General features: G+C 73.3%; 53 protein-coding genes (2 of these 53 cut by a window edge). 21 read left to right on the top strand and 32 right to left on the bottom strand.

The features are described from left to right. From zwf to pgl, 3 genes are all read left to right on the top strand, one after another. Positions 1-436 carry the end of a glucose-6-phosphate dehydrogenase gene (gene zwf / locus Q3W68_RS25325; RefSeq protein WP_302907824.1) on the top strand. 1,079 nt of this gene lie to the left of the window's left edge, so 436 of the gene's 1,515 nt are visible here — the last part of the coding sequence; its start codon lies off the left edge, out of view; its stop codon occupies positions 434-436. Beyond that, positions 433-1,449: a glucose-6-phosphate dehydrogenase assembly protein OpcA gene (locus Q3W68_RS25320; protein ID WP_091331179.1), complete on the top strand. Its 1,017-nt coding sequence runs from the start codon at positions 433-435 to the stop codon at positions 1,447-1,449. The genes zwf and Q3W68_RS25320 overlap by 4 nt, the downstream gene beginning before the upstream one ends. 69 nt (positions 1,450-1,518) lie before the next feature. Then, on the top strand, positions 1,519-2,289 hold the full coding sequence (gene pgl, locus Q3W68_RS25315; RefSeq protein ID WP_302907823.1) for a 6-phosphogluconolactonase: 771 nt from the start codon (positions 1,519-1,521) through the stop codon (positions 2,287-2,289). 67 nt (positions 2,290-2,356) lie between these two features. Here the strand turns inward: pgl and Q3W68_RS25310 are convergent, their stop codons facing one another. The 8 genes from Q3W68_RS25310 to rapZ all read right to left on the bottom strand — a co-directional run bounded on the left by Q3W68_RS25310 (position 2,357) and on the right by rapZ (position 9,418). Then, positions 2,357-2,701 carry an RNA polymerase-binding protein RbpA gene (locus Q3W68_RS25310; RefSeq protein WP_073831415.1) on the bottom strand — a complete coding sequence of 115 codons (345 nt, stop codon included), beginning with the start codon at positions 2,699-2,701 and terminating at the stop codon, positions 2,357-2,359. Positions 2,702-2,831: 130 nt separating this feature from the next. Further along, a complete protein-coding gene (gene secG / locus Q3W68_RS25305; protein WP_013287463.1) occupies positions 2,832-3,092 on the bottom strand; it encodes a preprotein translocase subunit SecG in 261 nt (86 codons plus the stop codon). A gap of 95 nt (positions 3,093-3,187) precedes the next feature. Next, positions 3,188-3,979 carry a triose-phosphate isomerase gene (gene tpiA / locus Q3W68_RS25300; protein ID WP_120568920.1) on the bottom strand — a complete coding sequence of 264 codons (792 nt, stop codon included), beginning with the start codon at positions 3,977-3,979 and terminating at the stop codon, positions 3,188-3,190. Continuing rightward, entirely contained in the window at positions 3,980-5,179 is a 1,200-nt protein-coding gene (pgk, locus tag Q3W68_RS25295) for a phosphoglycerate kinase (protein ID WP_302907822.1), read from the bottom strand. Between the two features lie 52 nt (positions 5,180-5,231). Next, a complete protein-coding gene (gene gap / locus Q3W68_RS25290) occupies positions 5,232-6,236 on the bottom strand; it encodes a type I glyceraldehyde-3-phosphate dehydrogenase (protein ID WP_302907821.1) in 1,005 nt (334 codons plus the stop codon). Positions 6,237-6,500: 264 nt separating this feature from the next. Then, entirely contained in the window at positions 6,501-7,481 is a 981-nt protein-coding gene (gene whiA / locus Q3W68_RS25285; RefSeq protein WP_018788213.1) for a DNA-binding protein WhiA, read from the bottom strand. Positions 7,482-7,535: 54 nt separating this feature from the next. Continuing rightward, on the bottom strand, positions 7,536-8,540 hold the full coding sequence (yvcK, locus tag Q3W68_RS25280) for a uridine diphosphate-N-acetylglucosamine-binding protein YvcK (protein ID WP_302907820.1): 1,005 nt from the start codon (positions 8,538-8,540) through the stop codon (positions 7,536-7,538). Beyond that, positions 8,537-9,418 (bottom strand): RNase adapter RapZ, encoded by an 882-nt coding sequence (gene rapZ, locus Q3W68_RS25275; protein WP_120573677.1) that lies wholly within the window; start codon positions 9,416-9,418, stop codon positions 8,537-8,539. Before rapZ ends, yvcK begins: the two co-directional genes overlap by 4 nt. 229 nt (positions 9,419-9,647) lie before the next feature. Here rapZ and recQ point away from each other — a divergent pair, with 229 nt between their 5' ends. After that, positions 9,648-11,504 carry a DNA helicase RecQ gene (gene recQ, locus Q3W68_RS25270; protein ID WP_302907819.1) on the top strand — a complete coding sequence of 619 codons (1,857 nt, stop codon included), beginning with the start codon at positions 9,648-9,650 and terminating at the stop codon, positions 11,502-11,504. A 174-nt stretch (positions 11,505-11,678) separates the two neighbouring features. On the opposite strand, the gene Q3W68_RS25265 is transcribed toward recQ, so the two are convergent. The 5 genes from Q3W68_RS25265 to rsgA form a co-directional block, all read right to left on the bottom strand. Beyond that, the gene (locus Q3W68_RS25265) at positions 11,679-12,335 is read right to left on the bottom strand and encodes a C39 family peptidase (protein ID WP_302907007.1); all 657 of its coding nucleotides are present in this window, start codon (positions 12,333-12,335) and stop codon (positions 11,679-11,681) included. Between the two features lie 774 nt (positions 12,336-13,109). Further along, positions 13,110-15,053 carry an excinuclease ABC subunit UvrC gene (uvrC, locus tag Q3W68_RS25260; protein ID WP_302907818.1) on the bottom strand — a complete coding sequence of 648 codons (1,944 nt, stop codon included), beginning with the start codon at positions 15,051-15,053 and terminating at the stop codon, positions 13,110-13,112. 83 nt (positions 15,054-15,136) lie between these two features. Continuing rightward, the gene (locus tag Q3W68_RS25255; protein ID WP_302907817.1) at positions 15,137-15,625 is read right to left on the bottom strand and encodes a Rieske (2Fe-2S) protein; all 489 of its coding nucleotides are present in this window, start codon (positions 15,623-15,625) and stop codon (positions 15,137-15,139) included. 118 nt (positions 15,626-15,743) lie between these two features. After that, positions 15,744-18,686, bottom strand: a complete 2,943-nt coding sequence (uvrA, locus tag Q3W68_RS25250) for an excinuclease ABC subunit UvrA (protein ID WP_302907816.1) — start codon at positions 18,684-18,686, stop codon at positions 15,744-15,746. 208 nt (positions 18,687-18,894) lie between these two features. Continuing rightward, positions 18,895-19,974, bottom strand: coding sequence for a ribosome small subunit-dependent GTPase A (gene rsgA, locus Q3W68_RS25245; protein ID WP_302907815.1), 1,080 nt, complete (start codon positions 19,972-19,974; stop codon positions 18,895-18,897). A gap of 237 nt (positions 19,975-20,211) precedes the next feature. Between rsgA and Q3W68_RS25240 the strand changes: the two genes are divergently transcribed. Both Q3W68_RS25240 and Q3W68_RS25235 read left to right on the top strand, forming a co-directional pair. Further along, positions 20,212-20,928, top strand: coding sequence for a maleylpyruvate isomerase family mycothiol-dependent enzyme (locus Q3W68_RS25240; protein WP_302907814.1), 717 nt, complete (start codon positions 20,212-20,214; stop codon positions 20,926-20,928). An 8-nt stretch (positions 20,929-20,936) separates the two neighbouring features. Then, positions 20,937-21,590, top strand: coding sequence for an MBL fold metallo-hydrolase (locus Q3W68_RS25235; RefSeq protein WP_302907813.1), 654 nt, complete (start codon positions 20,937-20,939; stop codon positions 21,588-21,590). Positions 21,591-21,635: 45 nt separating this feature from the next. Here Q3W68_RS25235 and Q3W68_RS25230 read toward each other — a convergent pair whose 3' ends face one another. Both Q3W68_RS25230 and Q3W68_RS25225 read right to left on the bottom strand, forming a co-directional pair. Further along, positions 21,636-22,244 carry a DedA family protein gene (locus Q3W68_RS25230; RefSeq protein ID WP_302907812.1) on the bottom strand — a complete coding sequence of 203 codons (609 nt, stop codon included), beginning with the start codon at positions 22,242-22,244 and terminating at the stop codon, positions 21,636-21,638. Between the two features lie 98 nt (positions 22,245-22,342). Beyond that, a complete protein-coding gene (locus Q3W68_RS25225) occupies positions 22,343-23,017 on the bottom strand; it encodes a methyltransferase (protein ID WP_302907811.1) in 675 nt (224 codons plus the stop codon). A gap of 181 nt (positions 23,018-23,198) precedes the next feature. On the opposite strand from Q3W68_RS25225, the gene Q3W68_RS25220 reads away from it, so the two are divergent. Further along, positions 23,199-23,402 (top strand): cold-shock protein, encoded by a 204-nt coding sequence (locus tag Q3W68_RS25220; protein ID WP_013287480.1) that lies wholly within the window; start codon positions 23,199-23,201, stop codon positions 23,400-23,402. Between the two features lie 49 nt (positions 23,403-23,451). Here Q3W68_RS25220 and Q3W68_RS25215 read toward each other — a convergent pair whose 3' ends face one another. The 5 genes from Q3W68_RS25215 to Q3W68_RS25195 all read right to left on the bottom strand — a co-directional run bounded on the left by Q3W68_RS25215 (position 23,452) and on the right by Q3W68_RS25195 (position 28,751). After that, positions 23,452-24,729 carry an MFS transporter gene (locus Q3W68_RS25215; RefSeq protein ID WP_302907809.1) on the bottom strand — a complete coding sequence of 426 codons (1,278 nt, stop codon included), beginning with the start codon at positions 24,727-24,729 and terminating at the stop codon, positions 23,452-23,454. A gap of 100 nt (positions 24,730-24,829) precedes the next feature. After that, the gene (locus Q3W68_RS25210) at positions 24,830-25,405 is read right to left on the bottom strand and encodes a helix-turn-helix transcriptional regulator (protein ID WP_302907808.1); all 576 of its coding nucleotides are present in this window, start codon (positions 25,403-25,405) and stop codon (positions 24,830-24,832) included. Positions 25,406-25,502: 97 nt separating this feature from the next. After that, complete coding sequence (locus tag Q3W68_RS25205) at positions 25,503-26,411, bottom strand: hypothetical protein (protein WP_302907807.1); 909 nt, start codon at positions 26,409-26,411, stop codon at positions 25,503-25,505. A 169-nt stretch (positions 26,412-26,580) separates the two neighbouring features. Continuing rightward, entirely contained in the window at positions 26,581-28,236 is a 1,656-nt protein-coding gene (locus Q3W68_RS25200) for a CocE/NonD family hydrolase (RefSeq protein ID WP_302907941.1), read from the bottom strand. Further along, the gene (locus Q3W68_RS25195; RefSeq protein WP_302907940.1) at positions 28,233-28,751 is read right to left on the bottom strand and encodes a MarR family winged helix-turn-helix transcriptional regulator; all 519 of its coding nucleotides are present in this window, start codon (positions 28,749-28,751) and stop codon (positions 28,233-28,235) included. The genes Q3W68_RS25200 and Q3W68_RS25195 overlap by 4 nt, the downstream gene beginning before the upstream one ends. A 136-nt stretch (positions 28,752-28,887) precedes the next feature. On the opposite strand from Q3W68_RS25195, the gene Q3W68_RS25190 reads away from it, so the two are divergent. Next, positions 28,888-31,014, top strand: a complete 2,127-nt coding sequence (locus Q3W68_RS25190; protein ID WP_302907806.1) for an MMPL family transporter — start codon at positions 28,888-28,890, stop codon at positions 31,012-31,014. A 54-nt stretch (positions 31,015-31,068) separates the two neighbouring features. Here Q3W68_RS25190 and Q3W68_RS25185 read toward each other — a convergent pair whose 3' ends face one another. Together Q3W68_RS25185 and Q3W68_RS25180 are read right to left on the bottom strand one after the other, a co-directional pair. Then, on the bottom strand, positions 31,069-31,938 hold the full coding sequence (locus Q3W68_RS25185) for a lytic transglycosylase domain-containing protein (RefSeq protein ID WP_302907805.1): 870 nt from the start codon (positions 31,936-31,938) through the stop codon (positions 31,069-31,071). A gap of 32 nt (positions 31,939-31,970) precedes the next feature. Beyond that, positions 31,971-33,416: a DedA family protein gene (locus Q3W68_RS25180; RefSeq protein WP_302907804.1), complete on the bottom strand. Its 1,446-nt coding sequence runs from the start codon at positions 33,414-33,416 to the stop codon at positions 31,971-31,973. 131 nt (positions 33,417-33,547) lie between these two features. Here Q3W68_RS25180 and typA point away from each other — a divergent pair, with 131 nt between their 5' ends. After that, positions 33,548-35,416: a translational GTPase TypA gene (typA, locus tag Q3W68_RS25175; RefSeq protein WP_302907803.1), complete on the top strand. Its 1,869-nt coding sequence runs from the start codon at positions 33,548-33,550 to the stop codon at positions 35,414-35,416. A gap of 101 nt (positions 35,417-35,517) precedes the next feature. On the opposite strand, the gene Q3W68_RS25170 is transcribed toward typA, so the two are convergent. Further along, positions 35,518-36,183, bottom strand: a complete 666-nt coding sequence (locus Q3W68_RS25170; RefSeq protein ID WP_302907802.1) for a class I SAM-dependent methyltransferase — start codon at positions 36,181-36,183, stop codon at positions 35,518-35,520. Positions 36,184-36,256: 73 nt separating this feature from the next. Between Q3W68_RS25170 and Q3W68_RS25165 the strand changes: the two genes are divergently transcribed. Further along, positions 36,257-37,123: a serine hydrolase gene (locus tag Q3W68_RS25165; protein WP_302907801.1), complete on the top strand. Its 867-nt coding sequence runs from the start codon at positions 36,257-36,259 to the stop codon at positions 37,121-37,123. Positions 37,124-37,128: 5 nt separating this feature from the next. On the opposite strand, the gene Q3W68_RS25160 is transcribed toward Q3W68_RS25165, so the two are convergent. Continuing rightward, entirely contained in the window at positions 37,129-37,926 is a 798-nt protein-coding gene (locus Q3W68_RS25160) for a tyrosine-protein phosphatase (protein WP_302907800.1), read from the bottom strand. Between the two features lie 44 nt (positions 37,927-37,970). On the opposite strand from Q3W68_RS25160, the gene Q3W68_RS25155 reads away from it, so the two are divergent. Then, entirely contained in the window at positions 37,971-39,068 is a 1,098-nt protein-coding gene (locus Q3W68_RS25155) for a mandelate racemase/muconate lactonizing enzyme family protein (protein WP_302907799.1), read from the top strand. Positions 39,069-39,125: 57 nt separating this feature from the next. Then, positions 39,126-40,196, top strand: coding sequence for a C40 family peptidase (locus Q3W68_RS25150; protein WP_302907798.1), 1,071 nt, complete (start codon positions 39,126-39,128; stop codon positions 40,194-40,196). A 58-nt stretch (positions 40,197-40,254) separates the two neighbouring features. Here the strand turns inward: Q3W68_RS25150 and Q3W68_RS25145 are convergent, their stop codons facing one another. Then, on the bottom strand, positions 40,255-41,253 hold the full coding sequence (locus Q3W68_RS25145) for a TerC family protein (RefSeq protein ID WP_302907797.1): 999 nt from the start codon (positions 41,251-41,253) through the stop codon (positions 40,255-40,257). 389 nt (positions 41,254-41,642) lie between these two features. On the opposite strand from Q3W68_RS25145, the gene Q3W68_RS25140 reads away from it, so the two are divergent. Beyond that, positions 41,643-41,936 (top strand): antibiotic biosynthesis monooxygenase, encoded by a 294-nt coding sequence (locus Q3W68_RS25140; RefSeq protein WP_013287496.1) that lies wholly within the window; start codon positions 41,643-41,645, stop codon positions 41,934-41,936. 108 nt (positions 41,937-42,044) lie between these two features. Here Q3W68_RS25140 and Q3W68_RS25135 read toward each other — a convergent pair whose 3' ends face one another. The 4 genes from Q3W68_RS25135 to uvrB all read right to left on the bottom strand — a co-directional run bounded on the left by Q3W68_RS25135 (position 42,045) and on the right by uvrB (position 46,383). Further along, on the bottom strand, positions 42,045-42,944 hold the full coding sequence (locus Q3W68_RS25135) for a DUF5753 domain-containing protein (RefSeq protein ID WP_302907796.1): 900 nt from the start codon (positions 42,942-42,944) through the stop codon (positions 42,045-42,047). An 84-nt stretch (positions 42,945-43,028) separates the two neighbouring features. After that, positions 43,029-43,397 carry a VOC family protein gene (locus tag Q3W68_RS25130; RefSeq protein ID WP_302907795.1) on the bottom strand — a complete coding sequence of 123 codons (369 nt, stop codon included), beginning with the start codon at positions 43,395-43,397 and terminating at the stop codon, positions 43,029-43,031. A gap of 24 nt (positions 43,398-43,421) precedes the next feature. Then, positions 43,422-44,252: a helix-turn-helix domain-containing protein gene (locus tag Q3W68_RS25125; RefSeq protein WP_302907794.1), complete on the bottom strand. Its 831-nt coding sequence runs from the start codon at positions 44,250-44,252 to the stop codon at positions 43,422-43,424. 25 nt (positions 44,253-44,277) lie between these two features. Beyond that, the gene (gene uvrB / locus Q3W68_RS25120; RefSeq protein WP_302907793.1) at positions 44,278-46,383 is read right to left on the bottom strand and encodes an excinuclease ABC subunit UvrB; all 2,106 of its coding nucleotides are present in this window, start codon (positions 46,381-46,383) and stop codon (positions 44,278-44,280) included. Between the two features lie 296 nt (positions 46,384-46,679). Between uvrB and Q3W68_RS25115 the strand changes: the two genes are divergently transcribed. After that, on the top strand, positions 46,680-48,311 hold the full coding sequence (locus tag Q3W68_RS25115; protein WP_302907792.1) for a hypothetical protein: 1,632 nt from the start codon (positions 46,680-46,682) through the stop codon (positions 48,309-48,311). A gap of 18 nt (positions 48,312-48,329) precedes the next feature. Here the strand turns inward: Q3W68_RS25115 and coaE are convergent, their stop codons facing one another. Together coaE and rpsA are read right to left on the bottom strand one after the other, a co-directional pair. Further along, the gene (gene coaE, locus Q3W68_RS25110; protein ID WP_302907939.1) at positions 48,330-49,508 is read right to left on the bottom strand and encodes a dephospho-CoA kinase; all 1,179 of its coding nucleotides are present in this window, start codon (positions 49,506-49,508) and stop codon (positions 48,330-48,332) included. A 161-nt stretch (positions 49,509-49,669) separates the two neighbouring features. Beyond that, on the bottom strand, positions 49,670-51,199 hold the full coding sequence (gene rpsA / locus Q3W68_RS25105; protein WP_051611429.1) for a 30S ribosomal protein S1: 1,530 nt from the start codon (positions 51,197-51,199) through the stop codon (positions 49,670-49,672). A 312-nt stretch (positions 51,200-51,511) separates the two neighbouring features. Between rpsA and Q3W68_RS25100 the strand changes: the two genes are divergently transcribed. The 7 genes from Q3W68_RS25100 (at position 51,512) to Q3W68_RS25070 (ending at position 55,699) form a co-directional block, all read left to right on the top strand. Further along, entirely contained in the window at positions 51,512-52,315 is an 804-nt protein-coding gene (locus Q3W68_RS25100; RefSeq protein ID WP_302907791.1) for a class I SAM-dependent methyltransferase, read from the top strand. A 107-nt stretch (positions 52,316-52,422) separates the two neighbouring features. Continuing rightward, complete coding sequence (locus Q3W68_RS25095; protein ID WP_302907790.1) at positions 52,423-52,974, top strand: Uma2 family endonuclease; 552 nt, start codon at positions 52,423-52,425, stop codon at positions 52,972-52,974. A gap of 41 nt (positions 52,975-53,015) precedes the next feature. Next, positions 53,016-53,234, top strand: a complete 219-nt coding sequence (locus Q3W68_RS25090; RefSeq protein WP_302907789.1) for a DUF2945 domain-containing protein — start codon at positions 53,016-53,018, stop codon at positions 53,232-53,234. Further along, positions 53,221-53,568, top strand: coding sequence for a DUF3140 domain-containing protein (locus tag Q3W68_RS25085; protein WP_368045766.1), 348 nt, complete (start codon positions 53,221-53,223; stop codon positions 53,566-53,568). The genes Q3W68_RS25090 and Q3W68_RS25085 overlap by 14 nt, the downstream gene beginning before the upstream one ends. Positions 53,569-53,609: 41 nt before the next feature. Further along, positions 53,610-54,476 carry a CPBP family intramembrane glutamic endopeptidase gene (locus Q3W68_RS25080; protein WP_302907788.1) on the top strand — a complete coding sequence of 289 codons (867 nt, stop codon included), beginning with the start codon at positions 53,610-53,612 and terminating at the stop codon, positions 54,474-54,476. Between the two features lie 46 nt (positions 54,477-54,522). Further along, positions 54,523-55,272: an SDR family NAD(P)-dependent oxidoreductase gene (locus Q3W68_RS25075; protein WP_302907787.1), complete on the top strand. Its 750-nt coding sequence runs from the start codon at positions 54,523-54,525 to the stop codon at positions 55,270-55,272. A 7-nt stretch (positions 55,273-55,279) separates the two neighbouring features. Next, positions 55,280-55,699, top strand: a complete 420-nt coding sequence (locus Q3W68_RS25070) for a MerR family transcriptional regulator (protein WP_302907786.1) — start codon at positions 55,280-55,282, stop codon at positions 55,697-55,699. A gap of 105 nt (positions 55,700-55,804) precedes the next feature. Here the strand turns inward: Q3W68_RS25070 and polA are convergent, their stop codons facing one another. Further along, positions 55,805-56,341: the 3' portion of a DNA polymerase I gene (polA, locus tag Q3W68_RS25065; protein WP_302907784.1), read on the bottom strand. The gene runs 2,163 nt beyond the window's last position; only the last 537 of its 2,700 coding nucleotides appear in the window; its start codon lies beyond the right edge, outside the window; the stop codon is at positions 55,805-55,807.

The following is a 56,341-nucleotide window of genomic DNA, read 5'->3' as shown; positions in this document are numbered from 1 at the left end:
CCGGCGGGTCACCGAGGTGGCCATCATGTTCAAGAAGGCGCCGCACCTGCCGTTCAACGCCGCCGACATGGAGTCCCTCGGCCCCAACCAGCTCGTCATCCGGGTGCAGCCGGACGAGGGCGTGGTGCTGAAGTTCGGCTCCAAGGTGCCGGGCACCACGATGGAGGTCCGCGACATCGCGATGGACTTCCAGTACGGCGAGGCGTTCACCGAGTCCAGCCCCGAGGCGTACGAGCGGCTGGTGCTGGACGTGCTGATCGGCGACCGGACGCTGTTCCCGGACGCCGCCGAGGTGGAGCAGAGCTGGCAGGTCGTCGACCCGCTGGAGCACGCCTGGGAGGGCACGACCCCGGAGCCGTACCGGGCCGGTGAGTGGGGGCCCCGGGCCGCCGACGAGATGCTGGCCCGCGAGGGCCGGGCTTGGAGAAGAGCATGATCGGGCTGTGGGACACCACCGGCAACGAGGTGGTCAAGGCGCTGGCCGCGGAACGGCGCAGCGCGGGCGGGGTGGCCAGCGGCATGGCGCTCACGCTGATCGTAGTGGTGGACGAGAAGCGGGTACGCGAGGCCGAGGCGGCGGCCACCATCGCCGCGGCGGCACATCCGTGCCGGCTGCTCGTGGTGGTCCGCTCCGACGTGGAACGCGACCGCAACCGGCTGGACGCGGAGATCGTCGTGGGTGGCCGGCTCGGCCCCTGCGAGGCGGTGGTGACCCGGATGTACGGGCGGCTCGCGCTGCACGCCGAGTCGGTGGTGATGCCGCTGCTGGTGCCGGACGTACCGGTGGTGACGTGGTGGCACGGCGAGCCGCCGGCGGAGATCTCCACCGACTTCCTCGGCGTGGTCGCGGACCGGCGGATCACCGACTCGGCGCAGGCCGCCGACCCGATCGCCGCGCTGCGGCAGCGGGCCCACGACTACGCCCCCGGCGACACCGACCTGGCGTGGACCCGGATCACCCCGTGGCGCACCCTCGTGGCGGGCGCGTTCGACACCACCCAGGCCCGGGTCACCGAGGCGAGCGTGGTGGCTCCCCCGTCGGACCCGACGGCGGCGCTGATGCGCGGCTGGCTCAAGGCCCGGCTCGGCATCGACCCGGTCCTGACCGCCACCGACGAGTTCCCCCGGATGCGCCAGGTGCAGTTGCGTTGCGCCAACGGCGACGAGCTGACGCTCACCCGCGACGACAGCATCGCGGTGTTCCGGCGTACCGGGCAGGAGGACCGCACGCTGCCACTGGTGCGCCGGCCGCTCGGTGACGAGCTGGCCGAGGAGTTGCGCCGCCTCGACGCCGACCAGGTGTACGCGGAGGCCCTCGGCGCCGCGGCCGGGATCACCGGGCTCGACCAGCGTCCGGCCCAGCGGGTGCACGTGTGGAAGGATCCGGCGACCGCCCAGCGGGCCGAGGCCGGCGTGACCGCGCACGCGGGCGCGACCGCGAACGAGTGACCGCCCGGACCGGGCGGTCGGAGGCACAGGTGACCGCCGGTGGGCGGTCGGAACACGAGGGCACGACGGATGACTGAGGCGAGTGTCGCCGTACACGCCGACCCCGACCTGCTGGCGCAGGCGGTGGCGGCCCGGCTGGTGGTGAAGCTGCTCGACGCGCAGGCCGAGCGCGGCCAGGCGTCGGTGGTGCTGACCGGCGGGCGGATCGCCGCGGCGGTGTACCGGGCGGTCGGGCAGCTGCCCGCCCGGGACGCGGTCGACTGGTCCCGGGTCGACGTGTGGTGGGGTGACGAGCGGTTCCTGCCCGCCGGCGACCCGGAGCGCAACGAGACGCAGGCCCGGGCGGCGCTGCTGGACACGGTGCCGCTCGACCCGGCCCGGGTGCACCCGATGCCGGCCTCGGACGGCCCCGCCGGTGACGACCCGGAGGCGGCTGCCGCCGGGTACGCGCGGGAGCTGGCCGCCGCCGCGCGGCCCGGGAACGCGGTGGTGCCGCACTTCGACGTGCTGATGCTCGGCGTCGGCGAGGACGGGCACGTGGCGTCGGTGTTCCCGGAGCACCCGGTGCACCACGACAACCGGCCGGTCAGCGCGGTGCGGGGCAGCCCCAAGCCGCCGCCGGTGCGGACCACGCTGACCCTGCCGACGATCAACACGGCCGAAGAGGTGTGGCTGATCGCCGCCGGCGCGGACAAGGCCCGGGCGGTGGGCATGGCGCTGGCCGGGGCCGGGCCGGTGCAGCTGCCGGCCGCCGGGGTGCGGGGCGTCTCCCGTACCCTCTGGCTGCTCGACCGGGCCGCCGCGGCGAACGTGCCGCCGCGCCTGCGCAGCCTCCGCTGAGGTGTAAGGAAGGGCCCCTTCTTAACGTCTCCGGTAGAGAAGGGGCCCCTTCTTAACACCTCTCGGCTCAGGCGCGGCCGCGACGTCGGCGCAGCGCGTCCAGGGCCTCGGCGAGCAGCGCCTCACCCTCCTCCGGCGTGCGCCGCTCCTGCACGTACGCCAGGTGGGTCTTGTACGGCTCGGCGCGCTGGCGGCCCGGCGGGTCGCCGGGGTCGGGGCCGGCCGGCTCGCCGCAGCGGGGGCACTCCCAGGCGGCGGGCGTCTCCGCCTCGGCCGCGATCAGGAACTCGACCCGGTGCCCGTGGCGGCACCAGTAGACGACCGGTCGGCGCGGCGCGGGCTCGACCCGCTGGTCGAACCGTTCGGGGGCGGACCCGACCCGGGTGCCGCGGATGACGTTGTTGCTGGGCACGGTTGCTCGCTCCCTGTCGTCGGAGGGGACCGCCGCCGGAGGGGGTGGGCGACGGGCGACGCGCGGAGAAACAAAACTGCGCGCGGTCCGTGACGGACCGCGCGCAGATTGTACGCTTCTCAGCGCCGACTCAGGTGCCGCTGGCCATCTGCAGCCGCAGCCAGAGCCCGAGCCCGACGATGCACGCGAACCAGACGATTCCCACCAGAACGGTGTAGCGGTCGAGGTTCTTCTCGGCCACCGACGAACCGGCCAGGCTGGAGCTGACGCCGCCGCCGAACATGCTCGACAACCCGCCGCCCTTACCGCGGTGCAGGAGGATCAGCAGGGTGAGCAGGACGCTCGTGATGACCAGCAACACGATCATCGTGTAGGCGAACCAGATCGGCATGGCGGGGGTCAGTCCTCTCGTTGCGATCACTGCCCGGACCTGTCGGGCACGGCGGCACCGACCGGTGGACGGGCAGCGTCAAGGATAGCGAGCGATCAGCGGGCGATGTGCTCCGGGAACCGGCAGATCTGCGCGAACTCCTCCGCGTCCAGGCTGGCGCCCCCGACCAGGGCCCCGTCCACGTCCGGCTGCGCCATGATCGCGGCGACGTTCGACGCCTTGACCGACCCGCCGTACAGGATCCGGACCTGCTCGGCGGTGCCCTCGTCGTAGGTCTCGGCGATGCGCTTGCGCACCGCGCCGCAGACCTCCTGGGCGTCGTCCGGAGTCGCCGTCTTGCCGGTGCCGATCGCCCAGACCGGCTCGTACGCCACGACGACCTTGGTGACCTGCTCGGCGGTGAGCCCCTTCAGCGCGCCGTCGAGCTGGTCGCAGCAGTGCCGCACCTGACCCGACTGCTCCCGGACCTCCAGGCCCTCGCCGATGCAGAGGATCGGGGTGAGCCCGTTCGCCAGCGCCGCCGACACCTTCGCGTTGACCAGCGCGTCGTCCTCGTGGTGGTACTGCCGCCGCTCGGAGTGGCCGACCACCACGTAACCGCAGCCCAGCTTGGCGAGCATCGGACCGGCGATGTCACCGGTGTACGCGCCCGACGGGTGCGGTGACAGGTCCTGCGCGCCGTAGCCGATCAGCAGCTTGTCGCCGTCCACAGCCGTCTGCACGGTACGCAGGTCGGTGAAGGGCGGCAGCACCACGCACTCGACGTCGGTGAGCTGCTTCTCGTTCAGGCTCGCGGCCAGCTTCTGCACCAGCAGGTTGGCCTCGAGGTGGTTCAGGTTCATCTTCCAGTTGCCGGCCATCAGCGGCCGGCGGGTCGTGCTCGCCATTCAGTTCTCCAGGGCCGCGATGCCGGGGAGGGTCTTGCCCTCCAGGTATTCCAGGGAGGCGCCACCGCCGGTGGAGATGTGCCCGAACGAGGACTCGTCCAGGCCCAGCGCGCGCACCGCCGCGGCAGAGTCGCCGCCGCCGACCACGCTGAACGCGTCGGCCTTGGTGATCGCCTCGGCCACGCCCCGGGTGCCGTTGGCGAACGCCGCCATCTCGAACACACCCATCGGGCCGTTCCAGAAGACGGTCTTCGCCTGCGACAGCGCGGCGGCGAAACCGGCCACCGTCTCCGGACCGATGTCCAGGCCCAGCCGGTGGCTCGGGATGCCGTCGGCGGGCACGGTGTCGTGCGCGGCGTCCGGCGCGAACGCGTCGGCGGCCACCACGTCGACCGGGAGCATGATCTTGCCCGGCGCGCGCTCCATCAGGTTGCGGCAGGTCTCGACCATGTCCTTCTCCAGCAGCGACGTGCCCACCTCGTGGCCCTGGGCATTGAGGAAGGTGAAGCACATACCGCCGCCGATGAGCAGCCGGTCGACGGTCGGCAGCAGCGCCTCGATCACGGCGAGCTTGTCGGAGACCTTCGAGCCGCCCAGCACCACCACGTACGGCCGCTCCGGCTCGCCGGTGAGACGGCTGAGCACCTCGACCTCGCGCAGCACCAGCCGGCCCGCGAAGTGCGGCAGCCGGGCCGGTACGTCGTGCACGCTGGCGTGCTTGCGGTGCACAGCGCCGAACGCGTCGTCCACGTAGGCGTCACCGAGCGCGGCGAGCTGGTCGGCGAACGCGCCCCGCTCCGCGTCGTCCTTGCTGGTCTCACCGGCGTTGAAGCGCAGGTTCTCCAGCAGCGCGACCTGGCCGTCGGCCAGGCCTGCCACCGTGGACCGCGCCGAGTCGCCGACGGTGTCCTCGGCGAAGTGCACCGGGGCGCCGAGCAGCTCGCCGAGCCGCCCGGCGACCGGGCGGAGGCTGAACTGCGGGTCGGGCGCGCCCTTCGGGCGGCCCAGGTGCGAGCAGACGACCACCTTCGCGCCGGCCTGCACCAGCGCGCTCAGCGTCGGCAGCACGGCCCGGATCCGGCCGTCGTCGGTGATGTCCCCGCTCTGCTTGTCGAGCGGGACGTTCAGGTCGGCGCGTACCAGCACGCGCCGACCCGACACCCCCTCGGCGAGCAGGTCGTCGAGGTTACGGATCGTCACAGAGCTAGCCCTCCGTTCGTGACTGCGGGGCTCGCAAGCTCACTCCTCGCACTCACAGGGACTTGCCGACCAGCTTGACCAGGTCCACGAGGCGGTTCGAGTAGCCCCACTCGTTGTCGTACCAGCCGACGACCTTGACCTGGTTGCCGATCACCTTGGTCAGCGGCGCGTCGAAGATGCACGACGCCGGGTCGGTCACGATGTCGGCGGAGACGATCGGGTCCTCGTTGTAGGTGAGGATGCCGCGCAGCGGGCCCTCGGCGGCGGCCTTGAGCGCGGCGTTGACCTCGTCCACAGTGGTCTCCCGGCCGACCTCCACGGTCAGGTCGGTGGCCGAGCCGGTCGGGATCGGCACGCGCAGCGCGTAGCCGTCCAGCTTGCCCTTGAGCTCCGGCAGCACCAGGCCGATGGCCTTCGCGGCGCCGGTCGAGGTCGGCACGATGTTGAGCGCGGCGGCCCGGGCCCGGCGCAGGTCCTTGTGCGGCGCGTCCTGCAGGTTCTGGTCCTGCGTGTACGCGTGGATGGTGGTCATCAGACCCTGCTTGATGCCGAACGTGTCCTGCAGGACCTTCGCCATCGGGGCGAGGCAGTTGGTGGTGCAGGAGGCGTTCGAGATGATGTTGTGCTTGGCCGGGTCGTACTGGTCCTGGTTGACGCCCATGACCACGGTGACGTCCTCGTTCTTCGCCGGAGCGGAGATGATGACCTTCTTGGCCCCGCCGTCGAGGTGCGCCTTCGCCTTGGTGGCGTCGGTGAAGAAGCCGGTGGACTCGATGACCACGTCGGCACCGACCTCGCCCCACGGCAGCTTCGCCGGGTCCTTCTCGGCGTACGCCTTGATGGTCTTGCCGCCCACGGTGATCTCGTCGGCGGTGGCCTTCACCTCGTGCGGGAGGCGGCCCAGGATGCTGTCGTACTTGACAAGGTGGGCGAGCGTCGCGTTGTCGGTCAGGTCGTTGACCGCCACGACCTCGACGTCAGCGCCGGACGCCAGCACTGCCCGGAAGAAGTTGCGGCCGATCCGGCCGAAGCCGTTGATGCCAACCCGGATGGTCACAGGTCCCATCTCCTCGCGTTCTGGTCCGCCGGCGTCAGACCGCGGCCGGCGGAGGTGTGTGCGCCGACCGTTGGAGCCGGCCGTCGACATGTCTTCTCGGCCACCCCGCCGCGGTCACGGAGACCTGACCGCCCGAGGCGGTGAGCACGGCGAGGAGCGCCTGTTCCGGCCCCCTTGCCGTACGCAGCGACCATATCCGAGCGCGCGGCGTCGCGCTGCGGCGGGTGGTGATCCCGCTCGCGGTGCACTGCCGCCCGAGTCCTATCAGACCACGAGCATGTCGGGCGTGACTGCCGCTTCCGTATCCGGGATGCCCAGGTCACGGGCACGCTTGTCGGCCAGCGCGAGCAGCCGGCGGATCCGGCCGGCGATGGCGTCCTTGGTCAGCGGCGGCTCGGCGAGCGCGCCCAGCTCCTCCAGCGAGGCCTGACGGTGCTCCAGGCGCAGCCGCCCGGCCGAGGTGAGGTGGTTCGGGGCGTCGTCGGCGAGGATCTCCAGCGCGCGGGTCACCCGGGCGGCGGCGGCCACCGCGGCGCGGGCGGAGCGGCGCAGGTTGGCGTCGTCGAAGTTCGCCAGCCGGTTCGCGGTCGCGCGCACCTCCCGGCGTACCCGGCGCTCCTCCCAGGCCAGCACGCTGGAGTGCGCGCCGATGCGGGTGAGCAGCGCGGCGATCGCGTCACCGTCCTTGACCACCACCCGGTCCACGCCGCGCACCTCGCGGTTCTTGGCGGTGATGCCGATGCGGCGGGCGGCGCCGACGAGCGCCAGCGCCGACTCCGGCCCGGGGCAGGTGATCTCCAGCGCGCTGGAGCGGCCCGGCTCGGTGAGCGAGCCGTGCGCCATGAACGCGCCCCGCCAGGCCGACACGGCACAGCAGACGTTCGCGGCCACCACGTGCGGCGGCAGGCCACGCACCGGGCGGCCCCGCACGTCGAGCAGGCCGGTCTGCCGGGCGAGCGCCTCGCCGTCCTTGACCACCCGCACGATGAAGTGGCTGCCCTTGCGCAGCCCGCCGGAGGCGAGCACGTGGATCTCGCTCGGGTAGCCGTACACCTCGGCGATCTCCCGCCGCAGCCGGCGGGCCACCGCACCGGTGTCCAGCTCCGCCTCGACCACGACGCGCCCCGACACGATGTGCAGGCCGCCGGCGAAACGCAGCAGGGCGGCCATCTCCGCCCGGCGACAGCAGGGCTTGGGCACGTCGACCCGGCTCAGCTCGTCCTTGACCGCAGCCGTCATCGCCATAGTGCGCCCCCTCACGGACCGGTTCCGGCGTGTCGCCGGTGATTACGTACGTGTCTAACGATCGGCGCGCAGGACAGGCACCAGCGCGGCGCCCAGGGCGGCTGGATCATGACGGGGCGTGCCGTCGAGGACGGCGACGGGAGCGAGAACCAGCCGGGCACCCAGCGATTCTGCCGCACGTTCGACCGCCGCGGGGTCAGCCACCGCCGTGGAGTCGGCGAGCACCCGGTCCACCTTCAGCTCGGGCAGATAGCGCCGCAGTGTGTCCAGATGGTCGGGCAGGGAGAGCCCCGAGGTCTCCTTCTCGGCCACCAGGTTGAGCGTCACCAGCCGCCGCGCCGGGCTGGACACGATCGCGTCGGCCAGGCCCGGCACCAGCAGGTGCGGCAGCACGCTCGTGTACCAGCTGCCCGGCCCGAAGATCAGCCAGTCCGCGGCGCGTACCGCTGTCACCGCCTCGGCGCACGCGGCCGGCGCGGACGGGTTGAGCCGCAGCGACTCGACGGTGCCCGGGGTGACCGCGACCTGGTGCTGGCCGCGCACCGTGGACACCTCGTCCGGGTGCTCCGGGTCGGCGCCGCGGACCCGGGCCTCGATGCCCACCGGCTGGCGTGACATCGGCAGCACCCGCCCCACCGCGCCGAGCATCGCCCCGGCGTGGTCGAGCGCGGCCACCGGGTCGCCGAGCAGCTCGGTGAGGCCGTGCAGCAGCAGATTGCCGACCGCGTGGCCGGCGAGCGAGTCGCCGACCGCGACCGGGACCGGCGCGGCGATCGTCGGCGCCGGCGGCACCGCTGCGGGGAAGCGGTGCTGGAACAACGCCGCGCTGCGCCGGGTGGCCGGATGGTCGCCGGCCAGCGCGACGAGCGCCTGCCGCAGGTCGCCGGGCGGCAGGCCGCCGCGCTCGGCGCGCAGCCGGCCGCTGGAGCCGCCGTCGTCGCCGACGGTGACCACCGCGGTGATGTCCAGGTCCAGTTCGGGTACGCAGTGGCGCAGCGCCCGCAGCGACGCCGAGAGCCCGTGCCCGCCGCCGAAGGCGACCACCCTGGTCGGGGTCACTCCCGCCCCAGGTCCCGGTGCTGGGCGTTGGCGGCGATGCCGGAGTGGCGCAGCCGGGAGGCCAGCTCCTCGGCGATGGCCACGCTGCGGTGCTTGCCGCCGGTGCAGCCGACCGCCACGGTCAGGTAGCGCTTGCCCTCCCGCTCGAACCCGGCGGTGGTGGCGTTGACCAGGTCGGCGTAGCCGGCCACGAACGCGTCGGCGCCCTCCTGGCCCAGCACGTACGCGCTCACCGCCTCCTCCCGGCCGGTGTGCTCGCGCAGCTCCGGCACCCAGTACGGGTTCGGCAGGAACCGGGCGTCCATCACGAAGTCGGCGTCCGGCGGCAGGCCGTACTTGAAGCCGAACGAGATCACGGTGATCCGCAGCCGGCGGGCGTCCTCGCCGCCGAACAGCTCCTCCACCCGGCGGCGCAGCTGGTTCACGTTCAGGTGGCTGGTGTCGATGATCACGTCGGCCTGCTCGCGGGCCTCCTCCAGCAGCGCCCGCTCGACCGCGATGCCGTCGGCCAGCCGCCCGTCGCCCTGCAACGGGTGCGAGCGGCGCACGCTCTCGAACCGGCGGATCAGCACCTCGTCGTCCGCGTCGACGAAGACCACCCGGGGCTGGAAGCCACGCTCACGCAGCTCCCGGATCGCCCCGGCCAGATCGGTGGAGAACGCGCGCGAGCGCACGTCCAGCACCATCGCCGTACGCCGGGCCGCGCCGCCGGCCTTGAACGCCAGCTCGGCCATGTCCAGCAGCAGCGCCTGCGGCAGATTGTCGACCACGTAGTAGCCGACGTTCTCCAGCGCCCGCGCCACGGTGCTGCGCCCGCCGCCGGACAGGCCGGTCACCACCACCAGGGAGGTCTCCGACTCGGCCGGCGCCGGTCGCACCGGCGTCGTCTCCGCCTCGGTCGGCCCCAGGTCACCCGCTGTACGCGCCTCGCTCACCCGCTACCCCCAGCCGTGGCGCCGCGGCCGGTCGGCCGCGCATGGTCAATCAGCGACTCTAACGGCTTCGACCCGGCCGGGGATTCCACGGGGTGACGACCGGAACATGTCGCCGCCCTCGTCACGGCTCGCCGAGGCGGGCGGTGTCGGGGGACGCTCGTAGACTGCGCGGATGGTCTCCCCCACCGACGAGCGGACCACCTCCCCACCGGCCGGCGACGCGCTCGACGTGCTGCGCCGGGTCTTCGGGTACGACGCCTTCCGCGGCTTCCAGCAGGAGGTCGTCGAGCACGTGGTGGCCGGCGGCGACGCGCTGGTGCTGATGCCCACCGGTGGCGGCAAGTCGCTGTGTTACCAGATCCCCGCGCTGGTCCGCGACGGCGTGGCGGTGGTCGTCTCGCCGCTCATCGCGCTCATGCAGGACCAGGTCGACGCGCTCACCGCGGTCGGTGTCCGGGCCGGGTTCCTCAACTCGACCCAGGATCCCGCGCAGCGGCGCCGGGTCGAGGCCGCCTACCTCGCCGGCGAGCTGGACCTGCTCTACCTCGCCCCGGAAGGGCTCGCCGTGCGCTCCACGCTGGGCCTGCTGGAACGCGGCCGGATCGCGCTGTTCGCGATTGACGAGGCGCACTGCGTCTCGCAGTGGGGGCACGACTTCCGCCCCGACTACCTCAACCTGTCGATGCTGCACGAGCGCTGGCCGGACGTGCCGCGGATCGCGCTGACCGCCACCGCGACCCGGGCGACCCGCACCGAGATCGCCACCCGGCTGCGGCTCACCGAGGCCCGGCACTTCGTGGCCAGCTTCGACCGGCCCAACATCCAGTACCGCATCGTGCCCAAGCGGGAGCCGCGCCGTCAGCTGCTGAGCCTGCTGCGCGACGAGCACCCGGGCGACGCCGGCATCGTCTACTGCCTGTCCCGGGCCTCGGTGGAGAAGACCGCCGAGTTCCTGGTCGCCAACGGCATCCCCGCGCTGCCGTACCACGCCGGGCTGGACGCCTCGACCCGCGCCGCCAACCAGCAGCGCTTCCTGCGCGAGGACGGCCTGGTCATGGTCGCCACCATCGCGTTCGGCATGGGCATCGACAAGCCCGACGTCCGCTTCGTCGCCCACCTCGACCTGCCGAAGTCGGTGGAGGGCTACTACCAGGAGACCGGTCGCGCCGGGCGGGACGGGCTGCCGTCCACGGCCTGGCTGGCGTACGGGCTCCAGGACGTGGTGCAGCAACGCAAGATGATCGAGACGTCGGAGGGCGACCTGGCGCACCGGCGCAACCTCGCCGCGCACCTGGACGCGATGCTGGCGCTCTGCGAGACGGTCCGCTGCCGCCGCGCGCAGCTGCTCGAATACTTCGGCGAAACCGACGTGGCCGACTGCGGCAACTGCGACACCTGCCTGGAACCGCCGGAGTCCTGGGACGGCACCGTCGCCGCGCAGAAGCTGCTGTCCACCGTCTACCGGCTCGACCGCGAACGCAACCAGCGGTTCGGCGCCGGGCACAGCATCGACATCCTGCTCGGCAAGCACACCGACAAGATCGACCAGTACGGCCACGACGCGCTGAGCACCTTCGGCATCGGCACCGAGCTGCGCGAGGCCGAGTGGCGGGGCGTGGTGCGGCAACTCCTCGCCGAAGGGCTGCTCGCCGTCGAGGGCGACTACGGCACGCTGGCGCTGACCGACGCGAGCGCGGACGTGCTCGGGCGCCGCCGTACGGTCACCCTGCGCAAGGAGCCCGAACGCCCGGCGGGCGGCCGCTCCGCCAAGCCGCGGGGCGCTGCCACGGTGGTCGCCGACCTCTCCCCCGCCGCCGCGCCCGTCTTCGAGCGGCTCCGCGCTTGGCGCGCGGCCACCGCCAAGGAACAGGGCGTCCCGGCGTACGTCATCTTCCACGACGCGACCCTGCGGCAGATCGCCGCCGAGCCGCCCGCCTCACTGGCTGAGCTGTCCCGGGTCAACGGGGTCGGCGAGAACAAGCTCGCCAAGTACGGCGAGGCGATCCTGGCCGTCCTCGCCGAGTCCTGACGCACGCGCGCGAAAGGGCCCGGCCCCGTGGTGGGGTCGGGCCCTTCCGGCGTGCTGTGGCCTCGCTCTGGTTCACGCGCGTTCGTGCTCTGCGTGGTCGTGCTCTGGTCCGCGTGGTCTCGCTGTTGGCTGGGTGTTCTTGCTTTGCAGCCATATGCGCGGCGGTCGGTGCTCTTAGCTGGTGCTGTAGCCGCGGGTGGCGATCCAGTCGGCGAGGTTGTCGATGCTCATGCGGTAGGTGGCGGTGTTGGGGTCGGCGCTGTCGGCGATGGTGACGGTGTGGCCGTCGTCGCGGTAGCCGATGACGCTGATGTAGTGGCCGCCTTCGAAGGAGTGGGTGGTGCCGTCGGTGTCGGTGGCGGTGCCGGCGATGTTGGCGACCACGGCCCGGCCGGCGTCGACGGTCTTCACCACGTCGGCGCGGAGCTTGTCGGTCTGCTTGTCGTCGGCCTTGGGGGTGCTGATCTCGACGGACTTGTAGGCGTCCTTGGTGCCGGTCTCCTTGTTCAGCACGGGGGTGATGTCGTTGATGCTGTTGGTGCCGGCCTCGGTGGTGCCCATCTCGGCGGCCATGGCATGCACGTCGATGTTCTTGCCCTGCACGGACAGGGCGTTGCGGGCGGCGGCGGGGCCGCAGAAGTAGAAGTTGGGCTGGGCCTCGTAGCGCACGTCCAGCTCCCGCTCACCGTGACCCTTACGATCCGCCACGGCGGTGGTGGTGCCGGTGGTGGGGGCGGCGTGGGCGGCGATCGCGGGGCCGGCGATACCTCCGGCGGTGGCGGCGATACCGGCAGCGGTCAGAACGGTCTTGCGCAGCAGAGTGGTAGCCATGATGGTTGCCTCCCTGAAGTGGGGGAAAAGCGCGGCGGGGGATGCCACGCGAGGGGGAAAGTCTTGGGGTGCCCGTCGAAAAGGGCTGGCGCGCGGGCGACCCGAGGGGGCCTGCTCCGCGGCTCGGGGATGTAACGACGTGCGGACCGGGGTCATTCCCGGGGACGGCCGCGGTGCCCGTCGCTCGGGGATGTAACGACGACCGGGCCGGACCGATTCCCTGACCTGCCACGAGGGGTGCCGGGCGCGGGCGCTCGACCCTGGTGCCTGGGCGGTCAGCCATGTACAACGCCCCGCGCCCGCCCCCGATTCCGCGCTCACGATGGCACCGACCACAGCCCGCCCCACACCGAACCGGACACAACTCACCAACCACCCAACCCCCGGGTGTATAGGCTCCCCGATCCCGGCTCCAGCAACAAGATCCCCCTGCCGCGCGCGATCTTGCAGTTTGGTGCCGGACAAGCGTCGCGAAACGGGCATCTCATGGGCCCAAAGTGCAAGATCGCGGGGGCCAGGGCCAGGGCGAGGGCGAGGGCTAGGGCTAGGGCGGGGACAGGTCGCCCGCCCTCGCGTGGCGGCACAACCCACGCCAACCCACCCGCGGAAACCCTTTCAGGAGGCGGGACGGCACTTCCGCCCAGCGGACCCGAACCGCCGGTGGAACGTCATGGGTGTCAAAAGCGGGCGGAGACACCCACGGTGCTCCACTCGTGCCTGTCGGCGGGCCGGACAACGGGCGTGGGCAGGAAGGGCGCAGAAGCGTGGAAGGGGTCAGGAACGGGGGGCGGCGTCGGTGGTGGAGCCGTCCAGCGCGGCCAGGATCGCCTCGGCCGTACGCCTGCCCACCCCGGGAACCTCGGTGATCTCCTCCACCGTGGCGGCCGACAGCCGCTTCAGCGAGCCGAAGTGCCGCAGCAGCGCCTTGCGGCGTACCTCGCCGAGGCCGGGGACGTTGTCCAGCGCGGATTGGGTCATCCGCTTCGAGCGCCGCTGGCGGTGGAACGTGATGGCGAAGCGGTGCGCCTCGTCGCGTACGCGTTGCAGCAGGTAGAGCGCCTCGGAGGTGCGCGGCAGGATCACCGGGAACTCGTCGTCGGGCAGCCAGACCTCCTCCAGCCGCTTGGCCAGCCCGCACAGCGCCACGTCGTCGATGCCCAGCTCGGCGAGCGCCTTCGCGGCGGCCGCGACCTGGGGCGGGCCGCCGTCGACCACGACGAGCTGCGGCGGGTACGCGAACTTGCGCGGCCGCCCGGTGGTCGGGTCGATGCCGGGCCGGTCGGGGTCGGAGGCGGTCTCCTCGCCCAGCTCACCGGTCTCGGCGCGGGCGTCGAGGTAGCGGGCGAAGCGCCGACGCAGCACCTCGGACATGGCCGACAGGTCGTCGGTGGCGCCGCGCACGATGAACCGGCGGTATTCGCTCTTGCGGGGCAGCCCGTCCTCGAACACGACCATGCTGGCGACCACGTCGGTGCCCTGGATCTGGGACACGTCGAAGCACTCGATGCGCAGCGGCGAGGTGCTCATGGCCAGCGCGTCGGCGATCTCGTCGAGCGCCTGGCTGCGGGTGGTCAGGTCACCGGCCCGCTTGAGCTTGTGCCGGGCCAGCGCGTCCTTGGCGTTGCGCTCGACGGTCTCCAGCAGCGACCGCTTGTCGCCGCGCTGCGGCACCCGCAGCGACACTCGGCTGCCCCGGCGGGCGGTGAGCCAGTCGGCGAGCGCCTCGGCGTCGCCGGGCAGCTCGGGCACGAGCAGTTCGCGGGGCACGTCGGCCTCGCCCTGCTCGCCGCCGTACACCTGGGTGCAGAAGTGGTGCACGAGGTCGCCGGTGGTCAGCTCCTCGGTCTTCTCCACCACCCAGCCGCGCTGGCCGCGCACCCGGCCGCCGCGGACGTGGAAGACCTGCACGGCGGCTTCGAGCGGGTCGTCGGCGAAGGCGACCACGTCGGCGTCGGTGCCGTCGCCGAGCACCACCGTCTGCTTCTCCATCGCCCGGCGCAGCGCCGCGACGTCGTCGCGCAGGCGGGCGGCCCGCTCGAACTCCAGCTGTTCGCTGGCGTCGAGCATCTCCTTCTCCAGCCGCCGGACCATGGTGTCGGTGCGGCCGGCCATGAAGTCGCAGAAGCCGTCGACGATCTCCCGGTGCTGTTCGGCGGTGACGCTGCCGACGCACGGCGCGGAACACTTGCCGATGTAGCCCAGCAGGCAGGGCCGGCCGACCTGCCCGGCCCGCTTGAACACCCCGGAGGAGCAGGTCCGTGCCGGGAAGACCCGCAGCAGCAGGTCGAGCGTCTCGCGGATCGCCCAGGCGTGCGAGTAGGGCCCGAAGTAGCGGACGCCCTTGCGCTTGACCCCGCGCATCACCTGCAACCGGGGGTATTCCTCGTCGAGCGTGACCGCGAGATAGGGGTACGACTTGTCGTCGCGGTAGCGGACGTTGAACCGGGGGTCGTACTGCTTGATCCAGGTGTATTCCTGCTGGAGCGCCTCGACCTCGGTGGCGACGGTGATCCAGTCGACCGACTCGGCGGTGAAGACCATCTGCCGGGTGCGCTGGTGCAGGCCGACCGGGTCGGCGAAGTAGGAGTTGAGCCGGCTGCGCAGGTTTCGCGCCTTGCCGACGTAGATCACCCGGCCGGTGCCGTCGCGGAAGCGATAGACCCCTGGCGACTCCGGGATGGTGCCGGGCGCGGGACGGTAGGTCGAGGGGTCAGCCACGGCGTCAAGCCTAGTCCGCACCCCTGACACCCGACCGTAGCCGCGCCCCCGCCGACCACCGGCCGGCGGGGGCGCGGAACGGATCAGGCCAGCCTGATCTGGTCGCCGTCGACCTTGATCTCCTTCGCGGCGAGCGGCTTGGTGGCCGGGCCGCCCTTCACCGAGCCGTCGACGATCGAGAACCGGCTGTTGTGGCAGGTGCAGTTGATCGTGCCACCGTCGACGTTCGACACCGGGCACCGCTGGTGCGTGCAGATCGGGTCGAACGCCTTGAACTGGCCGGCCTCGGGCTGCGTGATCACCACGCCCTGGCTGGCGAAGATGGCGCCGCCGCCCACCGGGATGTCCGAGGTGCGCGCCAGCGCGCTGCCGCCCTCCCGGTCGCCGCCGCCGGCGTCGCCGGTCGCGGTGGCGCCGGGCGGGCCACCGCTGGTCGGGGCGAGCCCCGGGGACGCGTCGTCGTCGCTGCCGCAGCCCGCGAGCACCACGGCCGCGCCGATCGCTCCGGCTCCGGCGAGCAGGGTACGGCGGCTCTGGGTGACCGGTCGGGTCAGCGCCTGATCATCACTCATGTCCGGCCTTTCTCTCGGCTTACTGCGGAAACACGCACCAGCGTGGGGCACGGTTCATACTGACGCGTCACAGGCCGGGCATTCGGTGCCCGGCCTGCGAAAACGCGTACCGGATGGGTCAGCGCGCCCCGGCGGGGACCTTGCGGGCCCGCGACTTGGCGCTGCCGTTGGCCTTGGCCGCCCGGGTGGTGGCCGCCTTGGCGCCCTTGGCCTCGCCGTCGAGCTTGAGGATCGGCCGCAGGAACTGCCCGGTGTGGCTGTCCGGCACCTCGGCGACCTCCTCCGGCGTGCCGGTGGCGATGACGGTGCCGCCCCGGTGGCCGCCCTCGGGGCCCATGTCGATGAGCCAGTCGGCCGTCTTGATCACGTCGAGGTTGTGCTCGATGGTGATGACCGTGTTGCCCTTGTCGACCAGGCCCTCCAGCACCATCAGCAGCTTGCGGATGTCCTCGAAGTGCAGGCCGGTGGTGGGCTCGTCGAGCACGTAGACGGTGCGGCCGGTGGAGCGCTTCTGCAGCTCGGAGGCGAGCTTGACGCGCTGCGCCTCGCCGCCGGACAACGTCGGCGCGGGCTGGCCGAGCCGGACGTAGCCGAGGCCGACGTCGACGAGCGTCTTGAGGTGCCGGTGGATGGCCGGGATGGCGGAGAAGAACTCGGCCGCCTCCTCGATCGGCATGTCCAGCACCTCGGCGACCGTCCTGCCCTTGTAGTGCACCTCAAGGGTCTCGCGGTTGTAGCGCGCGCCCTTGCACACCTCGCAGGGGACGTAGACGTCCGGCAGGAAGTTCATCTCGATCTTGATGGTGCCGTCGCCGGAGCACGCCTCGCAGCGCCCGCCCTTGACGTTGAACGAGAACCGGCCCGGGCCGTACCCGCGGACCTTGGCCTCGGTGGTCTCGGCGAACAGCTTGCGGACGTGGTCCCAGACGCCGGTGTACGTGGCGGGGTTGGAGCGCGGCGTCCGCCCGATCGGCGACTGGTCCACGCCGACGACCTTGTCCACGTGCTCCAGGCCGGTGACCCGGGTGTGCCGGCCGGGCACCAGCCGGGCGCCGTTGATCTGGTTCGCCAGCACGGCGTAGAGGATGTCGTTGACGAGCGTCGACTTGCCCGAGCCGCTGACGCCGGTGACCGCGATGAGCTGGCCCAGCGGGAAGCCCACTGTGAGGTTGCGCAGGTTGTGCTCGCGGGCGCCGTGCACCACCAGCTCGCGGCCCGGGGTCTGCGGCCGGCGGGCGGCCGGCGTCGGGATCGACTTCCGCCCGGCCAGGTACGCCCCGGTGACCGACTCGGGGTTGTCGAGCAGCGCCGGCACCGACCCGCTGTGCACGATCTCGCCGCCGTGCTCGCCCGCGCCCGGGCCGATGTCGACGATCCAGTCCGCCACCCGGATGGTGTCCTCGTCGTGCTCGACCACGATCAGCGTGTTGCCCAGCCCGCGCAGCCGCAGCAGCGTCTCGATGAGCCGGTGGTTGTCGCGCTGGTGCAGGCCGATCGACGGCTCGTCGAGCACGTAGAGCACGCCGACCAGGCCGGAGCCGATCTGGGTGGCCAGCCGGATGCGCTGGGCCTCGCCGCCGGAGAGCGTGCCGGCCGGGCGGTCCAGCGAGAGGTAGTCCAGACCGACGTCGAGCAGGAACTTCAGCCGGGCGTTGATCTCCTTGAGCACCCGCTCGGCGATCATCTTCTGCCGGTCGGTCAGCTCGATGCCGGCGAGCAGGTCGGCCGCCTCGCCGACGGAGAGGTTGCAGACCTCGGCGATGCTCTTGCCGGCCAGGGTGACCGCGAGCACCTCCGGCTTGAGCCGGGTGCCGCCGCAGGCCGCGCAGGGCACGTCCCGCATGTAGCCCTCGTACTTGTCCCGGGACCACTCCGACTCGGTGTCGGTGTGCCGCCGCTCGATCCACTGCACCACGCCCTCGAACCCGGTGTAGTAGGAGCGCTCGCGGCCGTACTTGTTGCGGTAACGCACGTGCACCTGGTCGTCGGAGCCGTGCAGGATCGTCTTCTGCGCCCGCGACGGCAGCGCCCGCCACGGCGTGTCGATGTCGAAGTGCTCGGCCTCGCCGAGCGCCTCCAGCAGCCGCAGGAAGTATTCGAGGTTGTGCCCGGTGGCCCAGGGCTGGATGGCACCCTCGCGCAGCGTGCGCTCCGGGTCGGGGATGACCAGCTCGGGGTCCACCTCCTTCTTGGTGCCGAGGCCGGTGCACTCCGGGCAGGCGCCGTAGGGGGCGTTGAAGGAGAAGACCCGGGGTTCCAGGTCCTCGATGGCGAGCGGGTGGTCGTTCGGGCAGGCCAGGTGCTCGGAGTAGCGGCGCTCCCGGGCCGGGTCGTCCTCCGGCAGGTCGACGAAGTCGAGCAGCACCAGGCCGCCGGAGAGGCCCAGCGCGGCCTCGACCGAGTCGGTCAGCCGCTGCTTGGCGCTCGGCTTGACGCTGAGCCGGTCGATCACCACCTCGATGGTGTGCTTCTCCTGCTTCTTGAGCTTCGGCGGCTCGGTCAGCGGGTGCACCACGCCGTCGACCCGGGCGCGGGCGTAGCCCTTGGCCTGGAGTTCGGCGAACAGGTCGACGTACTCGCCCTTGCGGCCGCGCACCACCGGTGCGAGCACCATGAACCGGGTGCCCTCGGCCATCGCCAGGACCCGGTCGACGATCTGCTGCGGGCTCTGCTTGGAGATCCGCTCACCGCAGATCGGGCAGTGCGGCTCGCCGATGCGGGCGAACAGCAGGCGGAGGTAGTCGTAGACCTCGGTGATCGTGCCGACGGTCGAGCGGGGGTTGCGCGAGGTCGACTTCTGGTCGATGGAGACGGCGGGACTGAGGCCCTCGATGAAGTCGACGTCGGGCTTGTCCATCTGGCCGAGGAACTGCCGGGCGTACGACGACAGCGACTCGACGTAGCGGCGCTGCCCCTCGGCGAAGATGGTGTCGAACGCCAGGCTCGACTTGCCCGAACCGGAGAGCCCGGTGAAGACGATCAGGGCGTCCCGGGGCAGGTCGAGACTGACGTCACGCAGGTTGTGCTCGCGCGCGCCACGGATGATCAGTCGGTCGGCCACGGTGCGTGTGCTCCCGGAAGAAGAATATGAGGCGGATCTGTGCACCAGACGCCGGGTCTGGGTGGTTTTCACAGGTTGTCGGGGCGCAGAAAAGACGCCTCGGCAACTCTAGCCCCGACGTATGACAACTTCCGTCGCGCGAACATTCCCCCAGCTCAGGCCGGTCGGGCGCGAACCACGCAGATCCACCCGACCGGCCCGGGCCGGCTCAGAATGCCCCGGGAGCGGGCGGGGTCGCCGGACGCCCGGTGCGTCGCCGCCCGCCCCGCCAGCCGCCCCGCCGTTCGGCCGCCAGCCGGGCCGCGCGGCGGCCGCTCTCGTGCTCGATCTCCCGCTGCAACCGGCGCCAGCTCTCCCAGCGGCGCACCGGCAGAGCGCCGTCGTCCAGCGCGGCCCGCACCGCACAGCCCGGCTCGGCGTCGTGGGCGCAGTCGCCGTACCGGCAGCCGGCGGCCAGCTCGGTGATGTCGGCGAACGCCCGGTCCAGGCCGGACGCGCCGTCGAGCAGGCCGACCGCCCGTACTCCCGGGGTGTCCAGCACCGCTCCCCCACCCGGCAGCGGCACCAGCGACCGCCAGGTGGTGGTGTGCCGGCCCTTGCCGTCGACGCGGCGGATCGCCTGGGTGCGCATCACGTCCGCCCCGGCCAGCGCGTTGACCAGGCTCGACTTGCCGGCGCCGGAGGGGCCGAGCAGGCCGAGCGTGCGCCCCGGGGCGACGTGCCGGCGCAGCGGCGCCAGGCCGGTGCCCCGCTCGGCGCTGACCGGGAGCACCGGCACCCCGGGCGCGAGGTCGGCCAGCTGGCGCGCCACCGCCGCCGGGTCGGCGGCCAGGTCGGCCTTGGTGAGCACGACGAGCGGCTCCGCCCCTGATTCGTGCACCAGGGAGAGCAGCCGTTCGATCCGCGCGGCGTCCGGTTCCGGGTGCACCGGCTCGACCACCGCGGCGGCGTCGAGGTTGGCGGCCAGCACCTGGCCGCTGGCGTCCTTGCCCGCGGTACGCCGCACCAGCGCGGTACGCCGCGGCAGCACCGCCTCCACCGTGACCGGACCGTCCGGCCAGGTGGACAGCAGTACCCAGTCACCCGCGCAGGGCAGCGCGGTCAGGTCGCGGGCGGCGGCGGACAGCACCCCGCCGCCGAGGCTGGCCCGCACCGGCCCCTGCGGGCACAGCACGGTGCAGACGCCCCGGTCCACCCGGGCGACCCGCCCGTGACGGTGACCGGCGCGCCGGTCGAGATGGGCCGCCCAGCCGGCGTCCCAGCCGAGGGCGGTCAGATCAAGAGTCATGGTGTCCTCATCGGTGTCGAGGGGAGGTACGGCGGAACACACGCGCTGCGACCGGCATGCGCACCACCTCCCCTCCGACTCCCGGTGCCGCGTTCGCGACGACGTGGACCCCGGCGCGTCCGGCGCCGGCGGCGATGTCGTCGGCCCCGACGGTAGGTGGCACGCCGACGCGCCGAAAGCGATTTCCCCCCGGGCACGGCCCGGTCCGGCCCGCTAGGGTCGACGCGTGAGAACGAGATGACGAGCGACCCCCTGCTGCTGACCGGCGCGCTGGCCGAGGCGAACGACCGGCTGCTGCGTACCGTGTCCGGCCTGACCGCCGCGGACGTCGCGGCGCCCTCGCTGCTGCCGGGCTGGACCCGCGCGCACGTGCTCACCCACCTCGCCCGCAACGCCGACGGGTTCGTCAACCTGCTCACCTCGGCGCGCACCGGCGAGGAGATCCCGATGTACGCGTCGGCGCAGGCCCGCGCCGACGACATCGACGCCGGCGCCGGCCGCGGGCCGGCCGACCTGCTGGACGACGTACGCCGCAGCGGCCGGCGCTTCGACGCGGCGGTCGCGGCGATGCCCGTGGCGGCCTGGGGCGCCACGGTGCAGACCCGGCGCGGACCGTGGCCGGCGGCGATGCTGGTCTGGGGACGGCTGCGCGAGGTCGAGGTGCACCACGTCGACCTGGCGGCCGGTTACCGGCCGGCGGACTGGCCGGAGGCGTTCGCCCAGCGGCTGCTGCACGAGGTGGTGACCGGGCTGGCCGGCAACCCGGCCGCGCCGGCCATGGTGCTGCGTTTCGACGGCGCGGCGTCCGAACTCGTCGTGGGTGAGCCCGAGGGGGCGCCCACGGTCACCGGCCCCGCGCCGGAACTCGCCGCCTGGCTGACCGGCCGGGGCGCGGGCGAGCTGCTCACCGTCGAACCCGACGGCCCCCTGCCGAACCCACCGGAATGGATCTGAACATCGTCATGACCTACACCGGAGACGTCACGCCCGGCGGTCCGCCGGCCGTGCGCGAGCTCGACCGGCTCACCGTCACCAAGCTGTCGGTGGGCCCGATGGACAACAACGCCTACCTGCTGCGCTGCAACGCCACCGGCGAGCAGGTGCTGATCGACGCCGCGAACGAGGCGCCGCGCCTGCTGGAACTGGTCGGCGACGGCGGGCTGGCCGCCGTGGTGACCACCCACCAGCACATGGACCACTGGGTCGCGCTGGAGGAGGTGGTGGCCAAGACCGGGGCGCGCGCGCTGGTGCACGCCGACGACGCCGAGGGCCTGCCCATCGAGGCCGAGCGGCTGGGCGACGGCGACACGGTGCCGGTCGGTGACTGCGCGCTGGAGGTCATCCACCTGCGCGGGCACACGCCGGGCTCGCTCGCGCTACTCTACCGCGACCCGGCCGGCACCCCGCACCTGTTCACCGGCGACTCACTCTTCCCGGGCGGCGTGGGCAACACGGACCAGGACCCGGAGCGCTTCGGCCGGCTCATCGACGACGTCGAGGCCAAGCTCTTCGACCGGCTGCCGGACGACACCTGGTTCTACCCGGGCCACGGCAAGGACAGCACCATCGGCGCCGAGCGGCCCGCGTTGCCGCAGTGGCGCGCCCGCGGCTGGTGAGCACGCCCGGTCCGGCCTCCCCCGTGACGGCCGGGCCGGGCGCGGTCAGCCGGTGACCGCCCGCAGCCGGCGCCGGGTGGCGAGCAGCACCGGACCGGCCAGCAGCAGCCCGACCGCCATGGTCAGCACCGTGGGGTTGAGCGCGGCGGGCAGCAGGCCGGTCAGCGTCCGCGCGGCGAGCCCCAGCGCCACGTAGAGCCCGGCCCACGCGGTGGCCCCGGCCGCCGCGCAGGCCAGGAACCGCCGGTACGACATCCGCAGCCCGCCGGCGGCCAGCGGCAGCAACGCGTTGAACACCGGCAGGAACGGCGCCACCAGCACGATCCGGCCGCCCCCGCGGTGCAGCAGCGTCTCGGCGGCGGCCCAGCGGGACTCGCCGATCCAGCCGCCCACCCGGCTGTCCCGCAGCCGCCCGCCCCAGCGCCGGCCGGCGAAGAAGCTCAACGACCAGCCGGCCAGGCAGCCCGCGACCACAGCCGCGACGGTGAGCGCCCCACCGGCCGGACGATCCGCGCCGACCGCCGCCAGGACCGCGGCGTCGCCGGGCACCAGCACCCCGATCAGGGGTACGGCGTCGGCGAGCATGACCACGCCGAGCAGCCCCATCAGCAGGGTGGTGGGCAGCTCACCGGCGGCGGCCACGATCTCGTTCATGAGCTGCACGCTATGCGGCGGCGGCACGCCCGCACATCGGGCGTGATCCCCCAGTGGTCCCCGACACCCGACCGGGCGGACCCCTAGGGTCGGTCGGGTCAGCGGGGCCGGAGCACCTGCACCCGGCGTACCGGGGAGTCGACAGAGGGTTCGGTGGTCGGCACCGGATAGCTGGCCACCAGTTCCAGCCCGTCCGGTGGCAGGTGGCCCCGGTCCGGGTCGCCGACCAGAACCTGCACCCCGTGCGCGGCGCACCGTCGCAGGTAGGGCAGGACCCGGGCGGCCAGGCCCGCGTCGTAGAGCGCGTCCCCGGCCACCAGCAGGTCGGCGCCCGCCACCCCGTCGAGCAGGTCGGCGCCGTCGGCGGTCACCCGGACCCGGTTGGCCCGCGCGTTGACGGTGACCGCCGCCACCGCGTACGGGTCGATGTCGTTGGCGACCACCTGGTCGGCCCCGGCGAGCGCGGCGGCGATGGCGACCAGCCGCGATCCGGCGCCCAGGTCGAGCACCCGCCGCCCGGCGGCCAGCTCGGGGTGGTCCAGCAGGTGCCGGGCCAGCGCCTGGCCACCGGCCCAGACCGACGCCCAGTACGGCGGCGGCAGCGATCGCCCGGCGGCGGCCTCCATCCGGGCCCACCACAGGATGGCGTCCTCGGCCAGGTACAGGCGGACCTCCGGAACGAACGGCGTACCGACCAGGCGCAGGCGGTCCGGGCCCCCGCCGGGCGCCGCGATCTCCTGCTCCAGGTCGGCCAGAGCCGTCTGCCTGCTCATCGGGGCAAGCATGCCGCGCCCGGCCCGACGGCGGGGTCTTTTTCCGGTCGCGCACGTATTCACGGGCGCGCCGCGCGCTTCCGGCAGCGGATTCCGGTCCGGACGGTTACTGTCGAGGTGGTACAGGGCGATCACCGGCCGTGGAGCCGATGCTCGCCCGCATTGGAACAGGGAGAGACGCATGGCAACCGGCACGGTCAAGTGGTTCAACTCGGAAAAGGGCTTCGGCTTCATCGAGCAGGACGGCGGAGGCCCGGACGTGTTCGTCCACTACTCGGCCATCCAGAGCAGTGGCTACCGCGAGCTGAACGAGGGCCAGAAGGTCGAGTTCGAGGTGACCCAGGGCCAGAAGGGCCCGCAGGCGGACAACGTCCGTCCGATGTAACGCGTGCCGGTGGCGGCGGTCGGGCTCCGACCGCCGCCGCAGTGCATCATCAGGACGGCGCGGCCGGCAGGTCGCGCCGTTTCCGCAGTGGCCCGGCCAGCAGGATCAGCGGGGTCAGCGCCAGCCAGGCGGTCATCGCCCGGATCGCGCCGTGCGGGCCCCAGGTCGCGCCCAGCGCTCCGGCGAGCAGAGCGGCCAGCGGAATCGTCCCGTAGTTGAGCAGCTGCATGCTCACCGTGACGCGGCCGAGCAGCCGGTGCGGTGTGTACGTCTGCCGGAAGCTGCCCTTCACCACGTTGCCGACGGCGACGCCGAGGCTCACCAGCACCCCGCCGAGCACCAGCCAGCCCGTTCGTGCGCCGGGACCGGCGAGCGGGATCAGCAGCGCGGGCGGGCCGGTCAGGGCGCCGGCCACCAGCACCGTACGGGCGCTGCCGAGCCGGCGGGGCAGGCGCGCGGCCAGCGCGGCGCCGATCACCCCACCGAGGCTGGCGAGTCCGATCAGGAGGCCGACCAGCCCGGCGGGCAGCTCGGCCGAGCGGACCAGGAACACCACGAGCACCGCCTGGTAGCCGGTGAGCCCGATGTTGCTCGCCGCCCCGAAGACCGTCAGCACCCGCAGGTACGGGTCACGGACGACGAACCGCAGCCCGGCGGCGACCTCCCGGCGCAGCGACGTCGTACCGGCGGGACGGTGCGGCCGGGGCTCGACGGCGCGGATGCGGCGCAGGCACAGCGCGGAGAGCAGGAAGCTCAGCGCGTCCAGCGCCACCGCTGCCACCGCGCCGACGACCTGGGCGACCAGACCGGCCAGGCCGGGCCCGACGAGGTAGCTCGCGGTCTGGGTGGCGTGCAGCCGGGCGTTTGCCTCGGGGACCTGCTCGGGACGCAGCAGCGTGGGCAGGTAGACCTGGTCGGCGGTCTCGAAGAACACCCGGGCCAGCCCGGCGCCGAGCGCCACGACCAGCAGGTGGCCGACGGTGAGCAGTCCGAGCAGGGCCGCCACCGGCACGCTCGCGAACAGCGCCGCGGCGGTTAGGTCGGCGGCGATCATCACGGGCCGGCGGCGGACGCGGTCGACCCATGCCCCGACCGGCAGGCCGGCGAGCAGCCAGGGCAGCCACGCCGCCGCGGTGAGCACCGCCACCTGGAACGTGGTCGCGTCGAGCACCGCGACCGCCACCAGCGGCAGCGCCACGACTGTCATGTTGCTGCCCACGGCGCTGACCGTGTGGCCGGTCCAGAGCAGCCGGAAGTCGCGGTGCCGGAACAGCCCACCGGGCGGCGGGGCGGCGACCGGCCCGGACGTGCGTGCGGGGGCGGTCACGACCGGCACCGTGTCACGGCGGTGACGCCCTTCGCCGGACCACGCCGGACGGCCGCGGCGACGATGCCCTTCGCCGCGCCACGCCGGGCGGCTGCGGCGGTCACGGCCGGCCCGGTACGCCGTGGGCGAACACGAAGACCGGCTCGCGGCGCTGCCCGTCGTCCGGGACGGGCCGTTCCGACCAGCGCATGAGCAGAGCGATCACCTCGCGGCCGAGCGCGTTCAACTCGTCCGGGGTCAGGTGCAGCCAGTGATCGGTGCTGAACGGCGCGTCGTTCCAGGCGGCGTGCGTCTCCTCGGACGCGGAGTGCCAGGCGCGCACCAGCTCGGTGTGCCGCTCCAGGTTGAGCGAGCCGGCGGCCTCGACGACCACCCGGGTGGACGGGTCGTCACCGAAGTCGGACTCGGACCAGCGCACGCCCCGGCTGCGGGGCTTCCACCAGCGTTCCCGGCGGTCGCGGGCCAGCTCGGGCGCCTCGACCAGCAGGTCGGCGGCGGCCAGCACCTTCAGGTGGTGGCTCACGTTGGCCGGCGCCTGGCCGGTGTGCTCGGCGAGCATGCCGACGGTGCACGGGCCGTACACCTTGAGCACGTCCATGAGCCGGCGGCGCAGTGGGTGGGCGAGCGCGGCGAGCACCCGCGAGTCGGTGACCTGCCGGACGGTGTGCTGTTCCATGCGGCGAGTCTGACATTCGCAAGAGGTGTTGCGCAATAACTCTTGCCGAATTGGCCGGACCGCGGCGCCGCGACGCGCGGGTCGCGGCGCCGGACGGTCAGGCGGTCAGCCGGCGGGACAGTTCGTCGGCCACGTCCCGGGCGATCTGTGGCGGGATGGCCTCGGCGATCTTCTCCGGCGGCAGCCCGGCCAGCACCCCGGAGACGATCTGTTCCTCGTCGGTGAAGTCCTTGCCGGACAGCTCGTTCACCTGCGCCACCAGGGCCGGCCAGGCGCGAAGCATCGCCAGCATCTGCTGCAACGGCGAGTTCGGCATCGGCGGGTTGACCAGGCCGGTGGTGTTCGTCGGTGAGATGAGCCAGTTGCGCAGGTTCTGCAGGTCGGCCAGGACGTCGCCGACCGTACGGCCCTTCGAGCCGGTGTTCCCGATGAGCTTGTCGGTCTGTTCCATGTCGTCCTCCGGTTTCACGACGGCGATCATCCCGATCGCGGTGAGGTAGCGGCGGAACAGCGGGGTCTGGTCCCGCCCCGCCTTTGTGGAGTCGCGGAAGAAGCTGAAGTGGGTGTGGAACAGGTGGCTGCTGTCACCACTGGTCCGCCGGCCCAGCCGGTCCCAGCGGCGCACCGTCCGCCCGTCCGGGGAGTAGATGATCTCCCGGATGTCCCGGGTGTCGGCCGCGTTGGCCGCGCACTGCGCCACCATCCAGGCGGAGAACGTCCGCAGGTTGTGCGTGCCGCCGCCGGAGCGGACCGAGAACGTGCCGACGTCCAGCGCCGATGCGTGGAGCGTCAGCCCGGACCGGTCCCGGCTGGACTCCACCACCGAGTAGTCGTTCTTGACGACCCGGTCGGAGCCGCAGTGGTAGCCGCCGCGATGGTTGACGTCGCCGACGATGCCGACCTCCGCCGGCTCCAGGTCGTCGGCGCGTACAGCCTTCTTGTCGACGTTGAGGTAGGTGAGTAACAGGTTCCGGACGGCCAGCAGGTTCGCCGGGGCCGACGTCATGGCAGCTCCCCTTCCGATCGATGACCGGCGAGGGCACGACAATCACACCGCGTGATGAATGCGATCAGCGGACGCGCCCCGCCGGATAACTGCACGGCACCGGGCACTTGCTCCGAGCTTAACCACGGTTAGGCAAAAGTGCCCAGCTCAGGGGCGGTTTTTTGAACCATCATCCCGCTGTGGACGGTGCCGACACGAGCGGCAGCACCAGTGCCGAGGGATGCTCACGATCGTGGAGGATCTCCCGCCACCCAGCACGGAGGGTCACAGCGGTGCCGAGCGGCTCGCCGGTGCCGGGGTTGCGCGCGTAGCGGGGGTGGGCGCCACCGGAGACCTGCGCCCGCAGCCGGTGCCCGGGCGCGAAGCGGTACGCGGTCGGCCAGAGCGTCACCGGCACGGCGACCACTCCGGACGGATCGCGCGGAAACCGCCCGGGCTCGACGCGGACCAGGCCGTCGCAGACGTTCCAGGAGCGTCCACGCCGGTCCACGTCGCACAGACGCACGAACACGTCCAGGTACGACAGTTCGCTGCGCAGGTGGATCTCGGCGCGTACCGGCCCGGCCAGCTCGACCGGGTCACGCAACGGCTCGCTGGTGTAGGTGAGCACGTCGGGGCGGGCCTCGACCGGCCGGTTGTCCACGGCGCCGGCCCGCTGGGCCACAAGCAGCGGGCCACCGAGCGACGGGGTGGGGTCGGCCGGGTCGTACCAGATGCGGTCCGGTGCGCCGCGCTCCTGCGGTTGCGGGGCCAGCCCACCGGCGGATCGCAGGTGCCACCAGGCGGGCGTGGCCGGTGGCGGCCAGTCCGGCAGGTCGCGCCAGCCGCCGCCCTCCCCACCGACGTGCACCCGCACCGGCGCGCGGGCCGGCCCCGGCCGGCCCGCCAGGTGGGTGTCGAGCCAGTCCAGGCCCTCCCGCAGCGACGCCAGCAGCAGCCCCGGGCTGCCGTGCGTCCACGGCCCGACGACCAGGCGGGTTCGCGCCCCGGCGGCCCGCAGGCGGGCGTAGTCGTCGAGCTGGGCCGGCAGGAAGATGTCCTGCCAGCCGCTGACCATGGCGACCGGCGCGCGGACCTCGCTGATCCGGTCGCCGAAGACCCGGGTACGCCAGTAGTCGGCGTCGGGGGTGTGGTGGCGCAGCCACTCCTGGAAGAACGGCACCGTCACGCCGGTGGCGACCCGGTCGGCCTCGGCCAGCGGCAGGTGCGCCAGGGCGCGGGCGAGCCGGGGCTGGCCGCGCTTGAGCTCCCACTGCCGGGCCAGCCACGGCACCGTCTGCGCCTGGAGCAGCTCCGCCCAGGTGAGCACCGTGTCCAGCGCGAACGACTCCCCCGCGTACGTGGAGTCGCGGGTGGCCGACGCGGTCACCACGGCGACCATCGCGCGCAGCTCGTCGCCCGCCTCGGCGGCCAGCGCCCACTGCACGAAGCCCTGGTAGCTGGCGCCGAACATGCCGAACGCGCCGGTCCACCAGGGCTGGCGGCGCAGCCAGTCCAGCGTGTCCAGGCCGTCGTCCCGCTCGTGCACGAGCGGGGCGAACTCGCCGCCGGAGCCGAACGTGCCGCGACACGACTGGATCACCACGTGGAAGCCCCGCTCGGCGATCAGGCGGCCCAGCAGCCGGACCGGCCCGCCCCGCCCGTACGGGGTACGGATCAGCACGCACGGCGCGGCGGGCAGGCCGGGCGCGTAGTGGTCGGTGCGCAGCGTCACTCCGTCGCGTACCCGCACCGGGATGTCCCGGGTGACGGCGACCCGACCGGTGCGGGCGGCGGGCAGTCGCAGCGCCGCGGTGGCGGCCCGGGTGACCAGCCGCATGATCAGTCGGCCGGGCCGGGGGCGGCGCCGCGACGGGGAGCCGCGCGGATCTCGTCCCGATGGGTACGCATGGAGTGCACCATCTCGGCCATGAACCGGCGCACCACGGCCAGCTCGTCGTCGCTGAAGCGGTCCATCACCTCGTCGGTGCGGCGGCCCAGCGGCCCGAAGAAGCTCTGCGCCAGCGTCGCGCCGCGGTCGGCGTAGTGCAGGAGGATCTTGCGACGGTCGGCGGTGTCCCGGTCGCGCCGGATGTGGCCGCCGCGTTCCAGCCGGTCGACGAGCGCGGTGACCGAGCCGGAGGAGAGGTTGAGCGCCTCGCCGAGCCGGCCGGGGGTGATCGGGTCGCCCACCAGCTCGGCCTCCATCACCGCGATCAGGGCGTGCAGGTCGGTGGCGTTCAGGCCGTGCAGCCCGGCGAACGCGTGCCCGATGTGCTGCGCGTCGACCGAGTAACGGCGCAGGTCGTTGGTGATTTCGGCGACCATGCGCCCCCGCGGGTCGTCGCGTCGCCGGTACATCCTGTGCGCCGCCACCGCTTACCGCCACCCCCTGTCGAACAGTTCCGGTTGCAGCATAGAACCACCGCGGATAATCTCGCTCATCAAGATACTCGTTCAAAGAGAATCCCCCGTGACCGACATGTGAGGGCGTCAAATGTCTCTGTTCACCCGCGTCGTCCGGGGCCGGCTGGCCGCCTGGCTCACGCTGGCCGCCGCGCTCGTCGTCGGCGTGGTCGCCTTCGGGCTTCCGAAGCCGGACAATCCGGCGCCCGTCTCCGACACCGGCCTGTCCGTGGAGTGGCAGTCCACGCAGGTCGAGCGGCTCCAGGAGCAGTTGCCCTCCAAGGACGCCCAGACCGCCCTGGTGGTGGTCAGCCGCGCCGACGGGGGCGCGCTCAGCGGCGCGGACCGCAGCACGCTCGACGGCATCTCCGGCGAACTCGGCTCGCTCGCCGCCGGCGGACGGGTCTCCCCCGCCCAGGTCTCCCCGGACGGCACCGTGGCGCTGGTCGCGGTGCCGCTGTCCACCGAGGGCGGGCCGTCGGCGGTCGTCGACGAGGTGGAGAAGCTCCGCGAGGCGGTCGGCGACCTGCCCGGTGAGCTGACCGTCGAGGTCACCGGCGGCCCCGCGTTCACCGCCGACCTGGGCAAGGTGTTCCAGGGCGCGGACACCACGCTGCTGCTGGTCACCGCCGCCGTGGTGGCGGTGCTGCTGCTCGTCACCTACCGCAGCCCGTTCCTGTGGCTGGTGCCGCTGCTGGTGGTGGGCGCGACCGAGCAGATCACGCTGCGCGTGGTCGAGTCCCTCGTCCCGGCGTTCGGCATCTACCTGCCCAGCGGGCAGGTGACGGGCATCGCCAGCGTGCTGGTGTTCGGCGCCGCCACCAACTACGCGCTGCTGCTCATCGCCCGCTACCGGGAGGAACTGCGCCGCGAGGAGGACCGGTTCGCCGCCATGCGCTCCGCGCTGCGCCGCACCGCCGAGCCGATCCTGGCCAGCGGCAGCACGGTCGTCCTCGGCGTGCTCACGCTGCTGCTGTCCGAGCAGGAGACCAACCGGGCGCTCGCCCTGGCCTGCGCCACCGGTGTGATCCTCGCCATGCTCTCCGCCCTGTTCGTGCTCCCCGCCGCGTTGCTGCTGTTCGGCCGGGGCCTGTTCTGGCCGTTCGTCCCCCGCGTGGGCAGCGCCGCCCGCGAGGGCCGGGTCTGGGGCCGCCTCGGCGAGCTGGTGGTCCGCCGGCCGCTGCCGGTCGCCGCCCTCGCCGTCCTGCTGCTCGCCGGCCTCGCCCTCGGCGGCCTGGGCATCCGCACCGGGCTGTCCGAGACCGAGCAGTTCAGCGAGAAGCCCGAGGCGGTCGCCGGAGCGGAGACGCTCGCCCGGGCGTTCCCGGCCGGCAGCACCCAGCCGGTCGCGGTGCTCACCACCCCGCAGGCCGCCCAGGCGGTCCTCGCCGCGGCGAGCGACGTCGACGGGGTCGCCTCGGCGCGGCCCGGCGCCGCCGGGGACCGGGTCGCCCAGATCGACGTGGTGCTCACCGCCGAGCCGGGAAGCGCCGCCTCCGACCGGGCCGTGGTGGCCCTGCGCGACGCCGTGTCCGCCGTACCGGACTCGGCACCGCCCGCCGTGGACGGCGCGGACGCCCCCGACGGCGCCCTCGTCGGTGGTTCGGTCGCCGCCACCTACGACTCCAACGAGGCCAACACCAAGGACCTCCAGCTGATCCTGCCGCTCATCCTGCTGCTGGTCGGCGCGGTGCTGGTGCTGCTGCTGCGCGGGCTCCTGGCGCCGCTGCTGCTGGTGCTCACAGTCATCGGCTCGTTCTTCGCCAGCCTCGGCGCGGCCTGGTTGCTCTTCGACCACGTGCTGGACTTCCCGGCGCTGGACAGCGGGGTGCTGCTGCTCGCGTTCGTGTTCCTGGTCGCGCTCGGCGTCGACTACAACATCTTCCTGGTCACCCGGGCCCGGGAGGACGCGCGCCGCTCCGGCACCCGCGACGGCATGCTGTCGGCGCTGCGGGTCACCGGCGGCGTCATCACCAGCGCCGGCATCCTGCTGGCGGCGGTGTTCGCGGTACTCGGTGTGCTGCCGCTGATCACGCTCACCCAGATCGGCATCATCGTCTGCATCGGCGTGCTGCTGGACACGCTGCTGGTCCGTACCGTCCTGGTGCCGGCGCTGGCGTTCCTGCTCGGCGACCGGTTCTGGTGGCCCGGGCGGATCACCCGGGACGCCGACGCGCCCGCCGCGACGCCGGCCGAGCCGGTCACCGCGCGGGACTGACCAGACGGGCGGGGGCCGGCGCACACGCCGGCCCCCGCCCGTTCGCCCGGTCGCTCAGAAGCTCAGGCACTCGCACTCGGTCATCAGCGCCCGCACGTTGCGCACGTACTGCGGGTTGGGGATGGCCAGCGGCTGATCCTCCCGCGCCACCGCGCCGTGCCCGTAGTTGTAGGCCGCGATCACGGCGTTGAGCAGGCAGGAGTTCAGCTCGCTGGTGCACAGTGAGGCGTCGAGTCGGTAGTCGGACTCGAAGTACATGTCGCCGATGTACTTGGTCAGCCAGGCCAGGTAGGTGCCGCCCAGGTAGGCGTTGTCCCGGTAGGCGTCGATGTCGTACGACTGGCCGAACCGCTGGTTCATCCACTCCGCCGTGGCCGGCATGACCTGCATCAGCCCCACCCCGCCGTCACAGGCGACGATGTTGGACTGCCACCCGCTCTCCTGCCAGGCGGTGGCCTTCAGCAGCGCCGACGGGATGCGGATGTCCGGCGCCGAGGTCGGCCAGTAGGTACGCGCCACGGCGTCGGCGAGCGCCGCCTTCACCTGGCTCTGGCTGGCCTTGGTGCCCCGGTAGCTCGGCTTGCAGCCCTCGTCCGCCGGCTTCGGCGGCGCCGGTGGCACCTGGGTCTCGGTCGGCGGCTTCGGCCGGGCCAGCGGCGCCGTCGACGTGCGGGACGGCTTCGCCCGCGGCTTCGGTTTCGCCGACGCGCTCGGGCTGGGCCGGCCGCCCATCGCCGCGACCGCCGCCGGCTCCTCACTCGGCGCGTCGGCCGGCGCCTCCTGCGGCTGCTCCACCGGCGCCGACGTGGGCAGTTCCACGGCGACCTCCCGGACCGGCTGTTCCTGCTCGCCGCAGGCCGCCAGCGTGGCCGCCGCGAGCAGCGCCACCACTGTCACGGCCCACCGGCCGAGTCCTCGCCGCATCGAACCTCCCCGTAGTCCCCCGTCGGCGCACCCTAGCAAGGATCGACGGGTCCGGGGGGTACCCGAGACGCGGACCGGCGGCGCCGGGGCCGGGGCGGCGACTCCGCCGGGACCGCGCCGTCCGGCCGGTCGTCCGGATCCGCCAGCCGGTCCCGGGTCGCCCACGCCACCACGAACACGGTCGTCCACGCCAGGCCCAGCAGGACCGCCGTGACGGTGCCGCTCGCCGTACTGAAGCCCAGGTAGAGCCGCGCGCCGGTGACGGTCACCACCCCCGCCGACGCGGCCGTCCACACCGCCGCGCCCACCGGCCACCGGGCGCCCCGCGACAGCAGCCAGGCGAGCGTGCCGAAGCTCGCGGTCACCACCGCATTCTGGGTCGGGAACAGGTCACCGGGCCGGTCCGGGCCACCCGGACCGGTCAGGTCCGCGACGACGACGAGCAACACCAGCGGTACGGCGGCGCCGACAGTGCCCAGCACCCCGAGCGGGTCGGCCCGCCACGTCCGCCCCCGCCGCGCCACCACCGCGGCCACCACAGCCACCGCGGCGATCAGCACCCAGCCGCGCAGCACCGACACCGCGAGCAGCGCCGTGTCGACCACCCCTGGGGTACGCCGGGCGGCGAACCAGTCGGCGACCAGCCCGTCGAGGACACCAAGTCCGCTGTGCGCGACGACCGCCTCCAGCAGGACCGCCACTGCCAGCCCGGCCACGAACAGCAGCGCCAGCCCCAGCGCCAGGTTGATCAGCAGCGTCCAGGCCGGGCCGACCCGCATGGCGACCAGGAAGAACAGCACCCCGTACCGGGCCCGCAGCCAGCGCAGCGGCGGCAACGCGGCGGCCCGCGCCGTCAGCGCGCGTACCGGGTCCGGGTTGCGCCCCAGCCAGCGACCGGCGAGCACCACGGCGAGCAGGCACAGCAGCAGAGCCAGCACCGCTCCGGTGGCCTGGCCGAGCAGCTTCGACACCCGCTCGTACGACTCACCGGCCAGGTAACCGGCCAGCACCGAGGCGCCGACCCAGCTCGCCACCCCGGCCAGGTTCCACGGCGCGAACCGCCGGTACGGCATCCCCGCCGACCCGGCCAGCCGGGGCGCGAGCGTGCGGGCGAACGCGATCCAGCGGGCGGCGAGCACGCCCCGGCCGCCGAGGCGCTCCAGCAGCGAGTCGGCCCGCCGCCACCGGTGCGCGCCGATCCGGGCGCCGACGCCGGAGGCGCGCAGACGGGGGCCGTACCGGCGGCCCGCCCGCCACGCGAGTGTGTCTCCGATCACGGCGGCGGCGGTCATCGCCACCAGCACGGGCGCGAGGCGCAGCGTCCCCGCGTACGCTAGGAAGCCGACCAGAAGCAGGGTCGCCTCGCCGGGCATCAGCAGCCCGACGATCACCGCGGTCTCCGCCGCGACGATCGCCGCGGCGGCCAGGTAGATCAGCAGGGGCGGCAGCTCCTGCAGCCAGCTCAGCAGGTCAGGCATCGGACACCCCGCACGGGTGTCAGCATGCCAGTCGCTGGAACGGTCGGCACAGCACTTTCGACGCAGATCCGGGCGATCTCGGGGTGACCCCGAGGCGTGCCCCGGCAACCGCAGACAGGAGTATGGAGGGTATGCAGCTACGCACCGACCTCCGCAACGTCGCCATCATCGCCCACGTCGACCACGGCAAGACGACCCTGGTCGACGCCATGTTGCGGCAGGCCGGCGCCTACGGCGCCCGTGGTGAGACCACCGAGCGGGTCATGGACTCGATGGACCTCGAGCGCGAGAAGGGCATCACCATCCTCGCCAAGAACACCGGCGTGCGGTACATGCCGGCGGACGGCTCGGAACCGGTCACCATCAACATCATCGACACCCCCGGTCACGCCGACTTCGGCGGCGAGGTCGAGCGCGGCCTGACCATGGTCGACGGTGTGGTGCTGCTGGTCGACGCCAGCGAGGGCCCCCTGCCGCAGACCCGGTTCGTGCTCCGCAAGGCGCTGCGCGCCCGGCTGCCGATCATCCTGGTGATCAACAAGGTGGACCGTCCGGACGCCCGGATCAAGGAGGTCGTGGACGACACCTACGAGCTCTTCCTCGACCTGGACGCCGACGAGGAGCAGATCGACTTCCCGATCGTCTACGCCTGCGCCCGCGACGGCATCGCCTCGCTGACCCAGCCCGCCGACGGCGCGGTCCCGGACGACAGCAGCAGCCTGGAGCCGCTGTTCCGCACGCTGCTGGACACCATCCCCGCGCCGGCCTACGACGAGGGCGCGCCGCTCCAGGCGCACGTCACCAACCTCGACGCGTCGCCGTTCCTGGGCCGGCTCGCGCTGTGCCGGGTCCGCCAGGGCACCATCAGCAAGGGCCAGACCGTGGCCTGGTGCCGCACCGACGGCAGCACCCAGCGGGTACGCATCTCCGAGCTGCTGATGACCGAGGGCCTGGAGCGCAAGCCGGCCGAGTCCGCCGGGCCGGGCGACATCATCGCGGTCGCCGGCATCCCGGAGATCATGATCGGTGAGACGCTCGCCGACGCCGAGAACCCGGTGCCGCTGCCGCTGATCACCGTGGACGAGCCGGCCATCTCGATGACCATCGGCACCAACAACTCGCCGCTCGTCGGCCGGGTCAAGGGCGCCAAGGTCACCGCCCGGATGGTCAAGGACCGCCTCGACAAGGAGCTGATCGGCAACGTCTCGCTGCGGGTGCTGCCCACCGAGCGGCCGGACGCCTGGGAGGTGCAGGGCCGTGGTGAGCTGGCCCTGGCGATCCTGGTCGAGCAGATGCGCCGTGAGTCCTACGAGCTGACCGTCGGCAAGCCGCAGGTCGTCACCAAGGAGATCGACGGCAAGACCTGCGAGCCGGTCGAGCGGCTGACCATCGACGCCCCGGAGGAGTACCTGGGCGCCATCACCCAGCTCCTGGCCACCCGCAAGGGCCGGATGGAGCAGCTGGTCAACCACGGCACCGGCTGGATCCGGATGGAGTGGCTGGTCCCGGCGCGCGGCCTGATCGGCTTCCGGACCGAGTTCCTCACCGAGACCCGCGGCACCGGCATCCTGCACCACGTCTTCGAGTCGTACGAGCCGTGGTTCGGCGAGCTGCGCACCCGCAACAACGGGTCGCTGGTCGCCGACCGGGCCGGCTCGGTCACCGCGTTCGCCATGACCAACCTCCAGGAGCGCGGCCAGCTCTTCGTCGAGCCGGGCACCGAGGTGTACGAGGGCATGATCGTCGGCGAGAACTCCCGCTCCGACGACATGGACGTGAACATCACCAAGGAGAAGAAGCTCACCAACATGCGCTCGTCGACAGCCGACGAGACCGAGAAGCTGATCCCGCCGCGCAAGCTGTCCCTGGAGCAGGCGCTGGAGTTCTGCCGCGAGGACGAGTGCGTCGAGGTCACCCCGGCCGCGGTGCGCATCCGCAAGGTGGTGCTGGACCAGACCCAGCGCGGCCGGATGGCCGCCCGCCGCAAGCACGCCGGCTGACCCATCACCCGCACGTCAGCACAACCCGGAGCCCGGCCCGCCCCAAGGCGGACCGGGCTCCCCCTTCCCGCTCCCCACCGCGCCCCACCCCGTCGAGGCGGTCAGTGGGGCTTGGTGGCTGCCAGGGCCAGGACGTCGGGGACGGGGCCGGAGCCGGACTCGACCACCCGGGTCAGCCGCAGGCCGGCGGCCGTCACGGCGTCCAGCAGGCCGGCCAGGGGCAGGTGCCAGGCGCCGACCCGGGCGCGGACGCCGATCGAGTTCCACGACCGGAGCGTGTGCTCACGCGAGGCGTACCCGCCGTCGATCACGATCCGCTCCGGCTCGGACCGGTCGGCGAACGCGCCCACGAAACAGGGGTGCACCCCGATGTGCACCAGCCGGCCGCCGGGCGCCAGCACCCGCGCCGCCTCGGCGACCGCCGCCGGATAGTCCGGCATGTCGGTGTGCGCGAGCACGCAGACCACCGCCGGTACGGCGCCGGTGGCGAGCGGCAACGCGGTCGCGTCGGCCCGGGCCACCGGCAGCCGGGCGCGTGCGTGGCGCAGCTGCCCGCCGGACAGGTCCACCCCCAGCGGTGTCCACCCGAGACGGCGCAGCTCGGCCGCGTGCGCTCCGGTGCCGCAGCACAGGTCGACGCATCGGCCCGGGCCGTCACCGAGCAGGTCGGCCAGCACCGACCGGACCCGGTCCATGTAGACCGACGAGGTCTCGCTGGCGTACTCCTCGTACCAGTCGGCGATGTCGTCGTACAACGGGGTCGTCATCTCCGCACGCTAGCCCCGCACCCGAGGTCGCCGCTGCCCCGCGTACGTCGCGGAGATCGGCTACGGTGCGGTCATGATCTGGGAGGAGCTCGACGCGCACCTGGACAAGGTGCCCGGCACCGTCTCCGCGTACGTGGGCCGCCCCGGCGCGCGACCCACGTGGACGCGGCGGGCCGACGCCACCCACTACGCGGCGAGCACCATGAAGCTGGCGGTGCTGGTGGCGCTGTTCCGCGCCGCCGAGGCCGGCCGGCTCGACCTGGACGCGCCGGTGCCGGTGCGCAACTCGTTCGACTCCGCGCTGGCCGGCGCGCCCCGGTTCGCCAACGACCGCGACTACGACAACGACGAGGCGGTCTGGGACCGCGTCGGCGGCGAGGCGCCGCTGCGCTGGCTCGCCGAGCGGATGATCGTCAGGTCCAGCAACCTCGCGACGAACATCTGCCTCGGCCAGGTGGGGCTGCCCGCCGTGGCGCAGGCGTGGGCGCTCGCCGGGGCGCGGCACAGCGTCACCGGCCGCGGCATCGAGGACTTCCCGGCCCGCGACTCCGGCATCGACAACCTGGTCACCGCCGCCGATCTGGCCGCCCTGCTCGGTGAGCTGGCGCTCGGCGCGACCCGGCCCGGCCCGCTCGCCTCGCCGGCCGGCTGCGCGGCCATGCTCGACGTGCTCGTCGCGCAGGAACACCGCGAGGACCTGGCCGCCGGGCTGCCCGACGGCACCCGGATCGCGCACAAGAACGGCTGGGTACGCGGCGTGCGCCACGGCGCGGGTGTGGTGTTCCCGGACGACGCGCCGCCGTACACGATCGTCGTCTGCACCACCACCGACCTGGCCGACGGTGGCGCGGACGGCGAGGAGGTCGAGGACGACGCCTGCCGGCTGATCGCGCACGTCTCCGAGCGGGTCTGGGCCGCCCGGCACGACCTGTCCGGCTGACCCGGCTACTCCAGCAGCCGCTCGCGCAACGCGGCGCGGTCGACGTCGGTCACCCCCAGACCGTCCCGCAGGTACGCCTCGAACGACCCGTGCGCGCGGCGCACCTCGTCGTAGGCGGCGTCCAGGTATTCCGGGCGCACCTCCAGCAGCGGCCGGGCCACGGCCGGGTCGAGGTCCGGCCGGCGCTGGATCATCGCGGACAGCAGCACCTCGCGCAGGCTCTCGGTCAGCTCGTTGTGCACCAGGTAGTCGGCGCGGATCGCCTCCTCCTCGACCCCCAGCGCGGTCAGCAGCACCACCGACAGCCAGCCGGTGCGGTCCTTGCCGGCCGAGCAGTGGAACAGCAGCGGCAGGTTCGCGCCGTCGGCGGCGAGCCGCACCGCGGCGCCGAACCCGGCCCGCGCCGACTCCCCGGTGACGAACCAGCGGTAGATCGCCGTCATCGCCCCCGGCATGCCCTCACGGGCCAGCGCCGCGTACGCGTCCAGGTCGTGGCCCTGCAACACCGCCGAGACGTACGTGAACACCGGGTGCGCCGCGTCGTAGACCGGCAGGTGCACCGTTCGGGGCTCGCCCACCAGCCGGTCCGGCGGGGCCACCGCCTGCTCGTGGACGTCGCGCAGGTCCACCACGCACGCCGGGCCCAGCTTGCCCAGCACCGGCAGGTCCTCGTCGGTGAGCCGGCCCAGCGCGGGCGTGCGGATGAGCCGCCCGGCACGTACCCGCCGCCCGTCGGTCGTCGGCAGTCCACCCAGGTCGCGCGCGTTCGGCGCGCCGACCAGCTCCCAGTCCCGTCCGGCCATCGGCCCTCCCCTGCTCAGTGCCAGTTGGCTATAGGGTGCCCCACATGACGATCGCCGCGGTACGCACCCACCGGCTCTCGGCCCCCTTACACACCCCGTTCGTCACCGCGCTGCGCCGCACCACCACCGTGGACACGCTGGTCGTGGAGGTGATCGACGGCGACGGCCGGTCCGGTTTCGGGGAGGCGCCGCAGGTCTGGCAGGTGACCGGCGCGTCGGTGGCGGGCGCCGAGGCGTGCGTACGCGAACTGCTCGCGCCGTTGCTGATCGGCCGCGACGCCGACGACCTCCAGGCGGCCTGCGCGCTGGTGCGCCGCGCGGTGGTGGGCAACGAGTCGGCGAAGGCGGCTGTCGACGTGGCGCTGCACGACCTGGCCGCGCGGCGGCTCGGTGTACCCCTGGTGCGTCTGCTCGGCGGCACGGCGCTGCGCGTGCCGACCGACGTCACGCTGGCCGCCGGTGACGCGGTGGATCTGGCCGCGACCGCGGCGCGGCGCGGCGCCGAGGGGTTCACAGTGCTCAAGCTCAAGGTCGGCACCGACGCGCGCGGCGATCTGGACCGGGTCCGCGCGGTGCGGGCCGCGGTGGGGCCGGACGTGCGGATCCGGCTGGACGCCAACCAGGGCTGGACGCCCCGGGAGGCGGTCCGGGTGATCCGGGCGATCGAGGACGCGGGGCTCGACGTGGAGCTGGTCGAGCAGCCGGTGCACCGCCGCGACCTGGACGGGCTGGCCTGGGTCAGCGACCGGGTGGACCTGCCGATCCTGGCCGACGAGTCCGTCTTCGACGTGCGCGACCTGGTCGAGGTGATCCGGCGGCGGGCCGCCGACATGGTCAACGTGAAGCTGGCCAAGTGTGGCGGCCTGCAACCGGCCCGCACGCTGCTGGACCTGGCCGCCGCGCACGGCATGGGTACCATCGTCGGCTCGATGATGGAGGGCCCGGTCGGGGTCGGCGCCGCGGCCAGCCTGGTCGCCGCCTACGGCACCACGGCCGTGTCGGACCTCGACGCCGCCTGGTGGCTGGCCTGGTCGCCGGTCGCCGGGGGCATCCGGTACGAGGGCGCGAGCGTCCTGCTGCCTGACGCGCCGGGACTGGGAGTCGCCGGGCTGCGTGAAGCTAAAATTCAGACACATGCTTGAGCATCGTCAGATTTTTTCATATGGTCGGCCCGACGACCACCGCAGAGAGGGGTACGCGTGGCGCCTCAGCCCGGCCGCCGGGCCGTCGTACGGGTACCGGTGGCGACCCTCTGGACCGCGCCCGAGGCGGTGCGCCCGATCGACTGCCCCGCCCTCGCCGGCTCCCCCGACGTCGCCGCCTGGATCGCCGGCATGGACCGCGACCAGCTCGTCGGTGACTGCGTCCTGACGCAGCTCCTGCTCGGCGAACCGGTGCGCGTCACCGAGACCCGGCCGGACGGCTGGGTACGGGTGGTGGCGCTGGGCCAGCCCGCGGCGAAGCTCGGCGCAGACGGCTACCCGGGCTGGCTGCGGGCCGCCCACCTGGCCGATCCCGCGGACGCCGGCCCGTCCCCCACCCAGCCGACCGGCGTCGACCCCGCCGGCCCCGCTCCGGCCGGACCGGCACCTATCGGTCCCGGCCTTTCCGGCCCCGGTCAGGCCGGCCCGGGTCACGCCGGTCCCGGTCAAGCCGGTCCGAGTCAAGCCGGTTCCGGTCCGGCCGCCGACCGGCCGCTGACCGTCGACGTCGCGCACACCGCGTTACGCGCCGAGCCGGACGGCGACGCGGCGCTCACCGGCGTGGTCCTCGGCACCCGGCTCACCCCGGTCGGGCCGGCGGTGCACGGCAGGCGTCCGGTCCGCGTACCCGGGCGGGCCGACCCGCTCTGGGCCACGGAGGACGACCTGGTGCCGTTGCCCGCCGAGCGTCCCGAGGCCGAGAAGGTGCTCGCGGTCGCCGAGCGGCTGCGCGACCTGGTCTACGTCTGGGGCGGCATGTCCACCGACGGCATCGACTGCTCCGGGCTGGTGCACCTGGCCTGGCGGCGGTACGGGATCACGCTGCCCCGCGACGCCGACGACCAGGCGGCGGCGACCTCGCGGGTGCCGCTGGACGCGGAACGCCCCGGCGACCTCTACTTCTTCGCCCGGCCCGGCCGGCGCATCCACCACGTCGGGATCGTGTCGGCCGAGCCGCGCGGCGGCCGGCGCCGGATGCTGCACGCCTGCTACCTGACCCGCCGGGTGGTCGAGGAGGAGCTGCCCGCCGACCGGACCGCCACCCTCGTCGGCGCCCACCGCGTCTGACCCCTGACACGCCGCGGGGCGCCCCCGGGACGGGAGCGCCCCGACGGGTACGGGTGGGTCAGCGGCGGGCCTGGGCCAGTTCCCGGCGCCGGTCCCGCGACGACTTCGCCAGGCTGGCAGCCGTGGCCACGGCCAGGGTGCCGAGGATGACCGTGAGCGAGAGCCAGATCGGGATGTGCGGGGCCCACGCCACGTGCTCGCCGCCGTTGATGAACGGCAGGTTGTTCTCGGCCAGCGCCTCCAGCACCAGCTTCACGCCGATGAAGCCGAGCACCACGGCCAGCCCGTAGCTGAGGTAGATGAGCCGGTCCAGCAGGCCGCCGAGCAGGAAGTAGAGCTGCCGCAGCCCCATCAGCGCGAACACGTTGGCGGTGAAGACCAGGTACGGCTCCTGGGTGATGCCGAAGATCGCCGGGATCGAGTCCAGCGCGAAGATCAGGTCGGTGGTGCCGATCGCGATCATCACGATCAGCATCGGGGTGAACAGGCGCCGCCCGTGCTCGTGGGTGGTCATCCGCGCCCCGTCGTAGTCCCGGGACAGCGGGAGCGCCTTGCGGCTCCACCGGATCAGCAGGTTCTCGCTGAACTCGTCCTCGTCCGGCTCGCCCTGCCGGGCCAGGTTCACAGCGGTGTAGATGAGGAACGCGCCGAAGATGTAGAACACCCAGGAGAACTGCGAGATCAGCGCCGCGCCGGCCGCGATGAACCCACCACGCATGATCAGCGCCAGGATGATGCCGACGAGCAGCACCTTCTGCTGGTACTGCCGGGGCACCCCGAACCGGGCCATGATGATCACGAAAACGAAGAGGTTGTCCACCGAGAGGCTGTACTCGGTGAGCCAGCCCGTGTAGAACTCCCCTGCCACGCGGCCACCGGCGGTCAGCCAGAGCACCACGCCGAAGAGCAGCGCCAGGCCGACGTAGAAGCCCACCCACAGGCTGGACTCGCGGACGCTCGGCTCGTGCGGCCGCCGGCCGATGATGAACAGGTCGACGAGCAGGACCGCGATCATCGCGATCAGCGTTACCGCCCACACCAATGCGGACACGTTCAAATCCATCCTCCGGCAGACACGCTGCGTCGGGCACACCGTACGCCGGGTGCAGGTGCCGGGGTGCGTCGACGCTGACAGGGGTGACTGTCGGAGGTCTCTTCCGCCGGAACCCGGGTGCCGGGTTCCGACCGACGGAGCCGGGTCGGGCCACCGGGGGTGCCGGGGCTCTTCCGTGCTGACGACTCCGTCGCGGGGGAATACTCCCCTCCTCGGCCGCCATTGTTCACCATCACACCCAGGTGGCGCATCTCCGGGCCGCCCGTCGATCTCTCGACGTGCCGCGGCTCACGCCGGGCAGGGCGTCCTAGGAGGCTAGTCATGCGTCTGCGCGGGGAGCCGGGATGTCACCCGGGACGTACCGGGGCGGGCCGGCATGGCAGGCTGCCTGCATGGTTCTTGAGGTCGCGCTGATCGATGTCACGCCCGGACACGAGGACGAGTTCGCCGCCGCCTACGCGCAGGCGCGGCCGATCCTCGCCGGCGCCGAAGGCTGCCGCTCCGTGCGGATGACCCGGGGCGTGGAGTCGCCCACCCGGTTCGTGCTGCTCGTCGAGTGGGACTCGGTCGAGGCGCACGACGTGAACTTCCGCCAGACCGAGCGGTTCGCGCAGTGGCGCGGGCTGATCGGCCCGCACTTCGCCGGCCCGCCGCTGGTCGAGCACTTCATCGACGTTCCGGCCTGAACTGTCGTACCCCTGCCGTAGCCTGCGCGCTGCGCGGCCACCGGTCCCGACGGGCATCGGGGGCGCCGGGCCCGGTGGTCGCGCCTCAGCGACGGCGAGCCGTGCGGCTCACTCCAGCTCGTGCGGGTCGCGCGGCCGGGGCACCGGCGCCGCGCCGAGCCGCCGGGCCACCAGCTCGGCGGAGGCGTCCGCCGGCAGCGCCGCGGCCAGCAGCCGCTCGATCACCCGCTCGTAGTGGGTCACGTCCGCCTCGGCGACCAGCCGCAGGTCGGTGGTGAGCGTCTCCACCAGCACGGTGCGCGGGTCCTCCGGGTCGGGGTAGGAGTAGTACGAGAACGGCGCCAGCGGGTGCGGCCCGTCGCCGCTCGACGCCGCTGACCGCAGCACCCGGACGGTGACGCGGGGCCGTTCGGCGAGCGCGAGCAGATGCCGCATCTGGTCGCGCCACACGTCGGCGGGCAGGCCGTCCGGGTCGCAGACGCGCTCGTCCACCAGCGCTGTGTAGTGCGGCGGGTCCGGCCGGATCAGCAACTCCTGGCGTGCCACCCGGGCGCGCACGTCGGCCTCCACGTCCACCTCCCCGGCCAGCGCCACGCCGGCCGACACGCGCAGGCGGGCGTACGCCGGGGTCTGGAGCAGGCCGGGCACGAGCACGCCCTGGTACTCCACGATGCGTTCCGCGCCCGCCTCCAACTCGGCGTACGCCCGCTGGCGCTCCCCCATCTCGCCGAGCGCCTTCGACCAGCCCCGGCCGGTGGCGGCGTCGCGGGCGATGACGATCAGCTCGTCGCGCTGCGGCGACGGCACCTCGTAGACGTCGAGCAGGTCGAGCACGTCGGCCAGGTCGGGCCGGCTCTGCCCCAGCTCGATGCGGGACAGCTTCGAGGTGGACGCCCAGCCAAGCCGGGCGCAGACCTGCTCCAGTGTGAGCGACTCGCGACGGCGCAGCCGGCGCAGCTCCACACCGAGCCTCGCCCTCCGGACCACAGGACTTGCTGACAACGGCATGCGCGCCTCCCGGGAGGGAGCGTACGCATCACCGTCACGCTCGGCAATACCTCGCCCACACAGCGCAACCGTACGGCGACGCGCTCAGGGCCGGTAGGTGCCGAACGACCAGACCAGCCCGGCCAGGTCACGGGCGGCGTAGTCGCGGGAGCCGTAGTCGGTGTCGAACGGCGGCCGGACGATCTGCGCGCCGGCCGCCCGGGCGCGCTCGTGGTGCGCGTCGGCGTCGTCGACCGCCACATAGACGCGGTAGTCGTCGTCGGCGGGCCGGGATCGGGGCGCCGGCCCCGGCCCGAGCATCACCAGGTCGTCGCCGTACGCCAGCTCGGCGTGGCCGATCGTGCCGTCGGGCAGCTCGTGGGCCTCACGCACGGTGAACCCGAACGCGGAACAGAGGAAGTCGGCGGCGGCTCGCACGTCGGGATACCGCAGGACCGGATAGACGCTTCGCATGGCAGTCAGTCTGCCGCCGGGCGGTCAGGCCGGATTGGACGAATGCGATCCGGTCAGCGCGGCCGGGGTGGCGCCGGCGAACTCGCGGAACTCCCGGATCAGGTGGGACTGGTCGTAGTAGCCCCACCGGGCCGCCCGCTCCGCCCACCCGGCGTCGTCCGGCACGGCGGCGTCCGCGGTGAGCAGCGTCCGGCCCAGGCTCGCGTACGCCCGCTCGAAGCGCAGCAGGCGGGCGACGGTCTTCGGCGGCAGGCCGAACTCACGCCGGAACCGGACCGACAGGTGTCGGCGGGACCAGCCCAGTTCCCCGGCGAGCGTGGCCACGCCGACCGCTCCCCCGCTGCCGTCCAGGCGCCGCCAGGCCGCCAGCAGGTGCGGGTCCGGCGGCGCGGTCGACGCCAGCCGTGCCGCCAGGGCGGCGTCGAGCCGCGCGAAGCGCTCCGGCCAGCCCGGATCGCCCGCCAGCTCGTCGCGCAGCCGGGCCAGCCAGCCCGCCACCGCGTCGACCGGCACCACCCGGTTGGTCAGCTCGGCCAGCGGCAGCCCGAGCAGGCGGCGGGCCGCCGGAGCGGTCAGCAGCACCTGCACCCCGGTGCCGGTCCCGGCCGTACGGGTGGCGCACCAGCCGTCGAACGGGCCGGCCAGGAAGGCGTTCGCGGCGTACGCGCCCCGGCCGGGAGCACGCGGGTCGGTCACGTCGAGCGGGTCGCCCCAGCCGAGGATCAGCACCACGAACGCGCCCGCCACCTCCCGGCGGACCAGCGGGACGGGCGCGTCCTCGCGGTAACCGAGGTAGCGGTCCACCCACTGGCGCAGCCGCGGGTCGGGCCGCCCGATGACGGCCTCGGTCAGCATCGCGCCGCCTCGGCCGTCCCGCCGGTCACCGGACTCCTGCGGCGTCCATCCCGCGCAGTTCCTTCTTGAGGTCGGCGACCTCGTCGCGGATCCGCGCGGCCAGCTCGAACTGCAACTCGCGCGCGGCGGCGAGCATCTGGTCGTTGAGTTCCTGGATGAGGTTGGCCAGGTCGGCCCGGGCCATCCCCTCGCGGGACGGTGTCGCGGCGGCTCCCCGGCGGCTGCGCGTCTCCTTGACCGGCGCCTTGCCGCGGGACAGCTGCCGCACGGCCCCGCCGACGTTGCTGTTCTCGGTGTCCTCCGCCTCGCGGTAGATGTCGTCGAGGATGTCGTGGATCTTCTTGCGCAACGGCTCCGGCTTGATGCCGTTCGCCTCGTTGTGGGCGATCTGCTTGGCCCGGCGCCGGTTCGTCTCGTCGATCGCGTCCGCCATCGACGGCGTGATCTTGTCGGCGTACATGTGGACCTGGCCGGAGACGTTACGGGCCGCGCGACCGATGGTCTGGATCAGCGACCGGCCACTGCGCAGGAAGCCCTCCTTGTCCGCGTCGAGGATCGCCACCAGCGAGACCTCGGGCAGGTCGAGACCCTCCCGGAGCAGGTTGATGCCGACCAGCACGTCGTAGTCGCCCTTGCGCAGCTCGCGCAGCAGCTCGACGCGGCGCAGCGTGTCGACCTCGGAGTGCAGGTAGCGCACCCGGATGCCGTTCTCCAGCAGGTAGTCGGAGAGGTCCTCGGCCATCTTCTTGGTGAGCGTGGTGACGAGCACCCGCTCGTCCCGCTCGGTACGCAGCTTGATCTCGTGCATGAGGTCGTCGATCTGCCCCTTTGTCGGCTTGACCACCACCTCGGGATCGATCAGGCCGGTGGGCCGGATCACCTGCTCGACGAACTCGCCCTGCGCCTGCTCCAGCTCCCACGGGCCGGGGGTGGCGGAGAGGAAGACCATCTGGCCCACCCGCTCCAGGAACTCGTCGAAGCGCAGCGGCCGGTTGTCGGCCGCGCTGGGGAGCCGGAAGCCGTGGTCGATGAGCATCCGCTTGCGGGAGGCGTCGCCCTCGTACATGCCGCCGATCTGCGGGATCGTCACGTGCGACTCGTCGACCACCGTCAGGAAGTCGTCGGGGAAGTAGTCGAGCAGGCAGTGCGGCGGGCTGCCCGGCAGCCGGCCGTCGATGTGCATGGAGTAGTTCTCGATGCCGGAGCAGAAGCCCACCTGGCGCATCATCTCGATGTCGTAGGTGGTGCGCATGCGCAGCCGCTGGGCCTCCAGCAGCTTGCCCTGCCGCTCCAGCTCGGCCAGCCGCTCGCCCAGCTCGGCCTCGATGTCGCGGATCGCCCGTTCCATCCGCTCGGGACCGGCGGCGTAGTGCGTGGCCGGGAAGATCATCAGGCTGTCGACCTCGCGGACCACGTCACCGGTCAGCGGGTTGAGGTAGTAGAGCTTCTCGATCTCGTCACCGAACAGCTCGATCCGGACCGCCAGCTCCTCGTACGCCGGGATGATCTCCAGCGTGTCGCCGCGGACCCGGAACGTGCCGCGCTGGAAGGCCATGTCGTTGCGCGTGTACTGGATGTCGACCAGCCGGCGCAGCAACTGGTCGCGGTCCAGCTCCTGCCCGACCTTGACCCGCACGGCCCGGTCGAGGTATTCCTCCGGCGTGCCCAGGCCGTAGATCGCCGACACGGTGGCCACCACGATGACGTCCCGCCGGGTGAGCAGCGACATCGTGGCCGAGTGCCGCAGCCGCTCGACCTCCTCGTTGACCGAGGAGTCCTTCTCGATGTAGGTGTCGGTCTGCGGGATGTACGCCTCGGGCTGGTAGTAGTCGTAGTAGGAGACGAAGTATTCGACCGCGTTCTGCGGCAGCAGCTCGCCGAACTCCTTCGCGAGCTGGGCCGCGAGGGTCTTGTTGGGGGCGAGCACCAGGGTCGGCCGCTGGAGCCGCTCCACCAGCCACGCCGTGGTGGCGCTCTTGCCCGTGCCGGTCGCGCCGAGCAGCACGGTGTTGCGGTCGCCGCGCCGCACGCGACGCTCAAGCTCGTCGATGGCAGCCGGCTGGTCACCGGCCGGCTGGAACTCACTGACGACCTGGAAGCGGCCGTCGAGCCGGGGAATGTCGAGCGCCATGACACCAACGGTACGCCCGAGGTCCGACACTTCCGGCCACGACCACGGACCGTCCCTGATCGGCTTCGATATTCCCATTGTGTGGCTCATCTCACCGGTCTACCCTCGTACCGTAGGCCGCTCGCGGCGGCCGACCGGGCCGGTGATCGCCCCTCGCGGGCCGGTCGCCCCCGGCGCCAGGGCCGCAGCACCCGGGACGACCGGCGTGCGCGCCGACGGTGGTCGCGCGCAGCGCTGACCGGCCGCCGCGAGCGCCCCTGCTCGTCACCGAAACCCCGCTCTCGCGTTCTCCACTCGTGGGGACCTCTCCCGAGCGCCGGCCGCGACGCGAGCCCGACACCGGCACGCCCCCGCCCGCCGACGAGCCGGGCCGCCAGCGCGGCGCGAGTCGCCCGCACCGGCTCTCCGCGCGTGGCGACGGCGACCAGGCCGTCCCCCGGGAGCCGGGCCGGGGTCACCGTCGCGGCCGCACCACCACACCGACCCGGCCCGCCACGGTGGCCGGCCGGCGCCGCCGCGCCGACCCGCTCGCCGACCGCCGTCCCACGCTCACCACCCGGCCGGGCGGCGACCCGGAGCTGGACGGCGCCGACGACCCGCCGGACGGGCCGGACCGGCGCCGGATCGCGCTCGCCGCGCTCGTGGCCGCCGCCGCGATCTCCGCCGCGACGCTCGTCGCCGGCCTGCTGACCTGGTCACCCCACCGGGCCGACGAGACCGGGACGGCACGCCCGCTCACCGCCGCCGAGGCCGACCGGGTGGCCGCGCTGCGGGTCACCAACCTGCGTGACGTACGCGCCGGCGTCCGGGTCACCGTCGGGGCCGACGGCGCCCGCACCGAACTGGTCGGCTGGGTCGACTGGGCCCGCCCCCTGGTCTACCTGGACGTCGGCGGCCCGGGCGCGGGCGCCGACCGGGGCCTGGTCCAGGCCACCGCGTCCGCGCTGCTGGTGCGGCCCGACCCCGGCGCGCTCCCCACCCCGGCCCGGCCCCCGCTGGTGCCGCCGGCGGACCGGTGGCGGATGCGGGAGCCGGTCGGCGGGCACGGCCTGGACGCGGTACGCGACCTGCTGATCGGGCTCGGCGCCGACCGGGTCGACAGGCCGCCCACCGACGGCCGGTGGCTACGCGACGACCGGGTCGGCGGCGTCCCGGTGGACGTGCTCCAGGCGCCCCTCGGCCCGGCCGGTGACCCGCCGCCGACGCTGTGGGTGGACGCGGACGCCCGCCTGCACCGGCTCACCGGCCGGCTGGCCGACGGCACACCCGTCACCGTCGACCTGACCCGCGCCGACCGGCCCACCCTGCATCCGGTGGGCGCCCTCGGCGGCCGGCCCGGGCAGCCCCGGGCGCTCACCGACGACGAGGCCGCCCGGCTGGCCGCGCTGCCCGCCCGGCTCCGGGCGCTGGGCGGCGCGGCGGTGACGGTGGCCGCTCCGCTCGCCCCGTCGGCCAACCTGCTGGCCACCGGCACGGTGGACTGGACGAGCCCGTCGGCGTACCTCGCGGTGATCGAGGAGGGCAGCGGCCGGCGTACCCTCCGCTGTGCCCGGCCGGGACGGATGGCGCAGGTGCAGCGGTCCCCGGGCGGCCCCGCGACGCACCCGGCCCCGGTGCCGCGCGCGCTGCTCGCGGCCCCCGCCCGCCCGCCCGGCGACGACCTGGACCGGCTGCTCGACGCGGTGCTGCGGGCGGCTCAGCGGCCGCCGGCCGGTGACACCGTCCGGGTCCGGGAGGACCGGCTGGACGACCGGACGGTCGACGTGTTCGAGGTGCCGGGCGGCCGCCGCCTGTGGCTGGACCGCGCCGGCCTGCCGCGCCGGATGGAACTGCGGACCGGGCGGGGCGTGTGGATCCGGCTCGACCTCACGCCGGGGCGCGCGGCGGGCGGCGGCGGAGGCGTCGCGGACCCGTCCGGGGACCGCTGACGCGGCCGGGACGCTTGGTCAGGGCCGCCAGCCGGTCTGCGTGGCCCACTCCTCGGCGCGCAGGTGCTCCTCGTCGAACCAGGGATCGGCCACCGTGCCCCACCCGGCGTGCTCCGGCGCGGCCGCCGCCAGATCCCGCTTCACCTGCAGGTAGTCCGCCCGCCGCGCCGGGTCGGCGCGCAGGTGGTCGCGCATCAGCAGCGCGTACCGCCAGCCGGGCGAACCGGCCTCCCGCAGGTGCAGGCGCACCGGACGCCCCGGGTCCGCGCCGCCGTGCAGCCGCTTGGCCCAGCGCACCGGCTCCGGCTGCCGTGGCGCGTCCCACCACTCGCCCGGCAGGCGCGGGAAACCCGCCTCGGCCAGCCGCTGGGCGAGCGGCCCGTCCGCCTCGTCGAGCGAGGACACCGTCACCTGGATGTCGATCACGTCCGGGGCGGCCAGCCCCGGCACGGCGGTGGAGCCGACGTGGTCGACGCGGACGTCGCCGCCGGCGGCGTGGCGGATCCGGGCGGCCAGCCGGGCGTACTGCTCGGGCCAGGTCGGGTCCGGGCCCGCCGGCGCCGCCGGGTCCGGTGGGACGACGCGGCGCTCGCGGACGTTGCGCTCGTAGGGCAGCAGGCGGTCCCGCCAGAGGGCGTCCACCGCGGCGTGCAGCTCGGTGAGCGTGCCGTCGTTCGGGAGCAGCACGTCGGCGACCGCGCGGCGGGTGGCGTCGTCGGCCTGCGCGGCGATGCGCCGCTGCGCCTCCGCCGCAGCCATGCCCCGGTCCCGGGTCAGCCGGGCCATCCGGGTCGGCACGGCCGTCTGCACCACGACCACCAGGTGGTACGTCGGCGCGAGTCCCACCTCGACCAGCAGCGGTACGTCGTTCACGACGATCGCGTCGGCGGGGGCGGCGGCGACCAGTTCGGCGCTGCGCGCGCGTACCCGGGGATGGGTGATCCCTTCGAGCGTGCGGCGGGCGGCCTCGTCGCCGAAGACCAGCGCGCCGAGGGCTGCCCGGTCCAGCGCACCGTCGGCGTCGAGGACCTTGTCGGAGAAGGCGGCGACCACCTCGGCCAGCCCGTCGGTGCCGGGCGCGACGATCTCGCGGGCGATGCGGTCCGAGTCGACGATCACCGCGCCCAGCGTGGCGAGCCGGCTCGCCACCGCGCTCTTGCCCGATCCGATTCCGCCGGTCAGCCCCACCTTCAGCACCCGGACAGTCAACCGGATCGCTCGTCCGCATGCCAAACCGCCCCGGAATACGACGCGGGCCCCGCCCCCGGCGCTCCGCTGGTGCGGAACGCGGGGACGGGGCCCGTCGTCAGAGGCGGTAGCCGGTTCGTCCGGTGGGACGAACAGGCGTCAGCGTCCGGTCACTTGCCGCCGGCGAGCTTCTCCCGCAGCGCGGCGAGCGCCTCGTCGGTCGCGAGCGTGCCGGCCGGCTCCTCGGCCTGACGGCTCGGGGCCGAGGTCGAGGTGGTGGTGCCGCTGGTGGCCGGCGGAGCCGGGTTGGCAGCGGCCTCGGCGTCGGCGGCGCGGGAGGTCTGCACCTGCTTGGTGTGGGCCTCCCAGCGCTGACGCGCCTCGGCGTACTGCTGCTCCCAGGTCTCGCGCTGCTTGTCGTAGCCCTCGAGCCACTCGCCCGTCTCCGGGTCGAAGCCCTCCGGGTAGATGTAGTTGCCCTGCTCGTCGTAGGTCGCGGCCATGCCGTAGAGGGTCGGGTCGAAGTGCTCCTCGCCCTCGACGAAGCCCTCGTTGGCCTGCTTGAGCGACAGCGAGATCCGGCGGCGCTCCAGGTCGATGTCGATGACCTTGACCATGACCTCGGAGCCGACCTGCACGACCTGCTCCGGGATCTCCACGTGGCGCTCGGCCAGCTCGGAGATGTGGACCAGGCCCTCGATGCCGTCGTCCACCCGGACGAACGCGCCGAACGGCACCAGCTTGGTGACCTTACCCGGCACGATCTGCTGGATCGCGTGGGTGCGGGCGAACTGACGCCACGGGTCCTCCTGCGTCGCCTTCAGCGACAGCGAGACCCGCTCGCGGTCCAGGTCGACGTCCAGGACCTCGACCTCGACCTCCTGGCCCACCTCGACGACCTCGGACGGGTGGTCGATGTGCTTCCAGGACAGCTCGGAGACGTGCACGAGGCCGTCCACGCCGCCCAGGTCGACGAACGCGCCGAAGTTGACGATCGAGGAGACGACGCCCTTGCGGACCTGCCCCTTCTGGAGCTTGTTGAGGAACTCGGTGCGCACCTCGGACTGCGTCTGCTCCAGCCAGGCACGGCGGGACAGGACCACGTTGTTGCGGTTCTTGTCCAGCTCGATGATCTTGGCTTCGAGCTCGCGGCCGACGTACGGCTGCAGGTCGCGCACACGCCGCATCTCGACGAGCGACGCGGGCAGGAAGCCACGCAGGCCGATGTCGAGGATGAGACCACCCTTGACGACCTCGATGACCGAGCCGCGGACGACGCCGTCCTCGTCCTTGATCTTCTCGATCGTGCCCCAGGCCCGCTCGTACTGCGCCCGCTTCTTGGAGAGGATCAGCCGACCCTCCTTGTCCTCCTTCTGGAGGACGAGGGCCTCGATGTGGTCGCCCACCGAAACGACCTCGGCCGGGTCCACGTCGTGCTTGATCGACAGCTCCCGAGAGGGGATGACACCCTCGGTCTTGTAGCCGATGTCGAGCAGGACCTCGTCCCGATCGACCTTGACGACGGTGCCTTCGACAATGTCGCCGTCGTTGAAGTACTTGATGGTCTCGTCGATCGCGGCGAGGAAAGCTTCCTCAGAGCCGAGGTCGTCGTGGGTGACCTTGTTGGCGCTCGAGGTGGCCTCGATGCTGCTCGTCATGTGGGCGGTTGCTCCGGTCGGATGGGTTGTCACAGCGGGCATGGGTGTCGCGGTGACTCTTCCGCGCCAACGGATCCGTCGCCGGGCACACCGAACGATCGACGCGAGAAGATCATTAGTGGCTCCGGTGACCGCGCACCTGCTCCCTGCCGAGGCACACGATCCGCGAGCGCATCGTCTAGCCTACCCGCTGCATTACCACAGCGTGCAAGCCCTCCCGGGTCCGCGCGAACTCATCCGCTGCGAAAGCGGAGATTTTGCTCGGTAAGGTGCCACAGCTGTCTCGTCCGTCACATCCGTACCAGCCGCCACCCCACCGCGCCCGGCCCGGGCCGCCGGACCTAGCGTGAACCCGTGGACGACGACAGGGTGACCCGCCGACGGGTCGACGCCGGGGAGGTCCGCCGCGCCAACCGCGGCTGGTGGGACACCGACGCCGACGCGTACCAGGCCGAGCACGGCGCGTTCCTCGGCGACGCCGACTTCGTCTGGTGCCCGGAGGGACTGCGCGAGGCCGACGCCCGGCTGCTCGGCGACGTGGCCGGCCGGCGGATCCTCGAACTCGGCGCCGGCGCGGCCGCCGCCGCCCGCTGGCTCGCCGCCCAGGGCGCCCGGCCGGTCGCGCTGGACCTGTCCGCCGGCATGCTGCGGCACGCCGCCGAGGCCGCCGACCGCACCGGGGTACGCGTGCCGCTGGTGCAGGCCGACGCGCTCGCCCTGCCGTTCGCCGACGCCGCGTTCGACACGGTGTGCACCGCGTTCGGCGCGATCCCGTTCGTGGACGACTCGGCGGCGGCGATGCGCGAGGTGGCCCGGGTGCTGCGCCCCGGCGGCCGGTGGGTCTTCTCCGTCACCCACCCGATGCGCTGGATCTTCCTGGACGACCCGGGCGAGGGCGGGCTGACCGCCGTGCACTCGTACTTCGACCGCTCCCCCTACGTCGAGCAGGACGAGCACGGCGTGGCCACGTACGTCGAGCAGCACCGCACCCTTGGCGACCGGATCCGGGAGCTGGTCGGCGCCGGTTTCCGCCTGCTGGACCTGGTGGAGCCGGAGTGGCCGGCCGGGCACGAGGGGATCTGGGGCCAGTGGAGCCCGCTGCGCGGCCGGCTGTTCCCCGGCACCGCCATCTTCGTCGCGGAGAAGCCGACGGACTGAGCGCGTCGCACGTCCGGTGCGACACGGGCTCCGGCACCCGGCGGTACGCTCGCCGCATGAGCGCCGAGCCCATCCCGACATCACCTGGCCCCTGGTGTCCGGACCCGATGCGGCAGCAGCGTGCGGACTACACGCTGGAGGATCTGCTCACCCTGCCGGACGACGCCCCCCGCGTCGAACTCGTCGACGGAGTCTTCCAGGTTACACCCTCCCCCACCCTGGGCCATCAGGACATATCCCTCCTGCTCAGCCTCTGGCTGCGGTCGCACGCTCCGGCCGGGCTGCGGGTCGCCCAGGCCATCGGGGTCGGACTCAGCCCCAACACCAGCCGGCAACCGGACGTCCTGCTCCACCACGCCGGGCTGCCGAGCGACCGGTCCCTCCTGCGACCGGTGGACGTCGTCCTGGCCGTCGAGATCGTCTCCCCCGGCACCCGGCGGGTCGACCGGTTCGCCAAGCCGGGCGAGTACGCCGCCGCAGGGATTCCCTTCTACTGGCGGATCGAGCAGGATCCGGTGCACCTCTACGCGTACCGCCTCGGTGACCGGATCGGCCCGGGCGGCGAGCGGCAGTACGAACTGGTGGACGACAGCAGCGAGGTGATCGAGCTGTCCGAGCCCTTCGCGATCAAGCTGCCGATCGCTGAGATCCGGCCCTGACGACGCCGTTACTCGGTATCGACCGCGGGTAACCGGCCGGCATGGCCGAGAAGGAGTTCCGCGCCGGCGACCACGTCTCCTGGGCCAGCCACAGCGGCCGGGCGCACGGGGTCGTCAAGGAGAAGCTGACCGAGCGCACCCACGTACGCGGGCACACAGTTGACGCCTCACCGGATCAGCCGCAGTACCGGATCACCAACGACGACTCGGGCCGCGACGTCGCCCACCGTCCGGAGGTGCTTCGCCATGAGTCGCGCTGAGGACCCGCAGCAGACGTACCGGGAGTTCACCGATGCGGTGAACATGAAGCCGGGCGAGCTGTCCCGCTGGCTGGAGAGCGACGAGTCCAAACACGTCGGCTGGCACAAGAAGGGCACCCAGGGCGGCGAGTCGGTCGGCCACGACTCCGGCCGGCGCATCGTCGACCTGCTGCGACGCAAGCGCGCCGACCTCACCGCCGCCGACTACAAGCACATGCGCAAGGTCATCGGGTACGTGCACCGTCACCTGGCGCAGCGGCCCGCGGGTGACGTCCGGGACACCAGGTGGCGGTGGTCGCTGATGAACTGGGGCCACGACCCGCTCAAGGGCTGAGCCGGCCGGGTCGTTCGCCGGGCGTTGGTACCGTGCCGGCGATGACGACAGACGTCTCGATCGCCGGCCGTCGTCCCCGCGCCGGGCTGGTGGTCCTCGTGGCGGGCCTCGGCCTGATCGCCGTCGCGGCGGTCTTCCTGGTGGCGACCGGCAACACCGGCGTCAGGTACAGCGCCGACCACGACGGCACCGTGCCGATGTGGACCCGGTGGATCCCGGCGCTGGCCGGGATCGCGCTGATCCGGCTGATCCCACCCGCATCCGACCCGAGGTGGCCGGACCCGGTCGCGCCGTACCGCGAGGCGGTGCCGCTGCTGCTCGCCGGGATCGCGTTCGCCGCCGTCATGCCGCTGCTGGGCGGCGAACCCGCGTACACGGTGCTGAAGCTCGCGCTGCTGCTCGGCGTACCGGCGCTGGTGTTCCTGGCCGCCCGTCGGCGGCCGCAACGGTGGCGGCCAGCCGCGGCGCCGGCGGACGCCGCCCACCGGTGGGGTCCGGCGCTGCCGGTGGCGGTGTGGCTGGTGCTCAGCTACGCGACGCCGCTGGCCGTGCCGGCGAGCGACTGGGGGCGGAGCGTCACGCCGGTCGAGCTGGCCGTCACGCTGCTGGTGGCCTTCGCGGTGAACGCGCTGCTGGAGGAGGTGTTCTACCGGCGGTGGCTGCAGACCCGGTGGGAGTCGCTGCTGGGACGCTGGCCGGCGATCGCGCTCGCGTCGCTGGTGTGGGCGGCCTGGCACGTGGCCATCCAGGGCACCGGACGGCCCGCCGTCGACCTGGCGTCGGTGATCGTGAACCAGGGAGTGCTCGGGATGTTCCTCGGCTACCTGTGGTCCCGGTACCGCCGGATGTGGCCGCTGCTCGTGGCGCACGGCGCGGTCAACGCGATGCCGGTCATGCTCGGGCTCTGACATCCGATTGACCCTGCCGCAGGCGGCAGGGTCGGACGATGCCGGCATGGAACGCCGCACGCCACGCGTCGCCGTGGTCACCGGTGCGGGCACCGGGATCGGCCGGGCCACCGCACGCTCCCTCGCCACCTCCGGGTACGCCGTGGTCGCCGTCGGCCGGCGCGCCGCGCCGCTGACGGAGACCGCCGCCGGACGGCCGGGTATCGCCGCGCTGACCGCCGACGTCACCGCGCCCGACGGGCCGGACCGGATCGTCAGCGCCGCGCTCGACCGGTACGGCCGCCTCGACGTCCTGGTCAACAACGCCGGGGTGGCGGGCGGCGGACCGCTGGCGGCGCTGGACGAGGACGCCGCCCGGCGGCAGCTGGAGACGAACCTGCTCGCGCCGATCCGGCTGGCCCACGCCGCCGTCGAGTCGCTCGCCGCGACGCGGGGCGTGATCGTCAACGTCACCACGTCGGTCGGCCTGCGCGCCTGGCCGGGCAGTTCGGTGTACGCGGCGGGCAAGGCCGCGCTGGACTCGCTGACCCGCAGCTGGGCGGTGGAACTGGCGCCGCGCGGCGTCCGGGTGGTGGCGGTGGCGCCCGGCGCGATCGACACCCCGATCGGCGAGCACAGCGGCCTGTCGCCGCAACAACGCGCGGCGGTGCGGGAGTGGCAACTCGCGCACACACCGGCGGGGCGGATCGGCCGGCCGGAGGACGTAGCCTGGGCGATCCGGCGGCTGTGCGAGCCGGAGGCGGACTTCGTCACCGGTGTGGTGCTGCCGGTGGACGGGGGCGCGGTGGTCGCGTGAGAGGACGGTGGCGGCGGTGCAGATCGGCGCGGTGGCGAAGGCGACGGGCTGCACGCCGCGTGCCCTGCGGCACTACGAGGAACACGGGCTCATCGCCTCGGCCCGGGCGGCGAACGGCTACCGCGAGTACGACGAGGCGGTGGTCACCCGGGTCCGCAACATCCGTCACCTGCTCGACGCCGGGCTGACACTGGACGACGTGCGGGTCTTCCTGCCCTGCCTGGACGGGGACGTGGCGTCGGCGCCGCCGTCGGCGGCCGGGCTGCGGGTCGGGCGGGAGCGGCTGGCCGTGCTGGACGCCCGGATCGCGGCTCAGGTGGCCGTCCGGGACCGCCTGGCCGCCACCCTCCAGGCCGCTTCCCCGCCCGCCACACCCCCGCCCCCGTTGCCTGCACCCCCGTCTGCTTGCCCCCATCTCCCTGCTTAGTGAGATCAAGGAGTTTGTGTCACGCCGGAGCCCCTTCGGGGACACAAACTCCTTGATCACCGCCAGGGCGGGCGGTGGCCGGGGCGGGTGGGGCGGTGGTGGGGGTCAGTGGTCGGCGCTGTTCCAGTCGCGGCCCTCGCCCACCGAGACCTCCAGCGGCACCGACAGCGGGTACGCCTCGCCCATCTGCTTGCGCACCAGCGCCTCCAGCGTCTCCCGCTCGCCCGGCGCGACCTCGAAGACCAGCTCGTCGTGCACCTGCAACAGCATCCGGGAGCGCAGCCCGGAGTCGCGCAGCGCGCTGTCGACGTGCAGCATCGCGACCTTGATGATGTCGGCCGCCGAACCCTGGATCGGGGCGTTGAGCGCCATCCGCTCGGCCATCTCGCGGCGCTGCCGGTTGTCGCTGACCAGGTCGGGCAGGTAACGGCGGCGACCCAGGATGGTGGAGGTGTAGCCGTCCTGGCGGGCCCGGGCCACCACCTCCTGGAGGTAGTCGCGGACCCCGCCGAACCCGGCGAAGTAGTTCTCCATCAGCCCGCGCGCCTCCTCGGCGCTGATGCCGAGCTGCTGGGACAGGCCGAACGCGCTGAGCCCGTACGCCAGGCCGTAGTTCATCGCCTTGATCTTGCGGCGCTGGTC

The sequence above is a fragment of the Micromonospora sp. C28ISP2-4 genome (assembly GCF_030519385.1).
In the GTDB taxonomy this organism is placed as follows: Bacteria; Actinomycetota; Actinomycetes; order Mycobacteriales; family Micromonosporaceae; genus Micromonospora; species Micromonospora tulbaghiae.
Note: the sequence above shows the minus strand (reverse complement) of the source record. Positions and strands in the feature narration are given on the sequence as shown.

Bases quoted from the DNA above. Each gene is read 5' to 3' on its own strand.
- Q3W68_RS25320 (WP_091331179.1), top strand. From the start codon at position 433: ATGATCGGGCTGTGGGACACCACCGGCAACGAGGTGGTCAAGGCGCTG.
- pgl (WP_302907823.1), top strand. From the start codon at position 1,519: ATGACTGAGGCGAGTGTCGCCGTACACGCCGACCCCGACCTGCTGGCG.
- secG (WP_013287463.1), bottom strand. From the start codon at position 3,092: ATGCCGATCTGGTTCGCCTACACGATGATCGTGTTGCTGGTCATCACG.
- tpiA (WP_120568920.1), bottom strand. From the start codon at position 3,979: ATGGCGAGCACGACCCGCCGGCCGCTGATGGCCGGCAACTGGAAGATG.
- whiA (WP_018788213.1), bottom strand. From the start codon at position 7,481: ATGGCGATGACGGCTGCGGTCAAGGACGAGCTGAGCCGGGTCGACGTG.
- recQ (WP_302907819.1), top strand. From the start codon at position 9,648: ATGGTCTCCCCCACCGACGAGCGGACCACCTCCCCACCGGCCGGCGAC.
- Q3W68_RS25265 (WP_302907007.1), bottom strand. From the start codon at position 12,335: ATGGCTACCACTCTGCTGCGCAAGACCGTTCTGACCGCTGCCGGTATC.
- Q3W68_RS25255 (WP_302907817.1), bottom strand. From the start codon at position 15,625: ATGAGTGATGATCAGGCGCTGACCCGACCGGTCACCCAGAGCCGCCGT.
- rsgA (WP_302907815.1), bottom strand. From the start codon at position 19,974: ATGACTCTTGATCTGACCGCCCTCGGCTGGGACGCCGGCTGGGCGGCC.
- Q3W68_RS25240 (WP_302907814.1), top strand. From the start codon at position 20,212: ATGACGAGCGACCCCCTGCTGCTGACCGGCGCGCTGGCCGAGGCGAAC.
- Q3W68_RS25235 (WP_302907813.1), top strand. From the start codon at position 20,937: ATGACCTACACCGGAGACGTCACGCCCGGCGGTCCGCCGGCCGTGCGC.
- Q3W68_RS25230 (WP_302907812.1), bottom strand. From the start codon at position 22,244: ATGAACGAGATCGTGGCCGCCGCCGGTGAGCTGCCCACCACCCTGCTG.
- Q3W68_RS25225 (WP_302907811.1), bottom strand. From the start codon at position 23,017: ATGAGCAGGCAGACGGCTCTGGCCGACCTGGAGCAGGAGATCGCGGCG.
- Q3W68_RS25220 (WP_013287480.1), top strand. From the start codon at position 23,199: ATGGCAACCGGCACGGTCAAGTGGTTCAACTCGGAAAAGGGCTTCGGC.
- Q3W68_RS25210 (WP_302907808.1), bottom strand. From the start codon at position 25,405: ATGGAACAGCACACCGTCCGGCAGGTCACCGACTCGCGGGTGCTCGCC.
- Q3W68_RS25205 (WP_302907807.1), bottom strand. From the start codon at position 26,411: ATGACGTCGGCCCCGGCGAACCTGCTGGCCGTCCGGAACCTGTTACTC.
- Q3W68_RS25195 (WP_302907940.1), bottom strand. From the start codon at position 28,751: ATGTACCGGCGACGCGACGACCCGCGGGGGCGCATGGTCGCCGAAATC.
- Q3W68_RS25190 (WP_302907806.1), top strand. From the start codon at position 28,888: ATGTCTCTGTTCACCCGCGTCGTCCGGGGCCGGCTGGCCGCCTGGCTC.
- Q3W68_RS25185 (WP_302907805.1), bottom strand. From the start codon at position 31,938: ATGCGGCGAGGACTCGGCCGGTGGGCCGTGACAGTGGTGGCGCTGCTC.
- Q3W68_RS25180 (WP_302907804.1), bottom strand. From the start codon at position 33,416: ATGCCTGACCTGCTGAGCTGGCTGCAGGAGCTGCCGCCCCTGCTGATC.
- typA (WP_302907803.1), top strand. From the start codon at position 33,548: ATGCAGCTACGCACCGACCTCCGCAACGTCGCCATCATCGCCCACGTC.
- Q3W68_RS25170 (WP_302907802.1), bottom strand. From the start codon at position 36,183: ATGACGACCCCGTTGTACGACGACATCGCCGACTGGTACGAGGAGTAC.
- Q3W68_RS25165 (WP_302907801.1), top strand. From the start codon at position 36,257: ATGATCTGGGAGGAGCTCGACGCGCACCTGGACAAGGTGCCCGGCACC.
- Q3W68_RS25160 (WP_302907800.1), bottom strand. From the start codon at position 37,926: ATGGCCGGACGGGACTGGGAGCTGGTCGGCGCGCCGAACGCGCGCGAC.
- Q3W68_RS25155 (WP_302907799.1), top strand. From the start codon at position 37,971: ATGACGATCGCCGCGGTACGCACCCACCGGCTCTCGGCCCCCTTACAC.
- Q3W68_RS25140 (WP_013287496.1), top strand. From the start codon at position 41,643: ATGGTTCTTGAGGTCGCGCTGATCGATGTCACGCCCGGACACGAGGAC.
- Q3W68_RS25135 (WP_302907796.1), bottom strand. From the start codon at position 42,944: ATGCCGTTGTCAGCAAGTCCTGTGGTCCGGAGGGCGAGGCTCGGTGTG.
- Q3W68_RS25130 (WP_302907795.1), bottom strand. From the start codon at position 43,397: ATGCGAAGCGTCTATCCGGTCCTGCGGTATCCCGACGTGCGAGCCGCC.
- Q3W68_RS25125 (WP_302907794.1), bottom strand. From the start codon at position 44,252: ATGCTGACCGAGGCCGTCATCGGGCGGCCCGACCCGCGGCTGCGCCAG.
- uvrB (WP_302907793.1), bottom strand. From the start codon at position 46,383: ATGGCGCTCGACATTCCCCGGCTCGACGGCCGCTTCCAGGTCGTCAGT.
- rpsA (WP_051611429.1), bottom strand. From the start codon at position 51,199: ATGCCCGCTGTGACAACCCATCCGACCGGAGCAACCGCCCACATGACG.
- Q3W68_RS25095 (WP_302907790.1), top strand. From the start codon at position 52,423: ATGCGGCAGCAGCGTGCGGACTACACGCTGGAGGATCTGCTCACCCTG.
- Q3W68_RS25090 (WP_302907789.1), top strand. From the start codon at position 53,016: ATGGCCGAGAAGGAGTTCCGCGCCGGCGACCACGTCTCCTGGGCCAGC.
- Q3W68_RS25085 (WP_368045766.1), top strand. From the start codon at position 53,221: ATGAGTCGCGCTGAGGACCCGCAGCAGACGTACCGGGAGTTCACCGAT.
- Q3W68_RS25080 (WP_302907788.1), top strand. From the start codon at position 53,610: ATGACGACAGACGTCTCGATCGCCGGCCGTCGTCCCCGCGCCGGGCTG.
- Q3W68_RS25075 (WP_302907787.1), top strand. From the start codon at position 54,523: ATGGAACGCCGCACGCCACGCGTCGCCGTGGTCACCGGTGCGGGCACC.